Here is a 57671-nt window from a genome sequence, read left to right as displayed (position 1 = left end):
TTGCGATTGCTGTCGTAGGTGAAATGCCATATGCAGAAAGTGAAGGCGACACCGACGAACTAAATCTAACATTTGAACAAAGTGAAACACTTCAAAATATTCGTCGTGCAGATTCGGATATTCCAATTGTTGTCGTACTAGTTTCTGGTCGACCAATGATGATCACGGAGGAATTATCTGATTGGGATGCATTAGTTGCAGCATGGCTTCCAGGTACTGAAGGTGGAGGCATAGCTGATGTTTTATTTGATGACACTCATGATTTTGAAGGGGAGTTACCAATTCGTTGGCCGTTCTTTATGGAAGCATATCCATCTTTTTATGGAGACGATAGTGAAAACTTCTTGTTTGAAACAGGCTATGGTTTAACAAAGAGTGAGGCAACTCCTACATTACCTGATTCGCCTGAAAAGCCAGGAACAGAAGGACAACCCGTACCAGGAACGATTCAAGCAGAGGATTGGTTAGATCAATCAGGACTTGATACGGAAAATACCCAAGATGAGGGTGGAGGTCAGAACGTAGGTTGGTCTGACACAGGTGACTGGATTGATTATCAACTCAATGTAACAGAAAGTGGGACATATAATATCGATGTCCGTTATGCAGCAAATGAAAACACGGGAATTGAAATCATCGGTCAAAACGACAAAGTATTAGGCGAGATGTCGGTAGCAAGTTCTGGTGGTTATCAGTCTTGGACTACACATACGATTGAGAATGTTGTGTTAGAAGCAGGACAACAAGAGCTGCGTGTATCTTATACTGGTGGAGCACTAAATCTTAACTGGTTTGATTTTACAAGAACAGGGGATATTCCTCCTGATTATAATCCAAACCCTGAACCTCCTCCGCTGCCAGAAGATGATAATACAGCGATTGTGAAAGAAGATGCAGTTGAAAACTGGGTAACATTAGCTCGCGACTCGCAAAATATGGGTTGGTATTATAATTCTCTTTGGCAAGAGGGAGATCCAAAGCTTGAGCAACAAGATAATTTGGATATTAACAAAGCCGCGGTGGACTCTGAGATTAACTCGATCAACATTGATCCAACACAGCAATACCAATCGATTATGGGTATTGGTGCATCTGTTGACGAATCAACCGTTTTTAATATGCAAAAAATGAGCGAGGCAAAGAGAAATGAATTAATTGAGAAGTTGATGGATCCTGAAAATGGTATCGGTATTAGTATGATGCGTTTGACGATTGGCACATCGGATTTTACCGCACAGGAGTTTTATTCCTATGATGACATGCCAACAGGCGAGACGGATCTTGATTTCAGTGAATTCTCTATTGAAAAAGATAGAGAGTACAAAATTATTGAAACAGCTAAGAAAATGCAAGAAGTAAATCCAGATCTTACTTTCTTTGCATCTCCATGGAGTCCTCCGGGCTGGATGAAAACGAATGACAGCATGATTGGTGGTCAACTAAAAGAGGGCTACGAACCAATTTTAGCAGATTACTATTTAAAATTTTTCGAAGCATATCGCGCGGAAGGTATTGAAATTGATGCGATGACGCTTCAGAACGAACCGTTACTTGAAATTGAGTATCCGAGTATGCACCTTCCTTGGGATCGCGCGGTTACACTAGCGAAGCATTTAAGGGAGAAGTTAGACGCAAATGGATTTGAACACGTGAAATTATGGATGTTCGACCACAATCCATCTGATGCACAAAGCTATGCCGGTAGATTTTTAAATGATCCGGAAGGTTATGCTGCAGTGGATGGTACAGCATTCCATGATTATGGTGGAGCACTATCCGAAATGACAACACTTCATGAACAATACCCTGACAAAAATATTTACTTAACGGAGCGTTCTGTTTGGGGAACGTATGGTGCAGATCGAATTGCACAATACTTTAGAAATTACGCACGTAGTTATAACTCATGGGTAATGATGCTTGATAGTGATGTGAATACACACCACTGGGTAGGCACACCTGATCCGACAACAATCATTCAAGATTCTGCTAATCCTGATAACTATTGGCTAACACCTGAATTTTATATCCATGGTCATTACACAAAATATGTGAAACCCGGATATAAGCGAATCGGAAGCGATTACGGGTCTGCTGATGAAGTAACGAATGTGTCGTTTATTAGTCCTGATGAAAAAGAGATTGTATCTATCGTCATTAACCAGACGGATCAGGATCAAAAGTTCAAATTAGTATCAGAAGGAACGCAAATCACTGCGACTTTACCAGCAAATTCAGTTGCTACCTATCGTTGGGACAGGTTGGATACGCATAAGGCGCCAGGAACGATCAAAGCTGTTGATTTTGATCAAGCACAAGGAAATTATGCTACAGACAATGGCTATATCGGTGGTTTAACAGACTCGGCTACCTTTGATTATCTGATAGATGTGAAAGAGGATGGCGAGTATTATCTTGATCTTGGCCATGCGGAAGAAACGAATGAACCGCAATTCGAGGTATCGATTAATGGTCAAAATATAGGCACTTTAACCAGCCAACCAACTGGATGGTGGGATAACTGGACGAAGATTAGAACAAAAGTAGAGCTAGAGAAAGGTATCCAAAGGTTAAGAATCACAGCTAATGGCGATGCATTTAACCTGAACGATATTTCAATTACAAAAGCACAGGCTACACAAAATGTACCAGGAAAGCTACAAGCGGAGAACTTTGATACGCAAAATGGTGCTCTAGTACAAGATATTACGGATGGACAAGCGGTTGGCTATTTAGAACCAGACGATACAATGACTTATACCGTTAATGTCCATGCAACTGGTACGTATAAAGTAACTTATCGTTATGCATCTGGAAATGACAATCCACAATTAGAATGGATCGTGGACGGTTCCAATGTACACACTGCTAATCTAGCAAGTACCGGAAATTGGGAAACTTGGAGTGAAGCAAAAGAAGAAATAGAACTAGAAGCTGGTGAACATGAACTACAGCTGAAAGTAGTGGAAGGCTTAAACATTGATTGGATTTCAATTGGTTCCACGATAACTGTAAGTAATGCTACCGTTTCAGAAAGTGCGGAAGATGGTCACACGCTAAACGTTACACTGGAAAATGATACGTTTGTTGAAAATATAGATACTGCAGCCTGGACGATTGACGGTCCTGGAGGTGTGACTATTTCTGAAGTGAATCGTATCGATGGTCAACAAGTGGAAGTCGTGTTAGAAGGTAATCGAACCGTTGATTATGATTCTAATATGCAGGTCGATTTATCTATAAGTAATTCACAACTTCAAGGCTGGAGTAATTCGGATGCTAGGTTTGTTGTGACAGATGAAGTGATGTTTGTAGCGACAGATGATGAAGAGAGCATTTCTGTACAGCCCGAAACATTAGAACCTGGTAATGGAGAAATTAATGTAACGATTGACGGTGGAACATTCAACGAGAATGCTATTGATCAAATGACTCTTACAGGATCTGTCGTTGAAAGTGGAAACGTGATAATCGACGAGATTGTATATCATAGCCCAACGGAAGTAACCGTAAGCTTTACGCAAGATGATACACCAATTTATGAGGATGTAACACTTACTGTTGCTATCCCAACAGAAGCTTATGCTGATTCTACGAACGGGGCAACACTAACGGATTCGTTTGTTCTTCTTGGTACAACGAATCAGGAAGAGCCAACTGCAATTCCTGGAGAGATTGGTATCGGAGACTTCTACAAGTTGAGTGGTGTGACTGTATCAGATTCAGCACTTACTGATGTACAAGCGGGTGATTGGATCGAATATATGATTGATGTTCCTGAAGCAGGTGAGTATTTGTTCACGCTTGGTATCAATACCAATGCAGCTGCAAGTGTTCACGTGAAGAGTGAAGGAGCGGATACATTAGCAGAAATAAATGTGCCTAATATTTGGGGTGCATGGTCAGAAGTGAAACAACGGATCACACTTGAAGCAGGCGAACAAAAAATAAGAGTGTATGCAGATAATGGAGCTATGCAGCTGAATAAACTAGCTTTTGATTTAATCGTGCCTGTCGAGTCCACGGATACTGTCGTTAAAGTGGAAGCAGAAGATTACGTCGATACAAGTCTAGCAATCGTTCAGCCGGGTGATCCACGAACCAATATCGGATACACCGTTGCTGGAGGTTGGATTGACTATTTGATAAATGTTCCAGCAGGTAAGTATAAAGTTACCTATCATTATTCAACTACCGAAGGCGGTGTAAGTACCCGTGCTAATGTAGGAGAAAGTCAGGTTACTACTGCACTAGCGGCAACAGGTGATTGGGGTGCGTATCAAGAAGCGGTTTCTAGTGAAACCATTGCTATTCCAGATGGGGATCAAACACTTCGTTTAGATGTACTTGGTAATGGCTTCAACTTGGATTGGTTTGAATTACAGTTTGTTGAGCCGTTACCGGATGAAGATCCGTCTGGAGAAGATGTCGTAATAACGGAACCAATTGAAGCCGGTGCTACATTTACGGTAGATACAGCTAGTATCGAGCGTGTAAATAATGCTGGTGAATTGATCGTAAATATGGAAGAACTGTTGGAGGCAAAAGTGGAATTTTCAGAAGCACAAATTCTACTATTAAAAGAAAAAGGCGTTAAAGTGACCTTGCAAAACAAGGAAACAATCGCAAGTTTTCCGTCAAACGCATTACCTGATGGAGATGTTACGATTGATATTGCTGAGGTTACAGATCAAACTTACACAGATAAAGCTATAAGCAAGGTTTTCGATTTTACAGTGAATAACGGTGAATTTAAACAGTTTGTAGAGTCTGTAACACTAGGATTCAAAGTAGATGATACGAATGGTAAGAACCTAGAAGTCCGTCATTACAATGAAGAAACAAATGAATGGAAATCTATTGGTGGCGAATATGTCGATGGTTATATGTTTGCTGATACTAATAGCTTTAGTAAATTTGGAGTATTTGAAGTTCCTGCCGATGGCGGTGGCGAACAACCGGGAGATGGTGAACAACCAGGAGAAGGTGAACAGCCGGGAGATGGTGAGCAGCCGGGAGAAGGTGAGCAGCCGGGAGAAGGTGAGGAACCGGGAGAAGGTGAGCAGCCGGGAGATGGTGAAGAGCCAGGAGACGGTGAGCAGCCGGGAGATGTTGAAGAGCCAGGCGAAGGTGAGGAACCGGGCGATGGTGAGCAACCAGGCGATGTTGAAGAGCCAGGTGAAGGTGAGCAACCAGGACAAGATGATCAATCTGAAGAGGATCTTCCAAACACAGCAACATCGATCTTTAACTATATGTTAGCTGGTATGATCGTTTTATTAATTGGAGGAATTCTCTACACTAGATATAGAAGAAATACTGTAGAATAACTTAAAACAACCCCAACTGACCTAGTTTTTAGTCAATTGGGGTTGTTTTTTTGTACTTATTTGACTGGGGGGATGGCTAGTTACTGAATTAGTAACTTTTTGCGTTTAAATATATATTTTTTCACTGAATAATCACAAAAACTTACTGAATTACTAGATAAACATACTGAATAAACCCGAAATGTAACTGAATCTTGATAGTAAGAAGACTCAAAGTGTTGCGGTAAAACTAGATTTGTATTCATTGCACTCTATATAAAAGAAGTTCTTAGTAATAAAGTAACGCTTCCCAAAATTGTCTTCACTCTCAGAAAGAAAAAGCCTGACACTGCTTTTTACGAAGTGTCAGGCTTTTTTAAATTACTTAATTAGTAGATTTTCTTCTATACAAAATATAGAATAATCCTCCACCTAACAATAATACTAGGCCAACAAGGATAAAGTTAAACATCGATGTTGCTGTATCAGGAAGTTCTTCATCTTTATCTTGATCATCCTCTTTATCTTTGTCATCACCTGATTTCTCATCATCTTTGTCTTTATCGTCGTCCTTGTCTTGGTCCTCACCTTGGTCAGGGTCTTTTGTTCCTGGGTCTTCTGTGCTCGGGTCTTCCGTTCCAGGATCTTTTGGTGTCGAAACTAGCCCATCAATCGCAGCTTGTAAAGCATCAACAGCAACCTTCACATCTTCATCTGATTCCACTGTACCAAGAGCAGTTTTTGCTGCAGTGATCGCATCTTGTAATGCTTGGAATGATGCATCCGTGTAAGCTTCATCGTCATTGGAGTAACCTTCAGCTGTTTCGATTAGTTTTTCTAGCTCCGTCACATCGACTGGTTCAGGTTCTGTGACTTCTTCTAACCCGTCAATCGCAGCTTGTAAAGCGTCAACAGCGGCAGTAACATCATCGTCCGATTCCACTGTGCCAAGAGCAGCTTGTGCTGCCGCGATCGCATCTTGCAACGTTTGGAATGAACCTTCTGTGTAAGTGTCATCATCATTAGAATAACCTTGAGCAGTTTCAATCAAGTCTTCAAGTGCAGTAACATCCACAGGTTCAGTTGCTACAACTAACCCATCAATCGCAGCTTGTAAAGCGTCAACAGCGGCAGTAACATCATCGTCCGATTCCACTGTGCCAAGAGCAGCTTGTGCTGCAGTGATCGCATCTTGGAAAGCTTGGAATGAACCTTCTGTGTAAATGTCATCATCATTAGAATAACCTTGAGCAGTTGCAATCAAGTCTTCAAGTGCAGTAACATCCACAGGTTCAGGAGCTAAAACTAACCCATCAATTGCAGCTTGTAAAGCGTCAACAGCAGCAGTAACATCATCGTCCGATTCCACTGTACCAAGAGATGCTTGTGCTGTCGCGATCGCATCTTGGAAAGCTTGGAATGAACCTTCTGTGTAAGTGTCATCATCATTAGAATAACCTTGAGCAGTTGCAATCAAGTCTTCAAGTGCAGTAACATCCACAGGTTCAGGTGCTAAAACTAACCCATCAATTGCAGTTTGTAACGCGGCAACAGCGGCAGTAACATCATCGTGCGATTCCACTGTATCAAGAGCTGCTTGTGCTGTCGCGATTGCATCTTGCAAAGTTTGGAATGAACCTTCTGTGTAAGTGTCATCATCATTAGAATAACCTTTAGCAGTTTCAATCAAGTCTTCTAATGGCGTAACGTCAAGAACTGGTTCTGGAACTAACGGATCGTTTCCGTCATGTGTAATGTCCAGTTCATTTATGGACCACCAGCTAGTGTTAGTGCTATTTTGTACGATTTTTACATAGCGAGCAGTTTGCTCAGTGAAATCAATCGTTACGTGTCCTTCTTCCACATCGGTTCCACTTGCTACTGGGTTGCCCCAATTTGTACCATCGGTCGATACATATATTTCATAGGCACGAGCGTGGTCACCTTGTTGTTGTTGTAAGACTAATTGATTAAAAATTCTTTGTGATTTCAGATCAATTATTAGATATTGACCTGGCTCCATTGGCTTTCCAGATGACCATCTGCCATCTAATGAACCATCCAATAGAATAGCAGTATCACCTTGTGCTTCTGGTATGTTGGATGTGATCTCCCATTCGGATCGATCTACCGGGCCATCTGTTACAGGAGCTTCTACTAATCCATCAATCGCAGTTTGTAGGACGATCACTGCTGTCGTTACGTCTTCTGCAGTTTCCACTGTATCTAGAGCAGCCTCTGCAGTAGTGATTGCATCTTGTAAAGCTTGGAACGATGCGTCCGTGTATGTTCCATCATTATTCGAATACGTTTTTGCAGTTGTGATTAGGTCTTCTAATGCAGTTACATCTACAGGATCATCACCTGGTTCTTCGCCTGCACCTGCATAATCAATAACTAGTAATTCGTTAACGGACCACCAGCTTGGATCTACAGTTCCGGTTTGTTCTACTTTAATATACCGGGCCTTTTGTTCTGCAAAATCAATAAAGATTTTTGACGTTGTACCTGCGCCTTCTGCAACTGGGTCGCCCCAACTTGTACCATCGTTAGAGACGTACACTTTATATCCACGCGCATAGTCTCCACTTCCATTAGCATCGAGTACAATGCGTTCAAATGTTTTTTCTTCTTTCATATCTACTGTAACAAACATGCCAGGCCTCATTGCAGTGCCTGATTGCCATTGAGAGCCGATGTTTCCGTCAAGTATGGCATTAGCATCTGTTGTAGTTCCATTAACGTTTCCTGTTGCCGTCCAATCAGCACGATCAAGTACGATCTCTTCCGCACTTGTTGATGCAGAAGCTTCATTGCTAGCATCAGATACATTACCTGCTGCATCTTTCGCTTTAACAGAATAGCTGAAAGATGTTTCTGCGGTTAAGCCTGTATCATTATAGGAGTTCTTAATGGAAGTTGCTACATAAGTGCCGTCGCGATAAATCTCGTATTCAGCAACGCCTACATTATCCGTCGACGCATCCCAAGCTAAGGCAATTTCATTACTTGATAATGCAGTTGCCGTTAAGTTATTTGGTGTAGTTGGTGCTTCGTTATCTCCACCTTGGAAGGAAGTGACGTTGGCTACCATATCACTACTACTTGTCACGTTATCGCCGATCCCATTGATAACATTTTCAATTTCACTACCTGCCATACCATTTAACCAAACAGTTGTCATATGGTTCATACTAATTCCATCGTTGTAAGGGACTTCAAATGAGTTATATAAATTTACATCCGCATCTCGGAAATAAGAATAACTACCAGCACCCCACAACGTGTGGTTATTTACATGGTCTGCTACTTTATAGGCAGCATAGCCATTTTGTGTACCATCATGACTCATCCAAGTTTCTTGGTTTGGAACATCATATGGAATCTCATTTTGATAGAAGAATACTCTACCATCTTCACCATTCCATAAGGTTTGATACTTTTGATAGTGTTCCACAAATAAACCATAAATGGTTACGTCATCACCATTTGTTATTAGTCCATAATCTCCTTTGTTCACATCCCAACCTACGCCTTCACCGTGGTCGGCACGCCAGACCCAGAAATGGTCAACAATCACATCACTAGCGTTAATCTCAACACTTGTCTCTGCTTTACCCGCACGCGATCCACCTACTCTAAAGAAAAGATCATGTAGAGAAATTGGATTGTCTGCATGATCTGCATTACTGTTACCTTCTGGACCTACTTCTAATAATTGTTCAGATTCTTGTTCGCCTGCGTCAAAAAGAAGTCCGGCGATTTGAATCCCATCTTCATCAGCAACCTTCATGGCTGTCACACCATTTTCTGGAACAATAGTTGGTAAACCAAAACCATAAACAATGGTATTTGGATCATTCACTTCAATTGGTGCATCCACATAATAGACACCAGGAGTGAAAAGTAAATGTTTCCCACTTTCTAACGCAGCGTTAAGCTCTTCATCACTATCTGATGGATCAGCAATATAGAAATCATCAAGAGACATTGCAGTACCAGGTGTTTCTTCACCATTATCCCAAGTTACACCTTTACGGTTTTCTTGAAGTGATGGAACAAAAAGCTGGTAATCACTGCCATCATGATAAAGATATGGCTTTTCGCGAATAGCTGGTACTTCTTCAATAATTGTATAAGTACTCTCAGGGTATGGAGCTAAACCAGTAGGTGTTTGATTGCTTTCATCACCTAATAATACGGTGTTCCACAAGCTACCATCCCATTTTTCATAGCTATTATTTCTAGAGAAAAATTGTTGCTGTGATGCCGGAAGTACAGTAGAATCCATTACTGAATCAGCAATAAATCCGCCACTCACCCAACCAGCGTTCCACGAAGGTGTTAAGTCCCATAACCATAATGTTTTATCAAAATGCATCCGTCTCATTGGTGCAGCCTGTGAAACCGCCCATTTGGATTGAGCTTCTGTCTCTTTTACAGAGAAGTTTTCAACAGAACGCCAAAAATTTCGCGTTCCATTCCCTTCTGTCCATTGTGCATCCACATCAAATGATCCATTAATCACTACATCATTTGGATTTTGACCTAAACCAGCTATGTGCATATAGAATCCGACGTCAATATCGACATCGTATTCCCCTGGCATAAAGTAAAATGTAGCACGGTGGTCAGTAAACTCTGCTCCTGTATCCCCATTTTCTAATAGAGCAAATTCACTGTCTAATATTTCTTGAATATCGCCATCGTCCATATCATCTGTAAAAACATAGACATTTTCACCAAAGATCGAATTGTTTGCATCATCGGTGCTTGCCGCATGAGAAACAACTGGACTAAGTACAATCAAAATTAGTAACAAGGCAATTATTGAACCTGCCCCATAAAGTGTTTTCTGCATCCTTTTACCTCCTGTATTTAATTTGTTTCTTATCCAAAGATAGTTCCGTATGTTTCTCCACCTCCTTAGAACCTAAAAAAAGACATTATATTAAACTGGTAAAGCTATCGCTTTCACAAGAAAGCGTATACATTTTACTGAGAAAATAAGTGTCTTCTTAGGTGAAGCGCAATGTTTTTTCACTTAGCGATGCGCTTACTTAAGTCTATTTCATCTATTACGTTATTTTAAGTACGTATTTTTTCGTTTTACTGTACCATTTTTAAGAACATTTTATTCATTTTTAAGAACGTGATCATAAAGACTATCATTATCTATGCTTGCCACCTATATTTGTTTTAGATTATCCGTCTTAACTTTGGTAGGAGCTCTCTCACTCGTTGCACAACATACCGGTCAACGATTCACCTACCTACGTAATTACCAATTCACACCAAGTAAATATAATCGCTATCAATACCTAATGAAGGAGGTGCTAGTTTTACTGTTATTTTTTAAGAGACGAAAATTATATAAAAAGGAGGTCATTGAAATGAAAAAGAAATGGACTACTATTGTTATGGCTATGATACTGGTATTTTTATACTTTGGATTGGTTGTACATGCTGAATCGATCACAGATGGTCATCGTTCAAAACCAATTCTATTAGCAAGCACTTCTACTATTGAACATGAACATTATGAGGATTGGGAGTTAGTATGGAACGATGAGTTTGAAGGCACAGGTGACAACCTAAATGCCAATGGGATTGACTTAGATAAGTGGAGTTTCCAAAATGGAACTGGCGCTGCTTATGGGTTGGATGGATGGGGCAACGATGAGCAACAATCCTACCAGGAACAAAACGCGAAAGTAGAAGATGGTAAGTTGATTATTTCTGCCAAAAAGGAACGAACACACGGAAAACCGTACAGCTCTGCAAAGCTTTACACAAAACCTACCTATAGTAAGACATATGGTAAGTTTGAAGCTAGAATGAAGCTACCTGAGGGCGACGGACTTTGGCCTGCATTTTGGATGATGCCAACGGACGATGTGTATGGTGGTTGGGCTAATTCAGGAGAGCTAGATATCATGGAAGCTAAAGGTCGTCTCATTGATGAGGTTGGGGGAACCATCCACTATGGGGGTAACTGGCCAAATAATGTCTATTCTCATGGAAGTTATCATTTTGAAGAGGGCGACGATATTACTAATTATCATATCTATTCTGTGGAATGGGAGCCGGGTGAAATTCGTTGGTATGTGGATGGAGAATTATATCATACAGAAAACAACTGGTATAGCTTAGGTGAAAATAACTCGGACTTTCCGGCACCGTTTAACCAAGATTTCCATATGATTTTAAACTTGGCTGTTGGTGGAACTTTTGATGGCTATCGTCTTCCAGATGATACGGAGCTTCCTGCGCAAATGGAAGTAGATTATGTTCGTGTCTATGAATTAACTGGAAGAGATTATTTGCATCCTAGTATGAAAGCAACTGTTACTACAAATGTGGACACAACCCAAGGGAATCCGAACAACATCTTAGATGGCGATTTACAAACCCGCTGGAGTTCAGGTACACCGATGGAACCGGGACAATCTTTAACCATTGATCTGAAAAATGAAACCTATTTTAATCAACTGGTGCTGGATGCTGCAGCAAGTGCGAATGACTATGCTCGTGGTTATGAGGTTTACGCCTCAAATGATCGGGATAATTGGGGTGATCCAATTGCTAGTGGGACAGGTAATCGTTCGAAAATAACTGTAGACTTTCCTGTACAAACTGCACGTTATATTAAAATAGTCCAAACTAGTCATCATCAAAATTGGTGGTCGATCGCGGAGGTAGGTATTAACCATGCTGTGGACGTTGATGAACCAGGTACGGATGATCCTGGTAAGGATGGGCCAGGACCAGAAGATCCAGGAACGGAAGACCCGGGACCAGATGATCCAGGCACAGAAGACCCAGGCACCGAAGATCCAGAAACTGAAGACCCAACAGAGGATCCGGAAGAAGACCCAGGCACAGAAGACCCAGGAACAGAAAATCCAGAAACCGAAGAACCAGGGACAGAAGATCCTGAAACGCAGAACCCAGAAACAGAAAAACCAGAAACGCAGAACCCAGAAACGAAAGATCCAGTTCAAAAGGATGATCAAAATAAGGAAGAGGAATCAAAAGGCGATAAACAATCAGGAAATGATCAGAAACAAGAAGAAGGGCTTCCTAATACTGCAACATCTACTTACAACCTGATTTTTATTGGTTTAGTAGTTATCCTTTTTGGTGGGATCGTCTATATGAATCACAAGAGAAAAATTAAAACCAATTAATAGAATAAGAAAAACCCAGTTGGAACATCTAGTTGTTCCAACCTGGGTTTACTACTTCGTTTATACTCTAGCTTGCTTTTGAAACTGTGAAGGAGTAGTTCCTGTCCACTTTTTAAACGTTGTACTAAAATGTCGCTCATCTTTATAACCAGTCTTATTTGCTACTTCATAAACTTTATAACTATCGAATAATAACGCTTTTGCTTTTGAAATACGATATTGATGTAAGTAATCTAAGAAATTAATACCTAACTCTTGTTTGAAAAGCGAACTTAAATATGCGCTTGAAACAAACACTTCACTTGCGATGGATTCAAGCGTTAGATTTTCAAAGTATCGTTCTTGTATAATAGATTGGGCCCGCTGGACAGTGCGGTGAACAGATCGTTCTGATGTTAAGATTTCAAATACATTTTGAAATATTTTTTTCAGTATGGAAGACATCTCATCAAATGTTCGCATTGTTGGCATCTGTTCAATCCAGTTAACAAGATCGTTTTCCCATTCAATTCGAGTTAGAGTTTTCCCTTGTACGAATTTTTGTAACTCAATAATGATTGTAATTGCTTTTAGATTAATTTGATCTTTATGGTAATACGTGTTCTCCCTCAGATAATCCAACCAACTCTCTAATTTATCTAAAGCGGCATCATATTGTTTATTATCAATATCTGCAATCAAACCCTCTTCTAAGTTGGTAAGTTGTTGATCATATAATATTTGTTTATCTGTCACTTCGTTTAATTCTTGATAGAAAAATGTATTTTTTTCCTTATGATAAAATTGCTCATCCAATGCTTCTTTTGCTTCTTTATATGCTTGATGAATGGAATCAATCGATGTTTTTGGGTCTCCAATACCGATGAAAATAGAAACCTTTATATACTTTTCGAAGTTTCCTACTAGCTGTGAAAGGTAATTGGATAGATTTGTAGGTTCGAAGTTTTCCTTAATGTTTCCTATCCAAACGAGTAGCTCTTGATCAAATAATACTTCTAAATGACCGTTATAAAAAGAAGTTAATGTTTCCAATGTAATATTCATACATGCAAACTTCAACAGGTCATAATCATCGATATAATTTGATTTGTTTTGAAAAGGTAAACGTATGATCCCTACATGTATGGGCTCGTTATAGTCGATATTCATCTGTAGTTGGTGTAGTATCTCTTGTCTATTATCTTCCGCTGATTGTTTAGGAAAATGAAACCAGTTTTGTAGTTTATCTACTTTATCAAAGTAGTTACTTCTATCTGTATATTGTTCTAATAAATGTAGCTGCTCATCCATTAGTTGTGCTTGTTCCATTTTTTGTTTTGCTCTGAGAACTGCTTCCAATATTTTTGATGGTTGTGCAGGTTTTAATAAGTAATCAAATACACTGAGTTGAATCGATTTTTTGGCATAGTTAAAATCTGCATATCCAGTCAAAACAATAGATTCAAATGTGAAGCCTTTTTCTTGTGCTTGCTGAATAATATCTAACCCATTGTACTTTGGCATTTGGATATCCGTTATGAAAATATCTGGCTTGAATTTTTCTATAAGGATAAGTGCTTCTTCGCCATTACTAGCCTCTGCACAAACTTCAATGCCGTGCAGTTTCCAATCATTCGATGAAACAATGCCTTCTCGAATCGTTTTTTCATCCTCAGCAACTAACAGTTTGTACATGATTTACCTTCACTCCAGTTCATTAGAATCTTGTTTTGGTGTTGAAAGAGGAATACGGATTTTTACTTTTGTACCTACACCGGGATCACTATCGATGACCATGTCTGCACGATTGCCATACTTTATTTTTAAGCGCTCGATTATATTCATAATCGCATAACCTGGCCGGTTCTCAGGATTAAAGTTCGTGTTTTCGTCCAAATTCTCCGTTTGCAAATATTCATTTAGGTGATGAAGTTTCTCTTTTGGTATGCCGTTACCGTTATCCATGACATGGATCAAGAGGTTATTGCTTTCCCGAATCACATGAATGTATATAAAACCATCCTCATCGAGTGATTCAATCCCATGAATCACCGCATTTTCCACAAGAGGTTGGATGAGTAACTTAGGGATATAAATATCCTGAACAGCTTCACTGGCTTGTATTTCAAATTCGAATTTATGAAAAAAGCGACTTTTCTGCAGTGTTAAGTAATTTTCAATTAAGCTAAGCTCGTTTCCAATAGTTACGAACTCTTTCCCGTCACTTAAACTTAATCGAAAAATTTGAGATAGTGAATAAATCATATCAGCAATATCTTTATCGTCTTTCTTTTGTGCCATCCAAAACATCGTATCTAACGTGTTATACAAAAAATGGGGATTGATTTGTGCTTGTAATGATTTCAGTTCCGCTTCCTTTTGGCTTAACCGAGATCGATATACATCATCAATTAATCTACTAATTCGCTGTACCATCATATCGTACCCTTTTCCGAGTTCGCCAACTTCATCCTTCCCACGAAACTCTACTCTTTGGTTGAAGTCTCCTTCTTGTACTTTATACATCGACTTAGTTAATTTATGCAAAGGTTTGGTGATAATTGATGCCACATACCAGGAGAACCAGACACCAATTACGGAACAAATCGCAGATAATAAAAAAGTCCAGATCTTAATCGTATTTAACTCTTCAAGCAATTCTTTTCTCGGTTGCCCAAGAATCACCTTCCACCCATTTTGCGCTTCAGACTGAGCGATCATCCAATTGTTGTTCGTTAGGGAAATGGCATTGGTTGCGGTTCTATGAATATATGGAACCTGATCAATATCCTTATCGATCCATATGGGGTCTGTGGATGTAATCACTTTATTATCTTTATTTACAATGAACATTTGTCCATTATTACTTAAACCTTCTGTATATTTTCTTCGTAATGTTTTTTCGTTGATTCCAATGATAATGACTCCTAAATCATCCAAGGTATATGAATTTTTAATCACGCGTGTAAGGATAATTTTGGTTCCATGATCACCTTCGAATAAATCTTCATTACCGGTTAGTAATGTCCAAGAGGGTTTTCCTTTTTGTTCTATCGCTAATTGATAATGCTGTGTTTCCTTAAATTTAGAGAAAGGCATGGTGCTTGTTAGCCCCGTTTGGTTGATGGCAAGTGGAGGTACTTCCTCGTTATACCCATATAACACGAGTGACTGAATATCGCGCTGGTTCACCAATAGGCTTGAAACAATCTCATTGATTTGTTGTCTTCTATAAAGAGAATCTTCTTGTGTAATCGGGTTTAGAAATTGCTGGACACTTGATAGTAAAAAAAGATAGTTGGTAAAGTCTAAAGCATCATTTGAAATAAAATCTAATTGGTTACTAATTTGGTTCGTATATTCTTGTTGAGCAAGGTTGATCTTATCTAGTACTTGGTTTTTAGCTGTATAGTAGGAATACCAGCCTGTTATGGCAATCGTTGCTAGTAACAAAGGGATAAACCACAGTAGAATCTTGAAACGAATTGGCAAATCTAGGTATTTATTTAAAAGTTTCGTTTGTTTCATAGACAGGCCTCTATTTCCTCAATACATATTTGACAACGCTTACTTTCTATTAAGATTAGTATAATATATAAGTAGAAATAAAGTAATTATTGGATAGAAACCTCTAAAAAATGTAAACGGTTTCGAAAGAATGCTACATTGTTTAGGTCGTGTTTTACCCATAAAATTGTAATTGTAAAGAAAAACCAAATTGATAAAAAGGGCGGGGAAATTGATGAAAAAATGGCTAGTGATGTTATTATCTATAGTTTTTCTCTCACTTACTTTAATTGCTTGTAGTGATGATTCAAGCAGTACAGAGGGAAACACAACTGCTGAAGAGAACACAGAAGAACCGGCAAATACATCGAATGAAAATGAAGGAGCAGAGGAAGAAGAAGCAGAAGCCGAACCAGTAACACTTAGCTTTTTCACAGCGCTTCCTGACAGAGAATCAGGTATGGGTGGTGTAGAACAAGCAATCATTGATGCTTATGTGGCGGAAAACCCACATGTAAAGATTGAAGTAGAAGCACTTCAGGATGAACCATTTAAAGACAAAATAAAAATCTATTCTTCTACCAATGACTTACCAGATATCATCCAAGCTTGGGGTCAGTCTTCCTTTATCGCACCCCTAATCGATAACGGATTGTTACATGAACTTGATCCAGCAGACTTTGAAGATAAAGGATTTATTGAAGGTTCCTTCGGTGGTTTCTCTAAGGATGGTAAAGTATACGGTGTTCCAAAGAATACAGACTTTTTGCCACTTTTTATTAACAAACGAATGTTTGAGGAAAATGGCTTAGAGCCTCCTACAACAGAAGAAGAATTAATTGCTGTATCTAAAGAGTTCAATGATCTTGGAATCAACCCTGTTGTAACAAATGGGATGGACGGATGGATTCTACCAATGTGGTTTGATTATGCATTACAACGTGAAACGGGTAGCTTTGACCTAATGGATGAAGCACTTGCCGGTGAAGCGTCTTACACGGATCAAGCTGTTATTGATGCAGCAACAAAAATGAAGAAGATGGTCGATGAGGGCGTATTTGCAGAAGGTTTCTTAACGGCAGATTACGGTACAGCAAGAAACTTATTTGGTCAAGAACAAGCTGCTATGTATCTGATGGGCGCATGGGAAATGGGACTAGCTACAGATGAGAACTTCCCAGAAAGCTTTAGAGAAGACGTAGGTGTGATTCCTTACCCAGTATCTGATAATGCGGAAGCAGGAGATCTAGTAATCTACCAAGGTGGCGGTTATTCTATCGCTGAAAACTCAGAGAATAAAGAGGAAGCTGTTAAGTTCTTACAATACTTCTTCCAACCTGAAAATTGGGCTAAACAAGCATGGCAAAGTGGAGCTGGAATGCCAGCACAAAACTTTGACCAGTTCTTAACTGGAGATGAATCAGATCTTCAAAAAGAAATGGTTGATATCTTTAATAGTGTAACTTCTGCTAGTGGAACACCAGTACTTGATGACTCCACTCCAGAATTTAAAGAAACAATTATGAGTCTACACCAACAGTTATATACTGATGAAATTACACCAGAAGAGTTTGCTGAACAATTAGAAGCAGCGGCTGCAAAAGCGCGAGAAGCTTCAGAATAAAGATCAAATGCGCAAGCGCCCTAGTAGCGACGAATGGACTGGAACTCAGCATACAAAAAACCGTATTCTTGCGATGATTACGCTTAGGAGCTTTCCTTCGTTGAAGTGAGTCGATGTTGACTCATCGTACGAAGGTGAGGGACGTTTCACTAGTCGTTGGGCACTGGAGCTGGACGTAGCTGATGTTGCATGTAAACTACAGCCAGCAAATCTTTTAAATACCATGATTAGTAGAGGTGATGGTGCAGTTGTACCATCATCTTCCACATTATAGAGGGTCCATTGCATAATTTATAGAGGAAAAGAGTGATAGAGTTGAATCAGGTCATGTCTGATAAAAAAGCGATCTTTTTTCTCGTTGCGCCAGGGTTTCTAATACTAATTTCCATGATCATTTTTCCAATTGGGATGAGTATTTATTATGGATTTACAGACTGGGGCGGGATTGGAGAGTATAACTTTATAGGATTTGAGAATTTTAAGGAAATTATCTTTAACGATAAAATTTTCAGGATATCATTAATTAATGCGTTACTTTTAACACTTGCAACCATATTCATTCAGCACCCAATCGCTATCTTCTTAGCCATACTGATCACCCATTGTGGTCGATTTGAGAAAATACTACGCACCATTTTATTTATACCAGCAATTATTTCTATTGTTGTTACTGCAAAGCTATGGGCGAGTATATACAATCCACAATATGGGCTTTTAAACAACGTCCTGGAAACCATTGGATTGGGGTCCTTGACGCAAGATTGGTTAGGTAATCCTGATTTGGCAATCTGGGCGGTCATTCTAGTAACGATATGGCAGGGCTTTGGTTATGCATTCTTGCTTTATTATGCAGGTTTAAAAGGAGTGCCAGATGAACTGTATGAGGCTGCCAAGATTGACGGTGCAAACTACTTTCAATTATATTCCAAAGTCGTAATCCCATTACTTGCACCTATGGCTCGTGTTGCCATTATTCTTGCCGTTATTACGTGTTTAAAGCAAATGGAAGTTGTGTACTTAATGACAAATGGTGGCCCAGGTGATAGTACGCAATTACTTGGTAACTATTTATATCAAACAGCGTTTTCATCTGCACAATATGGGTATGGTAATGCTATTTCTGTGTTATTTGTAATTGTTGTCTTAATTGTCACCGTGATTTTAAACAAATTTCTTGATAGAGATGTTGGTGAATTCTAATGGAAAATCAAGTGAAAATCGATCCAAATATAACTATATCGCAAAACAAAAAAAAGAAACCTCTCAGTGTCGGGAGAGTTGTGCTCTACATCTTTATGGCTTTTGTAGGATTATTGCAATTGTTCCCATTGCTATGGTTGTTTGACTATTCTTTATTAAATAGTGGCCAATTTTTTGGGGATAAAATCTTTCAGGTTCCATCTCCTCCGCAATGGGAAAACTATGTTAGTGCATTTACACAGGGAAATGTCTTGCCGTACTTCTTTAATAGTGTGCTTGTTACGTTTGTTTCTGTTGCACTAACTGCGATCACATCCATTTTACTTGCCTATGCCTTTACTCGGATGAAATGGAAATTGAGTGCTTTATTTATGAACATTATTTTATTAGGTATGATGATTCCGATTCACGCTACGTTGTTACCAAACTTCATCATATTTAATGAAGTGGGCTTTTTAAATAGCTATTGGGCATTAATCTTGCCTTACACTGCTTTTAATATCCCGGTAAGTATGTTTATCGTAACGGGCTTTATGCAAACAATCCCTAGATCGATTGAAGAGGCGGCTGTAATTGATGGAGCTAGTATTTGGCGTATTCTATTCAGTATTATCTTTCCGATTACGAAGCCAGCAATTGCAACGATTAGTGTTGTGAATTTTATCAACTGCTGGAACGAATTTATTATGGCCTACACCTTTATTACGATGGATAAGTTTAAAACATTACCATTTTCGATTATCCAATTTGTTGGTCAGTACTCATCGAATTATGGTGCCCAGTTTGCTGTAATGGCCTTGATTGCCATTCCATCGATTATTATGTATTTGATCTTCACGGATGAAATAAACAAAGGTTTAATGGCTGGGTCCGTTAAGGGTTAATCCGATTTAAGGAGGGGAATAACGTTGCCAACGAGTAATCTGTTTTCGTATCTATATAGCATGTGTGAGGGCTTTACACGTCTCGTCTATGTTAATTTACTATGGATCTTATTTTCTGTTATTGGTCTCCTCCTTTTTGGAATTGGACCTGCTACTTCTGCTATGTTTACGGTTATTCGCAAATGGGTGGTAGGGCAGGAGGATATAAACGTTTTTCAGACATTTTGGCAAGCGTATAAACAAGACTTTTGGAAAGCAAATGCGATCATGTGGATACTTGTTTTAGGGGCGTATCTATTATATATAGACTTTCTATTTATCGGTAATTTCGGTGGCTTGGTCACAACTCTTTTATCTGGATTGCTATTGTTCTTTACTTTGTTGTATCTATTAATCTTGGTTTATATTTATCCGATATTTGTTAGCTTTAAGTTAAAGCCTTTGCAATATGTAAAATATGCAATTCATTTTGGTTTATCGTCACCAATGTCGATGCTAACGATCATTGGTACCGCTTTGTTTATGTATTACCTTATTATTTTTATTCCTGCTGTCTTTCCTTTTTTCTCTGGGAGTGTCATTAGTTTTGTGATCATGAAGCAGGCGAAACAAATTATTAAAAAAATCGAAAATAAGCATGCTACTGCATGATGTAAGTTTGTGAAAATTATAGATAAAAGGCTGTTAGTTACATGCTACTAACGGCTTTTTTTGAGAGAGGAGCGCGCGTGAAATGACTCGTTTACCGAACGATTTTTTGTGGGGAGGGGCAGTTGCAGCTCACCAATTAGAAGGCGGATGGAACAAGGGATATAAAGGAGTAAGTATTGTTGATGTAATGACTGCAGGTACCAAAGGTGTTCCGCGAAAAATTACAGATGGTGTTTTAGAAGGTGAATATTATCCAAATCATGAAGCGATCGATTTTTATAGTAGATATAAAGAGGATATTGCTTTATTTGCGGAGATGGGATTTACATGTTTTCGAACCAGTATTGCATGGACAAGAATTTTTCCTAATGGGGATGAGCTCGAGCCGAACGAGGAAGGTCTGCAGTTTTATGATGACTTATTCGATGAGCTCTTACACCATGGTATTGAACCTGTGGTTACGCTTAGCCACTTTGAGATGCCCTATCATTTAGCGAAGGAATATGGTGGCTTTGCTAATCGTAAAGTTGTTGATTTTTTTGTTCGCTATGCGATTGCGGTTATGAATCGTTATAAAGATAAGGTCAAATATTGGATGACATTTAATGAAATTAATAACCAGACGAATACATCTGCTGATATTTTTGGATGGACCTGCTCGGGTGTACGGTATTCAGAGCATGAAAATCCAATGGAAACGATGTACCAGGTGGCTCACCATGAATTGGTGGCTAGTGCGCTTGTTGTAAAGGAAGGGAAAATCATTAATCCTACTTTCGAAATTGGATGTATGATCGCGTTTGTCCCATTTTATCCTTATTCATGTAACCCTGATGATGTCATGATTGCTACCGAGTCAATGCATGAGCGATTCTTTTTTCCAGATGTACACGTGCGGGGTTATTATCCTAGCTACATAAGAAAAGAGTGGGAGCGAAAAGGTTATAAGATAAACATGGAGCCAGAAGATGAGGCGATACTTAAAGAAGGAACGGTAGATTTCATTGGTCTAAGCTATTATATGTCCAATGCAGTTAAAGCAGATGCAGAAACAGATACAAGTGCATCAACGGACGGTGCTTCTAAGCATTCTGTTCCTAATCCGTATGTAAAGGCGAGTGATTGGGGTTGGCAGATTGATCCAGTTGGCTTGCGTTATACATTAGTAACGCTTTATGAACGATATCAATTACCGCTATTTATTGTAGAGAATGGTTTTGGAGCAATAGATGAGATGAGAGAAGATGGCACGATAGAGGATGACTATCGAATTGCTTATCTAGGTTCACATATTGAAGAATTGAAAAAAGCTGTGGTACTTGATGGTGTTGATTTAATGGGATATACAGCTTGGGGCTGTATTGATGTTATCTCCTTTACTACTGGTGAAATGAAAAAACGCTATGGATTTATTTATGTGGATAAACACAATGATGGTACTGGATCGTTAATGAGATCTAAAAAGAAATCATTCCATTGGTATAAAAATGTAATAGCTACAAACGGAGAAAAAGTATTCCTAGATTAGAGGGATGATCATGAATAAATATATTGCTTTTGATGTCGGTGGTACAAAGGTGAAGCATTCTATCATTTATGAGGATGGCACCATACTTGAAAAAAGTCATTATAGCACGGCTGTAACTGACTTAAATCGTTTTTTGTTTGATATGGTTGCTACGATCGAGACGTATAAAAGTGCGCACCATGTATGTGGAGTTGCTGTTAGTATGGCAGGCCCAATCAATCCTAAAACTGGATATCTCGAATCAGATTCTGCGGGTAATGTAGCCTGTTTGAGACGAAAGAGCTTAAAGTTGTTACTTGAAGACAGGATTAATCTACCTATTGAGGTAGAAAACGATGGTAACTGTGCTGCTTTAGCTGAGAAGTTAAATGGAAATGCAACGGAATGTAACCATTTTATATGTGTCACAATTGGAACTGGTATAGGTGGGGGCATTTATGTGGATGGTAAGATTCTTCATGGTAATGCATTTAGGGGTGGAGAATTTGGATTTATGGTTACACAAAAGGCGGCTATCGAAAAAGAGATCTGGCATCATAATGGAGCAACGAGTATTTTAGTTAATGATTATAAAAAGTTAAAAGGCTTAGGTAAAGATGGAATAGTTGAAGGTCAAACAATTTTTGATGAAGCGAAGGATAATGAAGAAGTCAATCAATTACTTGAAAATTGGATCGGCTATGTAAGTGTTGGGATTTATAATTTAGCGGTTACCTTGGATCCAGAAAAGATTTTAATTGGTGGTGGAGTAAGTAATCAAGGTGAACTAGTAGGGAGCATCAAGAGAAAGTTAGAAGGTCTTGCGTATTGGCAGGATTTTAGTGTGCCAATCGATATTTGCAAGCATAAAAATGATTCTGGGATGATAGGTGCGCTTTATCATTTTTTGACTAGGCATGGGAGTGGCATTTGTAGTTGTGGCTGCTTTTAGAGGAATAAAGAAAGAACATCTTTGTTAATGCAAATCATAAGGGAATGGGGATATGAATCTCACTATTTCACTTTCCTTTTATCCCATTTACGTAAGCGCTTTCTTATGTTAATATAAAAGCATTCTAGGGTATTTGCAGACAGGGGAAATCGTCGTGAAACTTTATTTGATTAAGTTTGGCCATTGGTTTATTCAACGACTATCACGAATTCCAGAAAAAGATCGTACGTATGCACGTTGGTGTATCTTTGTTCTTTGGTTTGCTACTACAGTTGCTTCTATGATGGAGGCGATAGGGAACCCGACAGGAGCTAGCACCTTCACGCAACTGACGGACATTGGGAAAGCTGTTGGTTTAAATGGTCTATACTTTTTAGGTGCGACGATTATCATCGGTATTTTGTTGGCTTTTCTATATGTTCCGCTTCCACGTCTTTTACTCGGAAGTTTCGCTTACACGATTTACTCTAGCGTTCGTATATTGATTGATGATAAAAGTGGTAAAGTTTTTTCCTATATAGCGGGAATTGGATATAGTCTTGTTTGCCTGTTAATCGGATTGTTTTTGTTCCTGCTATTTTATAAAAAAACGCGTAAAATTATAGCGTTCTCTATTTTTCCAATCATCTTTGTTATTGCTATTTTTTTAGACTTTTATGATAAAGAGATTAATAGTGTTCGAGGATATACGCAGTCTGTTTTTGCTAATAAAGCGGAGGAGATGACCGTAGAAAACCCTGCTCAAAAAGGGGACTATGATTATCGCTTTTTAACATATGGGAGTGGGAAAGACAAACATCGAGAAGCTTTTGGTAGTGCTGTTGATATCGTTACACCATCTGTCGATGCAACGCGTTTGGACACAGTATGGAGTGATAAAAGAGAGGCGTTTTGGGGCTTTGATCTACCTGCATTGCCTGTAAACGGTCGGACGTGGATGCCAGAAGGAGAGGGTCCATTTCCTCTGATTTTAATGGTGCATGGAAATCATGCGATGGAAGATTTTTCTGTAAATGGATATGATTATCTAGGAGAACTGCTTGCAAGCCGTGGATTTCTAACGGTTTCTGTAGATCAGGATTTTATCAATTCATCTAAAACATACGGAAGCCCTAAAAATGATTATAAATTGCGAGCATGGATGATCTTGCAACACTTAATCCAACTGCAAGAAATGAACGAAACACCTGGTCATATTTTGTCGCAGAAAATAGACTTTGATCAGGTTGGACTTGTGGGCCATTCGCGAGGAGGTCAGGCAGTTCAAGTGGTTGCGGATTATCCACTCTTTTTTAAGGATCGTAGCTTACGAAAGCAATTGGAAAATATAAATATAAACGCAGTTGTTTCACTTGCTCCGACAGATGAAAAAGTGGATGGGAAGAGACCATATTTGAGAAATGTTTCTTATTTACTGCTCCAAGGGGCACGAGATGCTGATGTGAATGATTACCGAGGTGACGAACAATTTTATCGTACCACTTATGATAAGAATGATGATGGGTTCAAAGCTTCTGTTTATATTGCTGATGCGAATCATAGTCAATTTAATTCGGAGTGGGGGAGGATGGACTCAGACCTGCCTAAGGGAATTTTTCTAAACCAGATGCAGACAATGGCCCCTGAGGAACAGCGCCAAGTAGCTAAAGTGTACCTTTCTGCATTTTTTGAACATGTATTTCATCAACAGACGTCTTATGAACAATTGTTCCGTGATCATCAGTATGGAAAAGAGTGGCTACCCGCTACTACAATCGTTAGTAAATACCGAAATGCGAGCTACGTCCCTATAACCCAAATCACGCATTCTAGGGGTGATACACTTTCGACAAACGGTGTAAGCGTACAGGCGGAAGGTTTTAGTAAGTGGGGGGTCATAACACCTAAACAAAGAAAGGGAAATGACCGTCCCATAGATGCTGTTCTTCTTGAATGGGAAGGTGATGCCACCTACACAATTACGATGCCAAAAGATCTTGTGAAATTAATAGGGTTAGAACAGCCGGAAAATCTTGTTCTCACGTTGGCGAATATAGGCGTTGATGGGGACGATATTCCTGCTGTTGAGATTGAATTAGAGTCGGAAGCAGGTATGGTAGAGTCGCGTTCCTTAGAAGATGTCATGTCCATTCCACCTGTGATTGAAACTGTTTATACGCATTTCGGTTTGTTTGACGATGTGTTTCGTGATGGCAAATACGAAAAGGGATGGGAGCCTGTTTTTCAAACATTTACAGTTCCTATTGAATCATTTGAAATAACAAACCTTGTGTTGGAGAACGGTGGTTATATAAAAAAGATAAGATTACGTTTGGAGGCTAATTCAGGGAGAGTACTACTGGAAGAAGTTGGAGCGGAATAGAGTGCCGAGGTCGGTGCTTATGTCATAAACCCCATCGAATTAGATAGATTGATTCGATGGGGCTTATTTCTTACTAATGCAGGAATCCGATGTTAATTACATTATAAATCGTTATACCGATAATGAATAATATCGCTATGTTAAATGTTTTTTCCACCTGTAAGATCGTTAATTTTTTCAAAAGAGTAGAGCCAATTATACCACCGAGAATACCTCCTGGAATCATGAAGATAAGCATGGATAAGTCATAGTCTCCAAACCCAGTCGAAAATGTGATTAATAATAATGCAGATAACTGTGAGAATAAGATAATAAAGATCGAATTAATTCCTGCGTTTTTGGCATCCATCGAAAATAACAAGATTAGAACAGCGACATTAAGAGGCCCTCCACCGATGCCAAGAAAGGCTGCGAGAACCCCTAATAAAAATCCAACAAGGAAAATGACAAGTTTATTTAACAGTTTAAATGTTTTTAACTTGTGTTTCATTTTGAAATAGATATAGATAAAAGACAGTAAGACTGCTAACATTACCGATTGTATGATAGCAGTTATTGTTGGTATGTTGAGAGAAATGGCGACAAAGTTGAAGATTACTTTTCCCACGATGCCACCCAAAATTGAGCCTGCTGCAATGATCGAACTAACCACTTTATTTATTTTGACGTTTGTTTTCCGTATGTTTAATAAGGAAACTGTTGCCATGGATAGAACAGTTGCAGCTGAAAGGACGCCAATTGTTGCTAAGTCAAAATGACCAAACAAGTCTAAAACAGGCTTGATCATAACTCCGCCGCCTAGTCCTGCAACTGCGCCAAGTGTAGAAGCAAACAGTCCTATGAAAAAATATAAAATAAAAATGTGTACCATCCCCGCTGTTTTTATATTCTTGGCTGTTACCATCTGTGCATTCGTGGTTTTGTTGGTTGTGTGGCCTGCCAATAAGAAGGAAGCTGTTTTGCGTTTTTTTGCTACAATTAGTGGTTATAGGTTTTTCATTATGAGTAAATTATATCTAAGAAACATCTTTGCCGCAAATAAGACAAAGTTGGGACGCGGGACAGGTCGCTTGTCCCGCGGGTTGTTATTGGATAGATTACTGTTATCTCATGTATGGATTGGGTCGCGTCACTTTTTCATAATTACTTCAACTTCTCAGGCAAGGAAATGATGGATTCAATTAATGTATTTAATTTGGCCTCTACTCTGTGTAACAAGTAAAACGTTACAGCAATCGGGAACCCAACATCAGTAATTAATGATAACCATGTCTCCTCCATGAAAACTCCTCCTTTCTACGGATCGTTTAATAGCAGAAAAGGGAGCGATGATGTCGCTCCCTTTTGATCATTAAATTTCTATATCTTCAACGTTACGCTCAACGACTCTAACACTTTTCTTTGTTACTAGGTTTCCGCCGCTTGAAGCGAAGACATTTTGTGCAATGATTACATCCATTGCTTGTTCAACTGCCACTGGATCAACCGGTTCGATTGGTTGTTCTAATGAAATCGTAACCACTTTGTTATCCTCATTTCCAAACTTCATCTCTAATGTTTTCAAACGATTCACCTCCTATCTTTATGATTTTAATCCCTTCATTACTCAGCTGTAATAAGCTCTGTGTCATTCCGCTTTATAGAATAAAGCGGAAGTTGTTGCAAAGGTACTAATGCTGCGGTTACCGCAAGTAACTGATCTGGAGTGGCTGTAACCTTAATGTTGTTGAATGATTTCGTTTTTAAGATCACTTTGCCAGCTTCTGCATCATACCCATTTTCGAAAGCTAATTGAAGTCGAGAATCGATTGTTGCTGCTACTGCCATGTCGCTCACCTCCTTTCGTATCTATAATCGTCTGGAGGGGTGAAAGAGGTGTCTATGTTTTTAAAATTTTTTTAAAAAAATAAAAACCTGTAGGGAATTCCCAACAGGTTAGTGCGTGATTATGTAATGGGGAGGACTGCTTTGGAGCTGAGCGAGAGATACTCTAATTCTGGATTATAGGTTTTATTGATTATCCTCTTTTCCTGCAAACGTCTTATTAAACTGGTTAAAAATAATAGATATCATACCATTTAGTGGAACTATATCTTTGAATATGGTCATAATATACATAACTAAGCATTGCATCCAGATTGTTTTGGGAAACGTGAACACGAGAACCGTCCCCATGTTTCCAAATTTTTTTTGGGTTTGCGTATCTTTTTGGGTTGTTTTTTCGTTTATAGTAGTGAAAGGTTTATAACAGAGGAGGAGTAGCATGCGGCCGCTTGTGAATCAAACCCTGAATGATCAACTTAGAGCCTTTGATTTTGAATCTAGGATTGAGTCTTATATGGTTCCTTTGCGTAGATACTGCGAGTCCCTTGGTAAAACAAGCTGGGATGGCGAAGATTTAATGCAGGAAACGTTAACGAAGGCGTATAAAAGTTGGGTGAAGAATCCAACTGATATATCAAAGGCTTACTTATTTCGAATTGCTTCAAACACATGGATAGACCAACACCGAAAGTGTCATATAGACGAGGAATTAAAAGAAGATGTAGCTAAAATGAAACAACAGGATGATGATCATGCTGATGCCACGTATCAGATGGTTGAAACACTGCTTGAAAAGTTAACTGCAAAACAGCGTGTAAGTCTGTTACTTATAGAAGGATTTGATTTTTCTGCTAAAGAAGTAGGAGAGATGATTGAAGAAAGTGAAGGATCTGTCAAAGCTTCTCTTCATCGTGCTAGAAAAAAGCTCCGTGGATTAAAAGGGACCGTTTTTAAAGAATCATTTTTTCAAGAGGAAGAGAAAGTCATTCCGTATGTAACTGCGATACAGGAGAGTAATGTGGGTGCAATTGTACGGCTTTATCAGAATGAGACATGTACTCCAAGTATGAATGCTAAAGCATTTGTAACGAATATCTCGAAAGTAGAGCATAGGTCTACGGGGATAGTCGGAGTGGGCACATCTTATGCGATCATGACTGTGAGGCAAAAGAATGGGACCTTACTTTTTATTCCGATTTATCGACCAGAACTTACAACTTATTTAAAAACAAAAATGTTAGATGATGAGGATCGTTTCTTACCAATATCAGCATAAAGAGGTGATTGTGATGTCAAATGTAATTCCATATGTTGTGGAACAATCAAATCGGGGAGAAAGGTCTTACGATATTTATTCTCGATTATTAAAAGATAGAATTATTATGTTAGGAACGCAGGTTGATGATGCGATAGCGAACTCCGTTGTTGCGCAGCTTTTATTTCTAGCAGCTGAGGATCCAGATAAAGATATTAGCTTATATATTAATTCACCAGGTGGATCGATATCTGCTGGGATGGCCATTTTTGACACGATGCAGTTTATTAAACCAGATGTTTCGACGATTTGCATCGGAATGGCAGCTTCCATGGGGGCTTTTCTACTGCTAGCAGGTGAAAAAGGCAAACGCTATGCCTTGCCTAATGCAGAAGTAATGATCCACCAGCCGTTAGGGGGAACCCAAGGGCAAGCGACTGATATACAAATACATGCTAAACGACTCATTGAAACAAGAAAAACGATCAATAAGATCATTTCAGAACGTACCGGTCAACCGCTAGAAAAGGTAGATAAAGATACAGATCGCGACTATTTTCTTTCGGCAACAGACGCAAAAGAATATGGTATTATCGACAAGGTAATGACGCGTGTTTAAAAGGAGAAGATGATCTTCATTTATCTTTCTTTTACATTAAAGTCACTTGTAGGTTTTGCGAAGATCGGAAAGTATCAAACGGCTATGCTTATAAGGCTAAGTGAATAGGGAAGCACAGTTCAATTTGGACTGTGCTTTATATTTTTTAGTCCACTAATAAAAAAGTTCATTTTACGGAACACCAACTATCCCATTCTAGACGATTATAGTTATGTAATCTATGAAGCTGAATGGAGGGTTATAATGGTGGGTAATTTTGTATGGCCAACGGATACTAGGCGAATCACAAGTGGCTTTCGAACAATCGATCGTCCGACACATCATGGAATTGATATTGCCGAGTCGGGAATGCATCCAATCTTTGCCTCTGCAGATGGCCAGGTAAGTAGGTCTTATCTATCAGATAGCTATGGAGAGTGTATTTTTATTGAGCATCTAATCGATGGGCAGGTCTACGAGACCGTTTATGCACACATGAGAACTGGGTCAAGATTGTGTAGAGTTGGAGAGCAGGTGAACCAACATACACAGATTGGCGTGATGGGTGACACGGGTGATAGTTATGGGCAACATCTTCATTTTGAGGTACATAAGGGTAAGTGGAATGCGAGGAAAACAAATGCCGTGGACCCACTTATGTATGTAGAGAAGATTGATAAAGTAAGTAGGACTAATAAGATTATCGCAACAAAAGAGGAGAAGAAAACTAAAACATTGTTTTTACCAAAAGATGCATTGACTTGGACAGTGTACAAACTAAACAAGCCCCCAGTAAAAAAGGACAAAGACAATTGGGCAGGCGTGCTGAAACCATCCAAATACGGAGGACTACAATATGATATCCTAGCCACACCATACCAAAATGTCGTAACCATCCAAACACGAGATTTTGGAAAAGTAAACATCTACGTAGGAATAGAAACAGGAGCAATAGTTAGATAAAACGTGAACATGGGGACGGTTCTTGTGTTTCCATTTGGAAACTAAAAGGCCGTTTCAAAGTATCAATACTTCAAAACGGCCATCTTTTTCTATTGTTTATGTGTTGGAGGTAGTTTCCACTTTTTGGTTAAGAATATATTCTTCAACGATCTTCGCTACGCCATCATTCATATTCGAATCTGTCACAACATCAGCGACCGCTTTAATGTCGTCGGGCGCATTGTCCATCGCAACTCCTAGACCTGCGAAAACAATCATCTCCTGGTCATTATAACTATCACCAATCGCAATTACTTCTTCACGTTTGATCCCATAGCGTTTAATTAATTCATTTATACTTGTTGCTTTCGTTACACCTTTTTCTGTGAATTCAAGAAAGTAAGGCTTAGAACGCATGACGCTAAATTCTTCATCTAATTCTGCTTGTAGTTTTTTCTCTGTTTCTGCCAGTTTGTTTGGCTCACCAACCATTAACACTTTTACGACTTGGTTTTCGATACTTGCTGGGAAATCATTAACTGCTTTGACTGGTAGTCCGGTAATATTGGACTCAATCGTTGTATAGGCATCTTCATTTGCCGTAATTATTTCATCACCGACATAAGTCAGAATATTTACTTCCTCACGTTGGCTAATGGTATAAAGTTTTTGAACATCCGTCACCGATAAACCACTACTAAAGATCGCTTCTTGTGACTTGCAATTGATCACTTTTCCACCGTTAAAAGAAATGATATAACTACCGTAGTCGGCTAAACGAAGTTCTTTTGCAATTGGCATCATACCAAACGTTGGTCTACCAGACGCTAGTACGACTTTAATTCCCATTTCCTGTGCATGCATTAAGGCATCTTTTGTCCGGTTAGAAATCGAGAGGTCATCCCGAAGTAATGTATCATCTAAATCTAGTGCAATCATTTTATATGACATGTTTTTAGTCCTTTCTTGTTGCGTGCATTAGTTCCTATTTTACTAGATTTCGTTGAAATATAATAGGGTAATAGTGGGACGTGGGGGAACAGCTCCTAGGATATTGTTGTTGTTGAGATCGAAGCATATAATAAATGAATAGTCGAAAAAAAATAGAAAGAAGGTAATTTGATGAAAGTAACTAGTCCTCTAGGTGCTCCGATACCGAATTTTTACACAAAACCAAAACGTTCTTTTACACAATTTTTTTCTAGTATTCTACTAATTTCAAATCTTTTATCGATCATACTTAGTGTGCTATTTTTGTTAGATTTAGATCGATATTACCTACCGAATGTGCTGGGTGTGCTCTTGTTACTTACATTAATCGGTAATATTATCGTTGCTGGGGTGGCGGGTGAGCGAAAAAGGTATGATCAATTTTATTTGGTTTTCACGATTATCGTAATGATTCTACTGCCTATTTTGAACACGATCGCTTCTGTTCAATTGTCTACTACAAGTTCTCGGAGCTGGATCTCCATAAGTCTTCTTATTATTTTGCTTGTATTAGGAGTCTTCATGACTTGGGTGAAAAGGGGCGCGCGGGCACAAACACAAACGATGTTTGATCACCCTTCTCCTGTAAGCTTTACTCGTGAAAGGAAATTTAATAAAGCTGTTATTGGTACTATATTATTGGGGTTGTGCTTACTTGGCGGTTGTTATGTGGCATATATCCTTCTAGTTGGCAAAACTGGTGGAGCTGTTGAAATGTTCCTTCCCGGCTATATGTTGTTCTTTAGTATAAGTACATTAGCGGTTGTTGCTTTGATCTTGAAGATTAGACGATCTTTTCTTAGTATTTTACTTTCGATCATCGGCTTGGTGGTCGCTATTTGTTTTAGTGTTCCAGTAATTGCTACAGCATTCACAATTGAAGATGCTGAGGGAAAATTCAATGAGGCTTTTGAAGTTAACTTGGACTCACGTATTCCCGAGCAAGTGAGCAAGCACTTTTTATCCACGCCATTTTCGCTCGCGAATTATTTTTTTGGTACAAAAACAAATGCGTACATCGTTAAGGAGGACGTTCTTTTTTATGAAGGGTTAGATGGAATAGACAAGGACATCGAATTACGCTTTGATGCCTACATGCCTCCTGAAAATGGTGCAGATCTTCCGGGCAATAGAGAGGTGTTAATCCGTATCCATGGAGGTGGATGGACGATTGGTGATAAAGGGGCTAGCAACAATAGTCAGATTAATAAATATTTTGCTAGCCAAGGGTATGTAGTATTTGATGTCCAATATGGGTTAAGTAGCGAAGATAAATTTGTAGAATCTGCTCCAGTACCGGAAAACATTGTTGGAGATTTTACTATTGATGATATGGTGCGACACATTGGGCTGTTTACGGATTACTTAGTCACGCACAATGATGAATTCCAAGCAGATTTAGATTCTGTATTCGTTTCCGGTCCATCGGCAGGAGGACAGTTAGCCAGTGCAGTTGGACTTGGTTTAGCAAGCGGTGATTACGAAGATCTATTGAATCCTGCATTACAAGTAAAAGGAATTATTCCGATCTATCCAGCAAATGGCTTAGCTACTAATGTTGGAATAGGTGGTGCCGAAGGATTAGTAGATCCAACATTACTAGTCGAGGAAGAGAGCCCACCAGCATTGATTTTTCAAGGTACGGCAGATGGCGTGGTAGATCCGTCGATCGCGAAGGCGTTTGATCGGGCATACGATAATAATGATAATCCGGGCTCTGCACTTTTGATGATGCCATTTGCAGGGCATAATGGAGACTTTTATTTTTCAAGTTACTATAATCAGATCTTTATCTATTATATGGAACGGTTTATGTATTTGCATTAGGGAGAGACGTAATATACGCCTGGATATTAAAAGCAAAAGAGGACTATCCAACATGGAGTCCTCTTTCCAACATACCGTTTGCTTTTATCGCTCCCACTTCACAAAGCCATCCGTATGACCTTCTTATAGTAAAGCACGGAAAGAACGCCAAATATTGAATACAGCACTGCATATAATGCCATTACTACGAACATCGGTGTCCAAAGCTCTGAACCGAATAGGAACCAACCAGATTGAACGGCAAAATAGCCATGGAGTAGTCCAATGATTAGAGGGATGCCAAAGTTAAACAATTGCTTCACGCGAATACCTTTTATTAAATCATCTTGCGTAAATCCAAGTTTTCTTAAGATTGTATAGCTTCCTGTTTCCTCTTCACTTTCATCCATCTGTTTAAAATATAAAATACAACCGGATGTGATTAAAAAGGTTAGTCCTAAAAAGCCAACAATGAATAGCATTAACCCCATATTTTTCTTCTGATCATTACTAACGTCTAAGCGTGATGAAGCGTTACCTGTTGGTTCTAGTTCTCCAAAGATAGCATTCGCCTTTTCTAAATGGTTTTGATTAGATAGCGTGATCCCGATATATTGTGAGAATTCTTTTTGGATGTCTGGATTCAGATCCGCAACTATTTGATTGAAAACTTTTTCATCTACGATGGCAGTTGGCAAGCCTCCCACGGTAAAGTAGTTGGATATCACGTAATCCTTTTTTTGTCCAACAAAATCAAATGTCAGTTGCTCTGATTTTCCAACGAGTTGAATTTCTCCACTTTGACCCAAAGGCATAATTTTCTGTAACAAATCGCTATAACCAGTGAAAATCAATTCGTTTTCATCTAATTCAAAGTTCTCCAATTCTTTCTCGCTAACAAGTGGAATCTGCATTTTTGCAGGGATGGTGTTCAATTCTTCGAGCTTGTTTTGCATGATGCCTTCGATGTTTGCTTCTACTTGAATGACATCGATCACTTTTTCCTGATGGTCAATTCCGGCCTCATTTAATTTCTGGGTAAGGATCTGTGCATCATCCACATTCGTCAGTGCGAAATCCGCCGCAACGTAGTTTTCCGCTGTTTTTTCAGCGGAGTAATAAGCGATATAACTTAAACATAACAATCCGATTGCAAGTGCTGATACTGTTGTAATAATCGTTAAAAGTAGCGCGTTTGATTTCATGCGAAACATTAACGACGATAACGACAGTACCTCTTTAATGTTTAGATACCCATTCTTTTGTTTGCGGAGGATATTCAGTGCGAAGCTAACTGAACCTTTATAGAAAAAGTAGGTTCCTAGAATGACCGACGCTAAGATGAACAGCATAGCGAGAAACAACTCATTCATCGAGAACAAGTCTCCTCCAAAAAGTTTGGAAGATACATAGTATCCCGTTCCGATTAAGCCAAATCCTAAAATCCCAATAAAGATCTCAAGGATAGACATCTTTTTTACCTTTACTTGTGTAGACGACAAGACCCGGAACAGGGACAAGATGCTCTGCTTTTTCATAAATAAGTAATTCAGCAATAGTATGAACACGAAGATCACCGTAAACACGATTACTGTCTGTGTTAGTGCTTGGGTAGAGAAGTTTAAAGTCGCTGCGATCTCTACTTTTGTAATTTTAAATAAAATCATCATCACAAGTTTAGAGGCAATAAAACCGAAAAAGATTCCGATTGCGATGGAGCTGTAATAGAGAATAAAGTTTTCTGTCCCAATCATTCGAAAAATCCGGTTCTTGGTCATTCCAATCAATTGAAGCATTCCAATTTCCTTACTGCGACGCTTGATAAAAATGTTATTTGCATATAGTAAAAAAATCGATACGATCACCACGAGCAATACCGAAGCCGTTCGAATTGCAGCCCCACCTTTGATGGATCCTTTCGCCTCGTCTAAAGCTGGGTCGTATTGCAAAGTTACGAATGCAAAATAAAGCGCCACACTAAACACAAGGGCAAACACGTATAAATAATAGTTACTCATATTTTTCTTGAGACTTCGGAGCATGAGTTGGTTAATGGTCATGGTGGACACCACCTAAAACACCCTGGGTCTTCAAAATATCTTGATAAAACTGTTGTCTTGTTTGTCCACCCTTTGTTAATTGGGAGTAAATTTGACCATCTTTAATAAAAATCACGCGATTACTGAAGCTAGCAGCTGCCATGTCATGTGTTACCATCACGATCGTGCTTTTGCGCTTGTTATTTAAGTCACTAAGCTTGTTTAGTAAATCGGATGCCGACTTAGAGTCAAGCGCACCTGTTGGTTCATCCGCGAAAATGATACTTGGTTCATGGATGAAAGCGCGGGCGGCGGATGTGCGTTGTTTTTGTCCACCTGAAATTTCATTTGGATATTTATCTTTCACCTCAAAAATTCCAAGCTCTTTAGCTAAGGCTTCAAATTGGTGCTGTGCTGCTTTTTTAGAGATCTTGACAATGGTGAGTGGAAGTAATATATTTTCTTTTACGGTTAGTGTGTCGAGTAAGTTATATTCCTGAAAGATAAATCCTAAGTGCTGTTTTCTAAACGCTGCCAGTTGTTTCTCTTTCATCGTTGTTAGTTCTGCACCTTCGATCATAATCGAGCCAACGCTCACTTTATCGATCGATGAAAGTACGTTTAAAAGCGTTGTTTTCCCAGAACCTGATGGTCCCATGATCGAGACAAATTCGCCCTTTTCGATGTGTAGATCGATTGCTTTTAATACTTCTTGCTTGTTAAATTTATTTCCGTAGCTTTTATATACTTTATTTGCGGATAAGATTGTCATAACCAGAGCCTTCCTTTACCTTGAAAATTTTGAAAGATGATTTCCGGAGTTCATCTGTTTTGGATACTTTTATTATAGAAGGCAAGAGGTTATTTTTCCTTCGATTAAACGAACAAAACAGAAAAGCATGTGACATTATTGTCACATGCGTGTTAGAGCTACGAATGCATTGCGTTTTGGAAAGGTAATTCGGACGCTCGTACCCACGCCAAGCTTGGATGTCACATCGAGGCTTATATGGAGGGCGTCTGCCACTTTTTTCGTGAGATATAACCCCATACCTGTTGACGCATGATCTTGGTGCCTTGTTGTGGAAGTAAATCCTTTTTCAAAAATACGTGGGAGATCTTTTGCATCAATACCGAGTCCAACGTCCTTTATTTCTAGTACGGTTTGTTCGTCTTTGACGTAGCTTACAATGACAATATCGGACTGCCTACTATATTTAACCGCATTGGTTAAAAGTTGCCTTATGATAAATCCAACCCACTTCGCATCTGTAAGTACTTTCTGTGATTTTAGATCCATGTCAAAACCGATCCCTTTTTGGATACACCATGATTGTAATGTTTTGATTTCTTGGATGATGACATCTTCTACATCTGTTTCTTCCATATATAAATCATTTTTTATAAAAGGAATTCTTTTTTGGTGAAGCTGTTGATCAAGTAATAAATGAATTCTCATCCACTCATAAGTCAAATTTGCTTTCATCGTATCATTGTTTAGTCTTTCGATTATTAAGTGCATAGTTGTTAATGGTGTTTTCACTTCATGGATCCAAGCCAATAGTTCATCTTTTTCTTGCTCTAATAACGTCCAGTGTTCGGATGCTTCTTTTTTTAAGTGCTCGGTTTGAAGCGAAAGGCTATCCGTGACAAACTGTTCGAAAGGGGATCTTGGATCGTCTAATTGACTTAAGTCCAAGCTATCTTCTCGTTCTACTAAGCTTTTGTAAAACCTTGTTTCCCTTTGGTAACGAATGATAATGAAAATAAAAAAGATAAGTAGGGATAAACAGACGATGTACAAAGCAGAAGTGAAAGGGATCGCATTATCCAAATAGGAAACAAAAAGAAGTAAGCCTTGCAGCGATAAAAAGAGTAGAATCCAGCTTCGTCTTTCTTTTATGTAACTCCAAATCATATTGAACCTTCTTCAAGTGCGATGTATCCTTGGCCTACTTTTGTTTCAATATACTTTCCTAAACCGATTTCCTCTAAACGTTTACGCAATCTGTTAACATTAACCGTAAGCGTATTGTCACTAACAAATCGTTTATCGTTCCACAGACTTTCGATTAAGCTCTCTCTACCAACAATGTTGTTTTTATGTTCGATTAATTGTTTTAAGATAAAAATCTCATTTTTGGTTAGTTCAATCATTCCCTGTGGATTAGAAACGGTATTTTTTTCGTAATCAATTGTTGCACCACACCATGTTTTTAGTTCGTTTTTTTCGGTGTTGTAGTTATAAACACGGCGGAGGGTAGCTTGGATTTTTGCGATGAGTACGTCGAAATGAAATGGCTTTTGAACGAAATCGTCTGCACCAAGCTGCATGGACATGACCATATCGGTTGGGTGATCCCGTGATGATAGAAAGATAATTGGTACGTTAGAGTGACTTCTAATCATCCTGCACCAGTGGAAGCCATCAAACTTAGGCAATTGAATATCAATGATAACTAGATCGGGATGGATAGTGGAAAAATCCTGCATCACATTTCCAAAATCGCTAACCCCGTGAACTTCATATGACCAGCTCGATAATCGTTCGTTCATCTCTTGGAATAAAGTACGATCATCTTCTATTAATAAGATTTTAAACATAACGCTCAACCACACTTTCAGACTCAACTTATTCTAGCATTATTGTATAGCAAGATATGGAAAAAAGCTATGTGTCTGGGGCTTGTGCTTATGAGTAAATGGAATGCGTTACTTTTATGGTGCAACACAATAAAAAGCACGAGAACAAAATCCCGTGCTTTCATCCTTTATTAAACTAAATACTTATGTAAGGCCTGTTGTAGAGTTCCGTATGTCTTTATTTCAAGTGAAACGCCTAAGTCAGTAATGGTTCTTACTACTTCTTTTCGTAAGCCAGTCATAATGGTTGTACATCCCATCATTGCAGTACCATCTATAACCCTTAACAGATGAGCAATAGCTGTCTCTTCTAGGTAAGCGATGCCAGATACATCCATGATCAGTGTTTGTATATGCATTTTACTTACTTCATTTAAGACCTTTTCTTCTAATATATTTGCTCTCGTTTCTTCGATTTCACCGATTAATGGCAAAACACTTGTTGATGCGTTAATGGGAATAATCGGTACGGAAAGATTTCTCACTAGTTCTTTCTGTTGGGTAATTAGCTTATCCTTGTAAATCGAATAGTTAATAAAGAATATATTTAAGAAATTATCAACAGCACTATTGATTTCCTTTTCTAAAACAAAAAGTTTGTTCAGATTATATGCATGTGATAAATCATTATACTTCTGAATGAAAATCCACAGGGTCCTTCTGATCGCTTGAATCCATTCTAATTTAAAGGATATTGCAATGGATTGCATAGCCCAAGCAATCCCTTCTTGTTTTGCGAAAGCTTGTATTTCTTCGTATTCATTATCAATGATATAGATCACTAGCTTGTGTGCATTCGTGACTAAATCAATATTTCCAATCCGAAGAATTTCGTCCATTTTGTCCGTGACATTCTGTGCTTGATTCAGTAATTCTTCTTCAAAAAGCATGTTGTTTTGTTTGACAAAATCCTTTAGTTGGAAGGACTCCTTAAACGAGTAACTCATGATAACTCCCCTTTGTAATGAAGTTAGAAGACGTATGATTATAAAAATTAATTAACGTATCGGTGAAAAAACTTGTTTCTTAACCATTTTTTATCTTATTGACTCCCACATTAGGGATGGTTAGCGTTGGTTTCTAGTATTTAATTTTATCGACCTCCATCTGCTCTATAATTTCATTGCTGAATAGGATGAGTTTTGCATAAGATTGGGATTGGATGTTCAGGTGTAAAGAAGCCTTAGGAAAAGCAACTCTTTCGTTTCAAACTTAGTATCCATGTACATAATCTAAAAAGCAAGTCCTAGATTCATCGCGTAACCGTACCAATAAAGAATATTCTATCACGATACGATGACTTTTCACACAGATTAAATAGAATATTCTGGTTACTAGAACGGATCATGTCCAATATGGAAACAGGGGGACGGTTCTTGTGTGCACGAATTATTAATTTATAAACTGAGTAGCTTTTCTTGTATGGAAAAGAGGCATTTTCAAAGGATGAACACTTTGAAAATGCTTTTTTATGTTGGGAAATAAAGATTCTATTTTATTTTATGAGCTTAGAAAAACACTTCTAGTCAAGTATGGATGATAATCTAATATAGCTATGGGACATTTATCATGGCCCTTGAAGTTAAGATTGTAGGTTACTTCTTGGAATAGGTCATTTCATAAAGTGTAGGTCTAATGTACTGGTTAAGATGATTATTTCGCACTTACCCTAAATTTTCAACTAATTTCGACTGAAGTAAGTGATTAGCACATACTTTGTCTATTCATCTCTATTGTTCTCTCTATCAATCTTTTGTAGTGGTAGAGATATAACTTTTATCACTATTTCGACTACCTAAGTTTAGTTTGTTTACACTATTGTGATTATTCTGATATTTTGGTTTAATTTAACAATACTGGGGCGCGCCAGTCATAAAAATAGAAACTTGGGAGGTCACAAATTTGAAAAAGAAAATAACAGGATTGGCATTATCTGCTGCTCTATCATTCTCACTATTTGCTCCATCTGCTAGTTTTGCAAAAGTAGATACGAATAAGGAATGGAACATAGAGCGGTATGGGGATGAACTAGACATTACTGCCGAACTAAACAAACAATCAAGTGATGAGGAGTTTCAAAAAGAAGCTGCGGCTGCAATTAAAGAAGCGGCATCAGATGTTAATTTTGATCAAGAGGAAAGTGCTGCTAGTGAGGGTGCAACTAGTACTTTTACTTACGATGGTGGAACAAAATCTTTCCTTAATAGAGACCTAGCTTTTAAGTCATTTACGCTTCGCAGTGTTGGGGAAAACGTGGAAATTTGGGTAGCAAATGACTTAAGCTTTCCTGAAGGCGACGCACGTCCAGCCCATGTGGTAACGCAAGAACAAGTGGACAAGCTTAGAGATGAGTTTGACTCAAATATTTATCCAAAAACAACAGCGTTTTTTGGTACTCCTGATGTGCTTGATGGAAGCGAATCACCTTTGCCGGATATGGTCGGTTTGCCTGAAGGCTATTACGAGGGTAGTGACAAGGTGATTATGCTCGTAGATAATATTGTGGACGAAGGCTACTACGATCCTAGTTATCCATTCTTTGTAGCTGGTTTCTTCTGGCAAACGCTAGAAAATTATATAGACCGTAATATCATAACCATTGACACAAATAGTTGGGAAACAAGGTTAGAAGATACCTTTTATTCCACAACAATGCACGAGTTGCAACATCTGATTCATGCAGATAATGATGGGGATGAAACGACTTGGGTAAACGAGGGGATGTCAACCTTCTCTGAGTATCTGGGTGGATATGGTCACAATGCTGGCTCCATCAATTTTTTACTAGATCATCCGGAGAACTCTCTAGTAAATTGGGATGAGCATGTAGGAGCTGAAACTGGTCCGGAAACCATTGCTGATTATGGTCTAGTCTATCTATTTACCCTTTATAACTACGAACAATTTGGACAAGAATTCATTCGTCAAGTTGCAACAAGTGAATTAAATGGTATCGACAGTTTCAATGCTGCATATAAAGCAAATAGCATTAAAGAAGATTTCCAAAGTGTTTATGAAAAGTTCATTACAGCTTTACTAATCGATGACGCCCAAAACGTCAAGGGTCAAAAAGGTCAATATGGATTTGAAACAATCAATTTACGTGAATTGCCTGTTGAAGACGGCAAGCAACGCGGCATGACAGTTAACTTTGAAAAAGCAAAACAGTATGAAAAAGACGGAGTTCCGGCTTGGGGTGCCGACTACAAAGTGCTAGATTTTGACGAAAAAATTGTCGATGTAACATTTAACGGGATTGACTTCCTACCATTATCTTGGGAAACAGTCGCTGATCCCCTTGGTTCGGATGAACAGGTGTATTGGGGTGGAAATGGTGATGAGGCTGATCACAATCTTATTTTTGAAGCAGACTTAACGGGTGTTTCTGAAGCAACGCTAACATTTGATAATTTTATCGATATTGAAGAACAATGGGATTTTGGTGTGGTGCAGGTGTCTACAGATGGAGGAAGTTCGTGGACTAGCCTTGCTAATCAGAATACAAGGTCAGATGTAGTAGAAGAAGGGTATCCCAAGATTATAGAAAATGTTCCTGGTTTTACAGGACATTATGAAAATTGGCAACAGGAGAGCTTTGATCTTTCCGAATACGCAGGGCAAGAAATTCATATTTCTTTCCGTTACTTGACTGACTGGGGATTTAACGATACTGGATGGTTCATTGATAATATTGAGATTCCAGAAATCGGCTTAAGTTATGATGGATCAGGCTTGGATGAATTCCAGTCAAAAGCACAATTAGCAGGGGATTATGTGAATTACGCGGTTACCTTTGTGAATGAAGATAAACATGGTAAATATCAAGTTTTCCATGTAGATCCATTTCATATGACAGGACAAGATAATTTGAAGTTGCGCAACATGTTTAAAAAAGGTACAACCTACATGACAACGTGGTATGCTGCACCAGAAGGAATTAATCGCTCGGTTGATTTTGAATATGAAGTAAAGCTACAAGAAAAAGGACCGAAAAAGAAATAACAATGAAAAAACAAGGCTATCCATTTCGATGGATGCCTTGTATTTTTTTGTGTTTTTATTATTTGTTCACAATGATTTCATCATGATCCATGCTTTTGCTATCATAATTAAACACAAGCTTTGTTCGGAATCGATATGTTATTTGATCCGATGTTGGGTTCAAGTCTTTTGGTAATTGATAGGTAAAAGGGATTTGATCGCGATCATTTGTATCAATCATTCTTGAAATTAATACTGTTTTGACTGGTTCAATGACTTCTGCTTTCCCGCCGGCGTGTTCTTTAATAAAATCACACTCTAATCTAGAGAGCTTTTGTTTTACTAATCCGCCACTTATGTGAAAGGTTCCTGAGATTTTTTCACCTGTTTCTGTTTCGGTATGATCTAATACTAAATTAACTTTTGGTCCGATTTTTAAAACACTAATGATTTTATGAATCATTGGTTACCTCCGAAGATAATATGTGTGCATTAACTAACATAGACATAAAAAACCTTCACCAGTTTTTTGGCAAAGGTATTTGTGGTCCAACTATATACCTTCACCGTCTAGGCAAAGGTCTCGCAAACAACGTATCGTTGCCAATTAGGCCGGCGACCCAATGGATCACGTAATGTCGACATAATTGTAAGCTACTCCCCTTTGGAGTTCGTCTATGTTATTTGAGAATATCTTAATATAATTATAGGTAGTAAGTCAATAGGTTGTTAGGGTTATAGAAATAGCCCGTAAAACCACGCGGGCTTGCCCCGTGGAGAAGTCAGAAGTATCTTTGTACTGTTTTACTAACAAAGAAAGCATCCTGGGATAATTATAGACACCTGTCACCATCTAGTACTTGCATAGGTTAGCTCGTATATAATAGATAATTGCGGGTGGTGACAGGTGTTTGTAGCTTATAATGATTTATGTTTTTCTATTTTTTCCTCGTACCTCTTCCATATTTCATCTAGGCTAACTTCTAAAACCATAGCTATTCTTCCGATGGTAGTCATATAAGACTCGCCTTTTTCTCCGCGTTCAAGCTTACCTAAATAATTGGATTGAACCTTCGCCTGTTCAGCTACGTAGTTTATCGTCCATTTCTTATGAAGCGTCTTTTTACCTTCTCTAATTTCTCTTATAATTTCACCGAATATCTGACCGTTTCGTTTGCGATCTGTCACCATCATCGTCCTTTTCTGCATTCCAGAATTTTATATAAAATTAGGGTAGGGACCTTTGCTGTGTTGCTATGTACTATATTGCAGGGCATCATAGATTAGTTAGAACAATTTGCGATACATAAAGCCGTGCGCATCATCTGATGTTGTAGTGTGTAGTAAGATTCCCGCATTGGTACTTGTTGTCCATTTTTAAAAATGATATAGGATGAAATGTTAGGGTCACCTGCTCGATCTGGTCTTATTTCTAAGACATGGTGATAGAAAATCCATGAACATTCGAATGCGCGAGGTGACTGGGATGGAAAGCAAAATATCCTTTTTTCTGCGTTAATCAAGATGGGTACTTTATGCTTGGATGATGTAAGATATATCATTGCTGCACGTCGTCCTTCATAACTGGAAAGACCATTTAGACATGATTTTTCAATGATGGAGAAGGGGGATTCCTTCACATAAAAAATTTTGCGTGTTTCATATACGATCGATTGATAGTCTGTGTGGAGAGCGCGTTTGATTTGTGTTGTTTCTTCGTTAATTAAGTAGGATTCAAGATTTTCGGGCATAAGTAGTGTTCTATTAATTGATGGATTTATTATTGTATTCATTATTCCTATACTCCCCTCGAAGAATAAGATGGTCAATGGTGATGATTGAGTGTAATGAGTTATTAAATTATGATTTAAGATCACTCGAAATAGTATGTGAGCATATTCTTCTTTATTATTTTTTTGTGTTGCAGTTTACTAGCATAATTAGATGATTTAATGCGGCTGGTAGATTCTTAGGAGTAATTGTGGACCCTACTTGCAGGTTTTATTGCTCAACAATTCACATTTAGTTGCGTGGTTGTTTACGCTTACATTGTTTAACACCTCATTTCGAATTACTTTGTTGTAGGTTGTCAAAAAAACAACTTTTATAAGAACTATTATCCATTTATAGCAAAAAATGTAAAGCGTTTCACAGCACCTTTTTTCATTATTTTTTAATTTTACGTATGTGAGTAGTGCCGAAAAATCAATTTTAAGCGTTTTTTTGGAAACGTGGGGACAGTTCTTGGAAGCATAGGGACGGTTCTTGCGTTTACGGGGATGAGCTAAAAATAGTAAAAATGGAAACGCAAGAACCGTCCCTATGTGCACACCAGTCGGAGAGAAAATCATAAAAGCCTGTCCGTATGGGGACAGGCTAATAACTATTACTATGAATGTATTCTCTTTCTAACTACCAGGGATAGTCCGGTTAACAAGAGCAGACTTCCGATGATAAGGGTATTCCACATGCCTGTTGCAGTGTTAGGTAGTTTGTTATCGCCATCCTTAGATTTTTCTGCGTTGTCTTTCGAATCTGACTCATTTTGATCTGAATCCTTGTCTTTATACTGATCAGTGGAGTCCTCTTCCTTGTCCTTGTTTTCCTCAGAATCGTTAGTTGGGTTATCGTTATCGTTACCTGGAGCCGGATTGTCCTCTTGATTATCATCTGGATTCTCTGAATCATCTTCGTCACCAGGGGTTTCTGGTTCTTTATCAGAATCATCTTGTCCATCGTCCACTCCATCCTCGTTACCAGGCGCTTCTTCGTCACCTGGTTCTTCCACTGAAACAGCTTCTCCTAACGCGTACACAGCAATTGTTCCAGTAACTTCATGTGCAGCTAATAATAATGCTTGGTCTGTTGGGCTTTCTTCTGCAGTAATAAAGGTTAAGCCTTCCGGTGCAGAATCGCCACTTTCACTTGAAACATCTTCGCCATGAAAAGCACGGCTAGCAAAATAGCTATCAAAAGTTGGTGCAATTGGGTTAGATAGATCATAAACCATTATACCGCCTTGGCGTTCTAAGCCAATAAACGCATAGTCTTTATCTTGCACATTTCCAGTAATCACACTTTCTGGTTCTGGACCTTTATCATCACTTCTCGAATCGAAACCATCTTCGTCATTGTTTGTGTTGAAAAAATCAGGATAGATAGCAGCCATTTTCTGTTCAAACTGAGCGCCGCTATCATATACTTGTCCTAAGCTATCAGTATCCCAAATCGAAAAGGAACGAGCGCCAAATCCGTAGATTGCTTCATATTTTCCGTTTTCATTTTTGGGATGACTAGTGGAGCTTGTTAATCTACCCAGCTGTTCATCATCATATAAACCATTAGCGACCATATCATCTAATTGCTCCTGTGTATATCCTTCATATAAATCCGCATTGAGTTCATATCCGATTTCTTCTGCGATATCTTTTACTCGTGATTCTTCAGAAAATCCTTCCCAATCTTGCGCATCGCCTTCATTGGCAGTAAGGATGTATGATTTTCCATTTGCTTCAAACATAGCCATACCATCTGGTTGATAAATAGAGAGAACTGGCCAGTTTTGAATATTAATGCCATCGTCTTTATTCGAAGCATCTAACATATTTTCCCCAGTAGAAAAGTCTTTATAGCCTAAGCTTTTTATCGCAACAAATTGTTTAGCATTTATATCTAATTTTGCAATGGCATTATCTTCTTGTATGGCAACATAAGCATACTGACTAGCACCATCTACAACAATATATTCAGGCTCTAAGTCTTCTGCATATGTGCTATCCGGATGAACTTTTCTAATATCATCAGGGATGGTTACATTTGAAAAATCCACTGTAGTGACAGTGCTTTGGTCTAGCTCGGAAATATCTCCACTAAGGTCAATGATACTTACCGAACCATGTGGATTTATGGTGTAATCGTCGGATGGCTCACCTTCGTTAGCTACAAGTGCTTTGGTTCCGTCTGGTGAAAAAGTAACCATATCAGGTAAAGCGCCAACCTCAACATTAGCTAGGGACTTGCCATCCGTATCAAGGAATACAACATGTCCGTTGTCAGTTTTAATTGGAGCTGGTGCAGTAATCGCGATATAGTCACCACTAGGATGAATGGCAACGCTTGTTACATCGCCAGCCTCGACTCCGATATCAGCTAATGGAATTCTTTTCTTAAGCGGGATCGTTGTTGTTTGGCCGTCAGATAATACCGATAAATCGAGTATATCTATCGCCTTTTCTGCGCCGTTAACAGAGAATGCTTGATGGCTTTTGGCATCATAGACGATGATCTCTGTACCGCCTTCATCCGTTTCTGCGCCACTAGTGTAACGAGCAATTAGCTCGACAGCCAGTCCATCTTCTTTTTCTGTGAAATATGTAAGTTCTTCATATGCAGCAAATGTTTGCAGTGGAGCTATTAGAAGTAATAAACCTGATGTCATAGCAAGGGTGGTTTTTTTAAACGTGTTCATGACTTACCTCCTATTAAACTAGTATTTATTCAGATTAATAGTATAGAAAGACTGTTAAGGTAGAGTTAAGTTAGTGTGAAGTTATGTATAAAAACCATAAACAGGTGTGCCCTGTATTACATAAAATTAACAATAAATAAACTATTATAAGACCATATTTTAATATTGACCCCATATGATTAAAGAGTATGAATATTATTTGATGGAGGTTAATAGAATGGTAGATTGGAAACAAATAAGTAATAAAATCATTGTGTTATGTCTTGCACTACTCATTGTTATTTCTACAATCCCTTCAACAGTATTATTTCCTTATGTGAGTGCTGAGGAGCAGATGGGAAAAACGCCGGATAGAATTGCAGTTACATTCTATGGTGATACAAAGACGCAGAAAGCTTTTTCGTGGTACACCAAAGATCCAAACACGACAGGCATTGTGCAAATTTTGGAGAAAACAAGTGAAACAGAACCAACAGATTTTGCAGGTGCAATGGAGTTTTCAGCGGACAGTAAACAAATAACGAATAAATATGATGATGCAGCCCCAGAAACAACAGAAGGAAATCATAAAGCAATCGCAACAGGGTTAATGCCCGGAACGGACTATTGGTATCGTGTAGGAGATAAAAGTGCTAATGTTTGGAGTCCAGTCTATCAATTAGCTACGGATGATGGTGACGACCAATTTGATTTTATCTATGTAACGGATACCCAAGGAAGTCGGACGAACCAAGAGATTGATTATATTCAGGCAAATCAAACAATTGAAGAGGCATACAAAACCTTTCCTAGTGCCGAGTTTATGGTACATAGTGGTGACATCGTTAATAATAGTGACCGTGAACAAGAGTGGATGTGGTATTTAAATAACACGATTACAAGTAGTGCCAATTCAACATTTGCACCAGCAACCGGTAATCATGATGCTTATGATTATTCGTTTGTAGATCATTTTAACTTGCCTTATCCAGAAAATAGTGATCCTACAACAGGTGCTTATTATTCCTATGATTATGGAAATACACATTTTGCCGTTATTAATACGAATGATACGAAAATTGAAGAGCAGTTAGCCTGGCTACATCAAGATCTGACTAATACGGATAAAAAATGGAAGGTCGTTAGTTTTCACATCGCAGCATACTCTGTTGGTTCGCATATGGACGATACGATTTCTATACAGTTGCGTGACATTCTTCCAGATATTTTTACAAATTTAGGAGTAGATGTCGTTTTACAAGGGCACGATCATATCTACTTTAGGTCAGTTCCAATGGATGGGAAAACACCTGGTGAAGAGGCTATCCATGTGAAAGAAGTTTTCCAAGGGAAAGAAAGAGAATTTGCAATTAATCCAGATGGTTCCATTTATATCGTAAACCGTACAGCAGGAACAAAATGGTACGCACCAAATGATGAAGACGACATTGCGTTTTATGGAGTTCACCCAGCATTTTATGATAAGGAAGTTATAAAAAAGCCTGCGTTTAGCGGAATTAGTGTGGAAGGCGATCGTTTAGTTTATGAAGCGTACGAATATGACCGTGATGATATTGATGGTAATGGCGTTCAGGAGGTTTCTTTACTAGATGCGTTTGCCATACGGAAAATCCAAGAAGAAACGATAGAAATAGAGGCGAGTACGACGGAAGCTCTTCATGTGAAAAAAGCGGGGAGAGACAAGCTTACACTAACCGCAACATCCAACGTTACTCCGGAAGGCTTTGAAAATTTCAATTGGCGTTTTATTGAGAATGGAGCTGGATTGAAATTATCAAGTAATACAGGAGATGCTATTGATGTTGAAGTGACTAGTAATACGAAGGCAGGAATGGCAATTGTAGAAGTCCGTTCACCTTATGGAGACATAGAGACATATCAAGTGGAAGTGAATGATTTAGATTTTAGTATCATACCGTCTACCTATTCGATGGTGGTTGGTGATGCTAAGGAATACGAGATCGATATCGATACACCACTTGAATTTGTAGATCAAGAAGACCTTGATGCTGAACCGGTAATTGCGATGGAGGATTCTTCCGTGGCGACGGTTAGTGGAAAAATAGTAACTGCAGCAGGAGTTGGAGAAACAAATGTCAACGTATCAGTAAATGATGTTACGATATCAACACCATTAGCCGTTATGGATCAAGCTGTTGCTTTAACAGACATTAATTGGAAGCAAGGGCTACCGGGGGCTATTTATGTGGGAGAGAAAATCAACTTAATGGAGCTTGTTAATATAAATCCTTCCAATGCAACGAATCTAGAATTTGAATGGGAAAGTAGTGACCCTGGCGTATCCATTAGTAAAGCGGGTGTCATTACTGGTGTTGCTATCACTGATCAAGTAAGTATTACGCTTAAAGCCCGAAATGCTGGTGGCAATTGGAGCGATACACTAACTCTAGATTTAGCGATAAAAGAGCCGATGTTAACCGTTGATACTGTAGCTGATTCTGCAAAGACGTTACACGTAAGAAAACGACCGGAAATTCAGCTTGAAGCGAGCCTTGATGAACAAGTTTTGGAAAGTCCGATTGTTTGGTCTGTGGTAGAAGGAGAGGGTGTAACTGTAAGCAGAGATGGTGTAGTTTCAGTCGAGTCAAACGCTTCTTCTGATGATTATACGATTCAGGCACAAGCAAATGTAAATGGGATTACTTTTACAGGAAAATATCAAGGTGGAATTTATAAAGATGTTCAAGTAAATATACACAAGCAGGGTGAAAATGAGGTTATTGAAGTTGATTATATCGATGTGATGAAGCTTCTTCCTGATCCAACGAAAAAACCGATTGTATATCAAGCGGAAATAGTAAAACCAGTATATTTTGATGAAGGAGATGAAGAAATAGTTGGCTGGACTTCTAGTAATACATCTATTGCTGAGGTGATTGATGGAGAAACAGCGGGCGTAGGGCCAAAGAATCTAGGTGTTGTGATTGCTAAGATGATTACCAAAACAAACATCGTTCTAGAAACAGCTGGCGGTGCGACAGGTAAGGTAGAGTTAAATATAACAAAAGACCTAGATAGTTTCACATTTAGAGATGATTTACAAACAAGAATGAAGGTAGGAGAAGAAGTAGGATACGAGGAAGAGGATATTGTCTTTAATCCAGAGACAACAGCACTCTTCCCAGGTGGAATTCCTCCATATCCATTCCCGAAAGGCATTGGCCTTTCAATTGATAATGAAGAGGTTGCAGTAATAAGTAATGACGGTGATTTGCAAGGTTTATCTGCTGGAATTGCTACGTTAACAGTGACCCTTACAACATATGATGATAAACAAGTATCATCATCAATCGCTATTGAAGTATATGACGATGCAGTGGAAGAAGTTGATGAAGCGATCCAAGCTTTACCAGATGTAGACACGGTAACATGGAGTGACAAGGTTACAGTTGAAGCAGTTCGAGTGAAATATGACGGGTTAACTACTAACCAAAAATCTGTGGTGCCAAATGTAGACAAGCTTGTGGCATTAGAAGCAAAGATTACTACGCTTACACCAGATTCTGATAATGATATTCCGGATGAAAATGTAGAAGATGACAGGGATGATCAGAAAGATGAGGATACAGGCAGTGGTAATGGTGGTACTAAGGATGAGGACGATGATTCTAGTGACGGTTCTAGTGAAGGTGAAGATAATCATGAAAATATGGATCCGAACGAAGAAGACAATGTTACAGGCGATGGTGGTAAGGAAAATAAAGAGGATGATAATAAAAAGAAACAAACAGGTGATGAAGAGCTACCTAATACAAGTACATCGCTGTACAATTTGATCACATTAGGTCTTTTACTCATCATTGCTGGGGCAGTGTACCTGCGGTTCAGTAAAAGAAAGATATAAGGATAACGTGAACATGGGGACGGTTCTTGTGTTCACGATTCACTAGGAAGAGGCGTGCGAAAGGTAAACTATTTCCTTTCGACATGCCTTTTTCTTTTGAGATTTTTAGAAAGTGGAAACATGGGGACGGTTCTTGTGTTTCCAAAATGAAAGCTGTTGAGGGAGGAGGAGTTCCACAAAAAACGTATTACGATTAAAAGCATGATGAGGTAAAATTAAGAAGTATTTGTTTATAATATTTGTTGAGTGAGTACCCTAGTTATAAAAACGAATGGTGGAATGCATTGATCTGGTATAAAATGCAACTTAGATTTCACTAGCAATAATGGCTGATTTTTTATTTGAATCTGCGGATACGTAGGGATGATCTTACATGAAAAACCAGCACTTACGCAATGTATTCTTATAACCCAGGTGGAAACAAAAGAACCGTCCCCATGTTTCCAAGAACTGTCCCTCTGTTTCCATTATTGTTTTGTTAAGGTGGTTTTTGTTTATGGATAAGTTGAGATTATGCATTTTTGTTTTATTGGTTTTTGGTTTGACATCGGCATTTGTATATGGAGAGGAAGAAGCGGATGGGTCTGGTGACGTTGTTGTGGATCAGGACCAGGAAAAGTTGTCCTCTTTAGATGGTAATTGGGAGTTTTATTGGCAACAACTTCATACGCCAACAGAACTACATGAAGAGCAGCCATTACCATCATTAATTCAGGTACCAGGAGCGTGGGAAGGGCAGAATGTTCATGGAGAACCTATAACAAATACTGGCTACGGAACGTATCGAGTTCGAATACATATTCCAGCACAAGATATAGGAACACAGAAATCCTTATCACTCAATTATGTCGGGAGTGCCTACCGAATATGGATTGATGGAAAGGAATATGAAGGTATTGGTAAAGTTGGGACTACGAAGCAAGAAGAAGAGCCCCTCCTACAAAGAAACATTATTTTCTTTGAACCTGAAAAGAATAGCGTGGAACTTGTCATGCAGGTTTCCAATTATTCATTTCGTGAAGGTGGGGTCATCCATGAAGTGGTTTATGGGGAGACTACCAATTTAGTATCCTTTGTGATTAATGATAATATCCTAAAGCTTTTTACTATAGGTGCTTTATGTGTAATGGGTTTATATCATTTTATAATATTTCTTAAGAGAAGAAGCGAATTAGCCCTCCTATTTGTCGGTTTGTCGTCGTTATCCCTAGCTTTCCGAACGTTGACAGTAACAGAGTATGTCGTAAAGCCGTTAACTCAGCTAATTGGTTGGGAGAGCCTCGTTCGAATGGAATATCTTTCGGAAATTATTTTCTTTATATGCATGGTATTATCGATAAAATGCTTATTTCCGAAAGAAACACATCGCTCCATGGTGATTGTGGCTGTATTTGTATCCGCAACTTTATTTAGTATTATTTTGTTCACCCCATCTCAAGTTTTTACGAGCATGCTACCATATCATATGTTTCTATTGGTTGCGGTCGCTAGTTATTTTGTTTTTTTTGTCGGTACACTTGCGATCATAAGGGAAAAAGAAGGTGCCATTTTGCACTTGGTAGGTGCACTGGCCATTGTGTTTGCGGTCTTGAATGATGTATTAAATAGCCTTATGATTATACAATCAATCCCAATGATTGAGTATGCGTATATTCTTTTTATTATGCTTCAAGCAGTGATCGTCTCAAACCAATACACACGATTGTTCAAGGAAAATGTTACTTTAAATGATCAATTGACTGATCTTAATGATTCACTAGAAGAAAAAATTGATGAGAGAACAGAAACAATACATAAGAAAAACCAGGAACTGGTAGAAATGCAGCATACTAGAACGAGATTATTGGCTAATATTGCTCATGATATTGGTACACCTATTGTTGGTATGCATACTTATTTAAAGATTGTAAAAGAAGGAAAAGTTAAACTAGAGGATGCCGGTTTTCTCGATCAGATGCTAGACAAACTGTCTTATATTCGAAAATTAAATAATGATCTATTTGACTTATCTAAGCTTGAATCGCATAAATTATTTTTTCGGAAAGAAATGCTACCTGTTAACAAATACTTCAAGGGTCTTTTTCAATCGTTACAAGAAGAAGTTTTTGATGAGAAGGCCAGTATTCATATAAACAGGTTTGAAACGAAAATAGAAGGCAAGGAAGCGTTTGTTTATTTAGATAAATGGCGAATTAGACAAGTTCTGCAAAATTACATTGATAATGCCTTGAAATTTAACGACTCCGATCAATGTAGCATAGAGCTTAACTGTTATATTCAGAGCTATGAACATTCACATCGTGTAATCATTGAGGTGTCTGATAATGGTGTCGGCATTGCGGAAGAAGAAATCCCTTATATTTTTGGCCGTTTTTATAAAAAGTGGGAAGGCAATGTACAAGGAAGTGGACTTGGATTGGCTATTGTCAAAGAAATTATAGAGCAACACGATGGCCAGGTTGGAGTGAAAAGTAAACGTGGTGAAGGTAGCTGCTTCTTCTTTAGTCTACCAGTTTCCTTAAAATAGAAGCAGCTTCTTGGCGGTTTTTTACCTGAAGTTTTTCGTAAATGACAGTTAAATAGTTTTTGATCGTGCCGACACTCATCGTGAGTTTGTCGGCTATTTCTTTATTCGTATATCTTTCTGCTAGTAACATCATGATTTGTGATTCTTTTTCAGTAAAGTCCCCGGTCATGTGTTTTGGAAGTGTAGACTCCGCTTTTTTCTTTACATTGTTTACTAAATAAGTAGCAAGTTTGGTCGCAACTTCTGTCGGAAGCATATACTGCCCCCTTGCGACATCACGAATTGTATTCGTTAATAATTTAAAATCAATCCCTTTAATTAAGTACCCATTAGCCCCGTTAACAAGTCCTTCAATAATGTACTCTTCTTCATTAAAGGTTGTCAGGATGAGGATAACGATTTCTGGATACGCTGCTTTTAGTCTTTTTATGCAGTCGATACCATTCATCTTAGGCATCTTCACATCCATTAACACGACATGTGGTGCAGCTTCTTGCATCTTTTCCAATGCTTCTGTCCCATTTGCTGCTATTCCTACCACATGCATATCCGGTTCTGCATTGATCACTAATTCCATACCGGAACGAAAAAATGCATCATCTTCCGCTATAAATACTTTTAATAGGTCACTCATGATGGGGCCCCTTTCCCTAACTATTACAAGGCTAGTGGTTAATGACTTAGCTAAGAGATTGTATGATTATTTTATCATAAACTTCTACAAAAAGTGGCATTTTTTTCAAAAGTGACCTTTAGTCACTATTACTTTTGTCCTAGTTTTCATATAGTTAACTTATTGGATTAATAAGTGTGAAAAACCTATGGGCTTTTGTCTTAATTACATAAAAGCAGATAGTTAGATGAATAAAGAATTAGGGGTGAATTCTGTTTTATAAAAATTAGACTTTGATATAAGAAAAAAGCTCGTTCAGAGAAATGACTTTAGGGAGGAGATTTACATATGTTACAACAACAAAAAGAATTGTTTAGAAAGAATCTATTTATCTTTTTAAGTGCATTGCTGGTGATTACATCTGTGCTAACAAGCTTGAATATTACTTTAGTACAAGCGAGTAGTATTACGATTTCTAATGTATCTGAAATAGATTACCAGGAAGGTGACAGTCCGGTACAGGTAGCTCCCAATATAGAGATTACTGGCGGAGGATCTTATGGGGACGGATACGTGAAATTCGGTGTTGCCGGTAGTACCTCTTCAGAAACGTTGGCGCTCATGCAATCCAATGAGCCATCTAATGTGAATGGTGAAGTTTCTATTGTCGGTAAAAAAGTTTACTTAGGTAGCGGCAGTAGTTATAGACAAATTGGCATTGTCAATTCTGTTCATAATGGTGAAGGTGGACAACCATTGCAAATTGATTTTTCAACACCGTTAATTAATGCTGGTTTTGAGGAAGATGTGCAGAAATCATCGATCACCTCAAGAAACGATATAGGGAAAACGCAACGGATTACGGGATGGGATATCACATTAGGTCAATATGTAGTGTCACCATTAAAGAGTGGTACACAAAGTACACTTCTAACAAGTGGAACAAATTATAGTGATTTCCGTATGCAATTTGAAGTGCAAAACAGTCAGAAATCGATAGGCAATTATGCATTAAGATTAGAGGCTCGTTACTGGGTGAATGAGACGGCGGGAACACGAGGATTAGTTAATCCGAATTACGCAGTATTTCATGGTCCTTGGGCTATCAGTGATACTTTTTATGCCTACCAAAATGATACGATTGCTTTAGATTGGTCTGCCCTCAATGGTGGAGATGACTATGATGTATATGCTTTTTTAGAAAATGTTGGTAACGGGAATGAAATAGAACTATTTTATGGTAGAGGAAAAACGCAAGATTGGACAACAACAGAAGCGGATATACCGGCAGATGGTAGTTACCGCTTTAAATTCATTAGTGGCTCGTATGATGGAACAGGTGGTGGTTTACTAGGAGCATCCTTGTACATTGACAACATCCGTTACTTTGGCAATGTTGTAACGGACGCAGTTGTTCAACAAGCAGCGAGATTAGTAACCTATAAAAATAGTAGGCCTGAACCTGAATCTCAACCTAAAGTACTAGAAATAGAGATTAAGAATAAGGATAACGGCACAGCTACTGTAACGAAAGAGTTACGAAATGAGACTTTGATTCGATATGCACAGGGAGACAGTAAGGAAAGTGTAACTGCGGATCTTGAGTTACTAACGGAAGATCGAAATGGGTCTCGTATTGAGTGGCTTTCTGACGATGAAACAGTAATCAATCCTGAAACTGGAGAGGTGACAAGACCTTCGCATATTTCAGGTGATCAACCAGTGACTCTAACGGCTAAGACGGATAATGGAACTGTTGAAAAGGAATTTGTGGTGATTGTAAAAGCGGGTGAAGCTGCACCTGGCTTGACACTAGAGGTTATTGCGTTTGAACCGGTTAACCCTGGTAAGGTTGAGTTATCTGTTTCGGATCATCCTGCCGAGAATCATGAATTTTATTATCGAGTTGTTGATGATGAACCGTTACCAAAAAACTTAAATCAAAAAGTAGACGTAGTAGATTGGTCTCTATTTATTAATCTACGTGATCAAGAAGTGGTAGCAGAAAATGGAAGTTATATAGAAGTTATCGAAGTAGATGCAAGTGATCTAATTACCAAGTGGGAAAAAATTGGTCCGACTGATGATGGTAAGCCATTACAGGAGGCCTTAGAAGCTACGCAAATAGCGAGGGTTGATGCAGAAAATGCGTTGCAACGTTACACGGATGCAAGTGGAGATACAGGTGATACTGTATATACTGATGTAGAAAGTGCATTAAATGATATAACTGTATTTTTGGCTACAGAACCTAAAGATGTACCTGTAATTAATCAGGAAACGGCTACGTTACAAGCGTTTATTGCAACTTTAGAAGCTGCGAGTGCTTTAAAAGAATACAAAAATGCTCGTGAAGCAGCAGAGACCAAGATCGATAAGGCAGAAGTAGCAGAAAAACGTTTCCGTGATGCAGAAGGAGACGAAGAAGAACAAGCTTTTACTGCAGTAAGAGATGCAAGAGTTGCACTTGATAATTTTATACAAACTGCAACACCTGATGATAAGCAAGCGATTGAAGATGCTACTAGTCATTTAGAAAATTTGATTTTGACATTAGACGAAGCTAGCAAGCAGAAAGAATTCGAAAATGCAAAGAAGAATGCTACATCTGAACAAGCCTTTGCTAATGCATCGCAATCCCGTTATAAAGACGCAGGTGGGGAAGAAACTGTTTCAGAGTTTATTGAAGTAAAAGAAGCGAAGGAAGCACTTGACGCTTTGCTTACGACTGCAACACCTGAAGATACAACGGAAATCATACAAGCGACAAATAACTTAAAAGGTGCAAAGAATAAATTAGAAGAAGTAACTGCCACTATAGAGTTTACTAATGCGAAGAAAGTGGCTGAAGAAGTAAAAGAAGAAGCCGCTGCATCTCAAACTCGCTTTACTAAAGCGGGTGGCGAAGAGAGCCTGGAAGCGTATAGAGCGGTTGGTGAAAAAAAGAATGCACTTGCGTCCCTATTAAACAGTGCAGCAGTTAACGATACACAAAAAATTGTAGAAGAAACTACAGAGTTAAAAGCGTTGGTTCAGGAATTAAATAAAGCTAGCAAACAAAAGGAATTTGAAAATGCCAAAAATGCTGCGGAGTTAATTATAGACAAAGCAGATACAGCACAAACACGATATACGAAAGCAGATGGCGAAGAAACTGCTTCAGCGTTTATACATGTAAAAGAAGCGAAGAAAGCAATTGAAAATTTACTAGCGGATGCAACTTCTGACAATACTCAAGCGATAGAAGATGCAATAGATGATTTAGAAGAAAAGATTATTGCCTTAGATGAAGCTAGTGCGCAAAAAGAATTAGAGAACGCAAAAGAAGCTGCGAAATTAGCAAATGAACAAGCTGATGCTTCTCAGGAGCGTTACACCCAAGCAGGTGGAGAAGAGCGGGATGCAGCATATACTGCTGTGAAAGTGGCGAAGCAAGCTCTTGCTACACTTCTAATGACGGGGACACCATCTGATACAGATGAAATTATAAATGCAATTGAAAATCTACGTGATGCAAAGTCAACTTTAGATGCATTGAGCTATACGAAAGAGCTTGCGAATGCAGTGAGGTTAGCTAAAGAAGCGTTGGATGAAGCAATTGATGCTCAAAATCGCTATATAACTGTAGGCGGTGAAGAAGAAGCGAAGGAATACAAAGCAGTTCGTGAAGCGAAACAGGAAATGGATTCTCTTATAACCAATGCAACACCTGACGATACGTTCGAAATCGAAGAGTGTACTGATGGATTAAAGGCATTGGTCGTGGCACTGCATGAATTTAGTGATTGGAAAGAGTTGGATAATGCAGTCAAAGCTGCTGAACTAATGTTGGAGAAAACAGTTGTAGTTGAAACGCGATACATTGAAGTCGGTGGAGAAGATAAAGGCGAAGTTTATCAAGGCTTGAAAAAATCAGAAGAACAGCTTCAAGCCTTATTAACAGATCCGAATCCAGGTGACACACAGGCTATTAAGGAAGCGACAACTGGATTAGAAACTGCAATGATAGAACTAGAAAAAGAAAGTGATTTACTTGAGTTAGAAACTGCAATGGATAAAGCAGAAATTTTACAGGAAAAAGTAAATAATTCACTAATACGCTACACAAATGCAGGTGGAGCAGAAACTGCGGAAGATTATAAAGTCGTATCAGAGGCGAAGGAAGCACTTGAAGAATTGCTAAAGGGTGCGACAACTGAAAATACACTGAAGATCATAGAGGAAACGGAAAAACTAAATGTTTTAATGCACGAATTAGATAAGATTAGCGCTTCTAAAGAGTTAATGAATGCAGTCAGAATAGCTAGAGATATGAACGAAAAAGCTAGTAAGGCAGAAATCCGATACACAAATGCAGGTGGAGAAGTTACGTCTGACGTATATGTAGTGGTGAGTGATGCTAGGGAGGCACTTCAAGCGTTATTAGCGGTTGCGGAGCCTGACGATACATTAGCGATAGAAGTCGCGACGGAAACATTAAGTGCAGCAGTTGCAGAGTTAGAAAAAGCAAGTGCAGCTAGAGAATTAGCAAACGCATTGGATGCAGCTGGTGAAGCGAAAGAACAAGCTTTGAAGGCTCAAGATCGTTTTGCTAAAGCGGGTGGAGAAGAAACTGCAGATGAGAATAAATCAGTAGTGGATGCTCTTAATAAGTTAGAAACGGAAATTTTGAAAGATCCGCAAAGTGTAACAGAGGTAGAAGCAGCGACAAAAGAATTAAAAGCAGTCATTGCAGAGTTAGAAAAAGCAAGTGCAGCTAGAGAATTAGCAAATGCATTGGATGCAGCTGGTGAAGCGAAAGAACAAGCTGCGAAGGCTCAAGATCGTTTTGCTAAAGCAGATGGAGAAGAGGCTGCAGACGAGAATAAATCAGTAGTGGAAGCTCTGACTAATTTGGAAGCAGAACTGGTGAAGGATCCACAAAATACCGAAGCAATTGTTGGAGCAACGAAAGC

Annotated in this window: 35 protein-coding genes (1 of these 35 running past the window's edge); 17 read left to right on the top strand and 18 right to left on the bottom strand. The window is 38.6% G+C overall.

Annotated features, from left to right (window positions below; all coding sequences use genetic code 11):
- On the top strand, nucleotides 1-5330 hold the 3' portion of the coding sequence (locus NYQ66_RS15150) for a carbohydrate-binding protein (RefSeq protein ID WP_259870603.1). The gene continues 1522 nt to the left of window position 1, outside the view; the window shows 5330 of its 6852 coding nt (coding positions 1523-6852); its start codon lies beyond the left edge, outside the window; its stop codon occupies nucleotides 5328-5330.
- Between the two features lie 364 nt (nucleotides 5331-5694).
- On the opposite strand, the gene NYQ66_RS15145 is transcribed toward NYQ66_RS15150, so the two are convergent.
- Nucleotides 5695-10170 carry a discoidin domain-containing protein gene (locus tag NYQ66_RS15145; protein ID WP_259870602.1) on the bottom strand — a complete coding sequence of 1492 codons (4476 nt, stop codon included), beginning with the start codon at nucleotides 10168-10170 and terminating at the stop codon, nucleotides 5695-5697.
- A gap of 532 nt (nucleotides 10171-10702) precedes the next feature.
- Here NYQ66_RS15145 and NYQ66_RS15140 point away from each other — a divergent pair.
- The gene (locus NYQ66_RS15140) at nucleotides 10703-12499 is read left to right on the top strand and encodes a family 16 glycosylhydrolase (protein ID WP_259870600.1); all 1797 of its coding nucleotides are present in this window, start codon (nucleotides 10703-10705) and stop codon (nucleotides 12497-12499) included.
- A 60-nt stretch (nucleotides 12500-12559) separates the two neighbouring features.
- Here the strand turns inward: NYQ66_RS15140 and NYQ66_RS15135 are convergent, their stop codons facing one another.
- Together NYQ66_RS15135 and NYQ66_RS15130 are read right to left on the bottom strand one after the other, a co-directional pair.
- Nucleotides 12560-14173, bottom strand: a complete 1614-nt coding sequence (locus NYQ66_RS15135) for a helix-turn-helix domain-containing protein (RefSeq protein WP_259870599.1) — start codon at nucleotides 14171-14173, stop codon at nucleotides 12560-12562.
- Between the two features lie 9 nt (nucleotides 14174-14182).
- Complete coding sequence (locus NYQ66_RS15130) at nucleotides 14183-16006, bottom strand: cache domain-containing sensor histidine kinase (RefSeq protein WP_259870596.1); 1824 nt, start codon at nucleotides 16004-16006, stop codon at nucleotides 14183-14185.
- A gap of 214 nt (nucleotides 16007-16220) precedes the next feature.
- Here NYQ66_RS15130 and NYQ66_RS15125 point away from each other — a divergent pair, with 214 nt between their 5' ends.
- The 7 genes from NYQ66_RS15125 to NYQ66_RS15095 all read left to right on the top strand — a co-directional run bounded on the left by NYQ66_RS15125 (nucleotide 16221) and on the right by NYQ66_RS15095 (nucleotide 25165).
- Nucleotides 16221-17609 carry an ABC transporter substrate-binding protein gene (locus NYQ66_RS15125; RefSeq protein ID WP_259870595.1) on the top strand — a complete coding sequence of 463 codons (1389 nt, stop codon included), beginning with the start codon at nucleotides 16221-16223 and terminating at the stop codon, nucleotides 17607-17609.
- A 306-nt stretch (nucleotides 17610-17915) separates the two neighbouring features.
- Nucleotides 17916-18809 carry a carbohydrate ABC transporter permease gene (locus NYQ66_RS15120; protein ID WP_259870594.1) on the top strand — a complete coding sequence of 298 codons (894 nt, stop codon included), beginning with the start codon at nucleotides 17916-17918 and terminating at the stop codon, nucleotides 18807-18809.
- Nucleotides 18809-19693 (top strand): carbohydrate ABC transporter permease, encoded by an 885-nt coding sequence (locus tag NYQ66_RS15115; RefSeq protein WP_259870592.1) that lies wholly within the window; start codon nucleotides 18809-18811, stop codon nucleotides 19691-19693. Before NYQ66_RS15120 ends, NYQ66_RS15115 begins: the two co-directional genes overlap by 1 nt.
- 24 nt (nucleotides 19694-19717) lie before the next feature.
- On the top strand, nucleotides 19718-20344 hold the full coding sequence (locus NYQ66_RS15110; RefSeq protein WP_259870590.1) for a YesL family protein: 627 nt from the start codon (nucleotides 19718-19720) through the stop codon (nucleotides 20342-20344).
- An 82-nt stretch (nucleotides 20345-20426) separates the two neighbouring features.
- The gene (locus NYQ66_RS15105; protein WP_259870588.1) at nucleotides 20427-21872 is read left to right on the top strand and encodes a 6-phospho-beta-glucosidase; all 1446 of its coding nucleotides are present in this window, start codon (nucleotides 20427-20429) and stop codon (nucleotides 21870-21872) included.
- 10 nt (nucleotides 21873-21882) lie between these two features.
- Nucleotides 21883-22803, top strand: coding sequence for an ROK family protein (locus NYQ66_RS15100; RefSeq protein WP_259870586.1), 921 nt, complete (start codon nucleotides 21883-21885; stop codon nucleotides 22801-22803).
- 154 nt (nucleotides 22804-22957) lie between these two features.
- Nucleotides 22958-25165 (top strand): alpha/beta hydrolase family protein, encoded by a 2208-nt coding sequence (locus NYQ66_RS15095; RefSeq protein ID WP_259870585.1) that lies wholly within the window; start codon nucleotides 22958-22960, stop codon nucleotides 25163-25165.
- Between the two features lie 73 nt (nucleotides 25166-25238).
- Here the strand turns inward: NYQ66_RS15095 and NYQ66_RS15090 are convergent, their stop codons facing one another.
- The 4 genes from NYQ66_RS15090 to NYQ66_RS15075 form a co-directional block, all read right to left on the bottom strand.
- Nucleotides 25239-26069, bottom strand: coding sequence for a TSUP family transporter (locus tag NYQ66_RS15090; protein ID WP_259870583.1), 831 nt, complete (start codon nucleotides 26067-26069; stop codon nucleotides 25239-25241).
- Between the two features lie 239 nt (nucleotides 26070-26308).
- Nucleotides 26309-26446 carry a YvrJ family protein gene (locus tag NYQ66_RS15085; RefSeq protein WP_259870582.1) on the bottom strand — a complete coding sequence of 46 codons (138 nt, stop codon included), beginning with the start codon at nucleotides 26444-26446 and terminating at the stop codon, nucleotides 26309-26311.
- A gap of 70 nt (nucleotides 26447-26516) precedes the next feature.
- Complete coding sequence (locus NYQ66_RS15080) at nucleotides 26517-26738, bottom strand: DUF2922 domain-containing protein (RefSeq protein WP_407652099.1); 222 nt, start codon at nucleotides 26736-26738, stop codon at nucleotides 26517-26519.
- A gap of 29 nt (nucleotides 26739-26767) precedes the next feature.
- Nucleotides 26768-26992: a DUF1659 domain-containing protein gene (locus tag NYQ66_RS15075; protein ID WP_259870580.1), complete on the bottom strand. Its 225-nt coding sequence runs from the start codon at nucleotides 26990-26992 to the stop codon at nucleotides 26768-26770.
- 436 nt (nucleotides 26993-27428) lie between these two features.
- Between NYQ66_RS15075 and NYQ66_RS15070 the strand changes: the two genes are divergently transcribed.
- The 3 genes from NYQ66_RS15070 to NYQ66_RS15060 all read left to right on the top strand — a co-directional run bounded on the left by NYQ66_RS15070 (nucleotide 27429) and on the right by NYQ66_RS15060 (nucleotide 29805).
- The gene (locus NYQ66_RS15070) at nucleotides 27429-28265 is read left to right on the top strand and encodes an RNA polymerase sigma factor (protein ID WP_259870579.1); all 837 of its coding nucleotides are present in this window, start codon (nucleotides 27429-27431) and stop codon (nucleotides 28263-28265) included.
- 13 nt (nucleotides 28266-28278) lie between these two features.
- Complete coding sequence (gene clpP, locus NYQ66_RS15065) at nucleotides 28279-28863, top strand: ATP-dependent Clp endopeptidase proteolytic subunit ClpP (protein ID WP_259870578.1); 585 nt, start codon at nucleotides 28279-28281, stop codon at nucleotides 28861-28863.
- A gap of 243 nt (nucleotides 28864-29106) precedes the next feature.
- Nucleotides 29107-29805, top strand: a complete 699-nt coding sequence (locus tag NYQ66_RS15060) for a M23 family metallopeptidase (protein ID WP_407652098.1) — start codon at nucleotides 29107-29109, stop codon at nucleotides 29803-29805.
- A 96-nt stretch (nucleotides 29806-29901) separates the two neighbouring features.
- On the opposite strand, the gene NYQ66_RS15055 is transcribed toward NYQ66_RS15060, so the two are convergent.
- Nucleotides 29902-30735 carry a Cof-type HAD-IIB family hydrolase gene (locus tag NYQ66_RS15055; RefSeq protein WP_259870577.1) on the bottom strand — a complete coding sequence of 278 codons (834 nt, stop codon included), beginning with the start codon at nucleotides 30733-30735 and terminating at the stop codon, nucleotides 29902-29904.
- 171 nt (nucleotides 30736-30906) lie between these two features.
- Here NYQ66_RS15055 and NYQ66_RS15050 point away from each other — a divergent pair, with 171 nt between their 5' ends.
- Nucleotides 30907-32601 carry an alpha/beta hydrolase gene (locus tag NYQ66_RS15050; RefSeq protein WP_259870576.1) on the top strand — a complete coding sequence of 565 codons (1695 nt, stop codon included), beginning with the start codon at nucleotides 30907-30909 and terminating at the stop codon, nucleotides 32599-32601.
- A 98-nt stretch (nucleotides 32602-32699) separates the two neighbouring features.
- Here NYQ66_RS15050 and NYQ66_RS15045 read toward each other — a convergent pair whose 3' ends face one another.
- The 5 genes from NYQ66_RS15045 to NYQ66_RS15025 all read right to left on the bottom strand — a co-directional run bounded on the left by NYQ66_RS15045 (nucleotide 32700) and on the right by NYQ66_RS15025 (nucleotide 38209).
- A complete protein-coding gene (locus NYQ66_RS15045) occupies nucleotides 32700-34640 on the bottom strand; it encodes an ABC transporter permease (RefSeq protein WP_259870575.1) in 1941 nt (646 codons plus the stop codon).
- The gene (locus NYQ66_RS15040) at nucleotides 34630-35391 is read right to left on the bottom strand and encodes an ABC transporter ATP-binding protein (RefSeq protein WP_259870573.1); all 762 of its coding nucleotides are present in this window, start codon (nucleotides 35389-35391) and stop codon (nucleotides 34630-34632) included. The genes NYQ66_RS15045 and NYQ66_RS15040 overlap by 11 nt, the downstream gene beginning before the upstream one ends.
- Before the next feature lie 141 nt (nucleotides 35392-35532).
- On the bottom strand, nucleotides 35533-36537 hold the full coding sequence (locus tag NYQ66_RS15035; RefSeq protein WP_259870571.1) for a sensor histidine kinase: 1005 nt from the start codon (nucleotides 36535-36537) through the stop codon (nucleotides 35533-35535).
- Entirely contained in the window at nucleotides 36534-37223 is a 690-nt protein-coding gene (locus NYQ66_RS15030) for a response regulator transcription factor (protein WP_259870569.1), read from the bottom strand. Before NYQ66_RS15030 ends, NYQ66_RS15035 begins: the two co-directional genes overlap by 4 nt.
- 170 nt (nucleotides 37224-37393) lie before the next feature.
- The gene (locus NYQ66_RS15025) at nucleotides 37394-38209 is read right to left on the bottom strand and encodes an STAS domain-containing protein (protein WP_259870568.1); all 816 of its coding nucleotides are present in this window, start codon (nucleotides 38207-38209) and stop codon (nucleotides 37394-37396) included.
- A gap of 955 nt (nucleotides 38210-39164) precedes the next feature.
- Between NYQ66_RS15025 and NYQ66_RS15020 the strand changes: the two genes are divergently transcribed.
- Nucleotides 39165-41264 (top strand): immune inhibitor A, encoded by a 2100-nt coding sequence (locus NYQ66_RS15020; protein ID WP_259870567.1) that lies wholly within the window; start codon nucleotides 39165-39167, stop codon nucleotides 41262-41264.
- A gap of 58 nt (nucleotides 41265-41322) precedes the next feature.
- Here the strand turns inward: NYQ66_RS15020 and NYQ66_RS15015 are convergent, their stop codons facing one another.
- From NYQ66_RS15015 to NYQ66_RS15000, 4 genes are all read right to left on the bottom strand, one after another.
- Nucleotides 41323-41706 carry a sporulation protein gene (locus tag NYQ66_RS15015; protein WP_259870565.1) on the bottom strand — a complete coding sequence of 128 codons (384 nt, stop codon included), beginning with the start codon at nucleotides 41704-41706 and terminating at the stop codon, nucleotides 41323-41325.
- A gap of 455 nt (nucleotides 41707-42161) precedes the next feature.
- Complete coding sequence (locus tag NYQ66_RS15010) at nucleotides 42162-42431, bottom strand: helix-turn-helix domain-containing protein (RefSeq protein WP_259870563.1); 270 nt, start codon at nucleotides 42429-42431, stop codon at nucleotides 42162-42164.
- 95 nt (nucleotides 42432-42526) lie between these two features.
- A complete protein-coding gene (locus tag NYQ66_RS15005) occupies nucleotides 42527-43036 on the bottom strand; it encodes a competence protein ComK (RefSeq protein WP_259870562.1) in 510 nt (169 codons plus the stop codon).
- A 596-nt stretch (nucleotides 43037-43632) separates the two neighbouring features.
- Nucleotides 43633-45711: a choice-of-anchor I family protein gene (locus NYQ66_RS15000; protein ID WP_259870561.1), complete on the bottom strand. Its 2079-nt coding sequence runs from the start codon at nucleotides 45709-45711 to the stop codon at nucleotides 43633-43635.
- 217 nt (nucleotides 45712-45928) lie between these two features.
- Between NYQ66_RS15000 and NYQ66_RS14995 the strand changes: the two genes are divergently transcribed.
- The gene (locus NYQ66_RS14995) at nucleotides 45929-49576 is read left to right on the top strand and encodes a purple acid phosphatase family protein (RefSeq protein ID WP_259870560.1); all 3648 of its coding nucleotides are present in this window, start codon (nucleotides 45929-45931) and stop codon (nucleotides 49574-49576) included.
- Between the two features lie 496 nt (nucleotides 49577-50072).
- Nucleotides 50073-52103: an ATP-binding protein gene (locus NYQ66_RS14990; protein WP_259870559.1), complete on the top strand. Its 2031-nt coding sequence runs from the start codon at nucleotides 50073-50075 to the stop codon at nucleotides 52101-52103.
- On the opposite strand, the gene NYQ66_RS14985 is transcribed toward NYQ66_RS14990, so the two are convergent.
- Nucleotides 52078-52737: a response regulator transcription factor gene (locus tag NYQ66_RS14985; protein WP_259870558.1), complete on the bottom strand. Its 660-nt coding sequence runs from the start codon at nucleotides 52735-52737 to the stop codon at nucleotides 52078-52080. The genes NYQ66_RS14990 and NYQ66_RS14985 overlap by 26 nt on opposite strands.
- Before the next feature lie 327 nt (nucleotides 52738-53064).
- Between NYQ66_RS14985 and NYQ66_RS14980 the strand changes: the two genes are divergently transcribed.
- The coding region (locus NYQ66_RS14980; protein WP_259870557.1) for an immunoglobulin-like domain-containing protein at nucleotides 53065-57671 on the top strand (4607 nt) is incomplete at its 3' end.

Origin of the sequence: Aquibacillus koreensis (assembly GCF_025154055.1) — a bacterium.
GTDB classification, from domain to species: Bacteria; Bacillota; Bacilli; order Bacillales; family Amphibacillaceae; genus Aquibacillus_C; species Aquibacillus_C koreensis.
This window is presented reverse-complemented; position numbering and strand designations above follow the sequence as displayed.

Excerpts from the sequence above, each read along its gene's own strand:
- NYQ66_RS15145 (WP_259870602.1), bottom strand. The coding sequence starts at position 10,170 with ATGCAGAAAACACTTTATGGGGCAGGTTCAATAATTGCCTTGTTACTA.
- NYQ66_RS15140 (WP_259870600.1), top strand. The coding sequence starts at position 10,703 with ATGAAAAAGAAATGGACTACTATTGTTATGGCTATGATACTGGTATTT.
- NYQ66_RS15135 (WP_259870599.1), bottom strand. The coding sequence starts at position 14,173 with ATGTACAAACTGTTAGTTGCTGAGGATGAAAAAACGATTCGAGAAGGC.
- NYQ66_RS15130 (WP_259870596.1), bottom strand. The coding sequence starts at position 16,006 with ATGAAACAAACGAAACTTTTAAATAAATACCTAGATTTGCCAATTCGT.
- NYQ66_RS15125 (WP_259870595.1), top strand. The coding sequence starts at position 16,221 with ATGAAAAAATGGCTAGTGATGTTATTATCTATAGTTTTTCTCTCACTT.
- NYQ66_RS15115 (WP_259870592.1), top strand. The coding sequence starts at position 18,809 with ATGGAAAATCAAGTGAAAATCGATCCAAATATAACTATATCGCAAAAC.
- NYQ66_RS15105 (WP_259870588.1), top strand. The coding sequence starts at position 20,427 with ATGACTCGTTTACCGAACGATTTTTTGTGGGGAGGGGCAGTTGCAGCT.
- NYQ66_RS15100 (WP_259870586.1), top strand. The coding sequence starts at position 21,883 with ATGAATAAATATATTGCTTTTGATGTCGGTGGTACAAAGGTGAAGCAT.
- NYQ66_RS15090 (WP_259870583.1), bottom strand. The coding sequence starts at position 26,069 with ATGGTAACAGCCAAGAATATAAAAACAGCGGGGATGGTACACATTTTT.
- NYQ66_RS15085 (WP_259870582.1), bottom strand. The coding sequence starts at position 26,446 with ATGGAGGAGACATGGTTATCATTAATTACTGATGTTGGGTTCCCGATT.
- NYQ66_RS15075 (WP_259870580.1), bottom strand. The coding sequence starts at position 26,992 with ATGGCAGTAGCAGCAACAATCGATTCTCGACTTCAATTAGCTTTCGAA.
- NYQ66_RS15070 (WP_259870579.1), top strand. The coding sequence starts at position 27,429 with ATGCGGCCGCTTGTGAATCAAACCCTGAATGATCAACTTAGAGCCTTT.
- clpP (WP_259870578.1), top strand. The coding sequence starts at position 28,279 with ATGTCAAATGTAATTCCATATGTTGTGGAACAATCAAATCGGGGAGAA.
- NYQ66_RS15060 (WP_407652098.1), top strand. The coding sequence starts at position 29,107 with ATGGTGGGTAATTTTGTATGGCCAACGGATACTAGGCGAATCACAAGT.
- NYQ66_RS15055 (WP_259870577.1), bottom strand. The coding sequence starts at position 30,735 with ATGTCATATAAAATGATTGCACTAGATTTAGATGATACATTACTTCGG.
- NYQ66_RS15050 (WP_259870576.1), top strand. The coding sequence starts at position 30,907 with ATGAAAGTAACTAGTCCTCTAGGTGCTCCGATACCGAATTTTTACACA.
- NYQ66_RS15045 (WP_259870575.1), bottom strand. The coding sequence starts at position 34,640 with ATGACCATTAACCAACTCATGCTCCGAAGTCTCAAGAAAAATATGAGT.
- NYQ66_RS15040 (WP_259870573.1), bottom strand. The coding sequence starts at position 35,391 with ATGACAATCTTATCCGCAAATAAAGTATATAAAAGCTACGGAAATAAA.
- NYQ66_RS15035 (WP_259870571.1), bottom strand. The coding sequence starts at position 36,537 with ATGATTTGGAGTTACATAAAAGAAAGACGAAGCTGGATTCTACTCTTT.
- NYQ66_RS15030 (WP_259870569.1), bottom strand. The coding sequence starts at position 37,223 with ATGTTTAAAATCTTATTAATAGAAGATGATCGTACTTTATTCCAAGAG.
- NYQ66_RS15025 (WP_259870568.1), bottom strand. The coding sequence starts at position 38,209 with ATGAGTTACTCGTTTAAGGAGTCCTTCCAACTAAAGGATTTTGTCAAA.
- NYQ66_RS15015 (WP_259870565.1), bottom strand. The coding sequence starts at position 41,706 with ATGATTCATAAAATCATTAGTGTTTTAAAAATCGGACCAAAAGTTAAT.
- NYQ66_RS15005 (WP_259870562.1), bottom strand. The coding sequence starts at position 43,036 with ATGAATACAATAATAAATCCATCAATTAATAGAACACTACTTATGCCC.
- NYQ66_RS15000 (WP_259870561.1), bottom strand. The coding sequence starts at position 45,711 with ATGAACACGTTTAAAAAAACCACCCTTGCTATGACATCAGGTTTATTA.
- NYQ66_RS14995 (WP_259870560.1), top strand. The coding sequence starts at position 45,929 with ATGGTAGATTGGAAACAAATAAGTAATAAAATCATTGTGTTATGTCTT.
- NYQ66_RS14990 (WP_259870559.1), top strand. The coding sequence starts at position 50,073 with ATGGATAAGTTGAGATTATGCATTTTTGTTTTATTGGTTTTTGGTTTG.
- NYQ66_RS14985 (WP_259870558.1), bottom strand. The coding sequence starts at position 52,737 with ATGAGTGACCTATTAAAAGTATTTATAGCGGAAGATGATGCATTTTTT.